The 55373-nt window shown below is 69.6% G+C and carries 59 protein-coding genes, 2 tRNA genes and 2 pseudogenes (2 of these 63 only partly in view); 44 read left to right on the forward strand and 19 right to left on the reverse strand.

Translation table 11 applies throughout. From position 1 onward, the window contains the following. The 4 genes from QBJ89_RS13265 to QBJ89_RS13280 all read left to right on the forward strand — a co-directional run. Positions 1–414, forward strand: partial view of a prolyl oligopeptidase family serine peptidase gene (locus QBJ89_RS13265; protein WP_431522536.1) — the 3' end only. 1782 nt of this gene lie to the left of the window's left edge; 414 of the gene's 2196 nt are visible here — the last part of the coding sequence; the start codon falls outside the window, past its left edge; it ends in the stop codon at positions 412–414. A gap of 172 nt (positions 415–586) precedes the next feature. After that, positions 587–2143, forward strand: coding sequence for a GAF domain-containing protein (locus QBJ89_RS13270; RefSeq protein WP_277980957.1), 1557 nt, complete (start codon positions 587–589; stop codon positions 2141–2143). 2 nt (positions 2144–2145) lie between these two features. Continuing rightward, positions 2146–2523: a response regulator gene (locus QBJ89_RS13275; protein WP_277980958.1), complete on the forward strand. Its 378-nt coding sequence runs from the start codon at positions 2146–2148 to the stop codon at positions 2521–2523. Next, on the forward strand, positions 2520–3263 hold the full coding sequence (locus QBJ89_RS13280; RefSeq protein ID WP_277980959.1) for a Crp/Fnr family transcriptional regulator: 744 nt from the start codon (positions 2520–2522) through the stop codon (positions 3261–3263). Before QBJ89_RS13275 ends, QBJ89_RS13280 begins: the two co-directional genes overlap by 4 nt. A 33-nt stretch (positions 3264–3296) precedes the next feature. Here the strand turns inward: QBJ89_RS13280 and QBJ89_RS13285 are convergent, their stop codons facing one another. The 3 genes from QBJ89_RS13285 to rplK form a co-directional block, all read right to left on the reverse strand. Next, complete coding sequence (locus QBJ89_RS13285; protein ID WP_277980960.1) at positions 3297–4466, reverse strand: alpha-hydroxy-acid oxidizing protein; 1170 nt, start codon at positions 4464–4466, stop codon at positions 3297–3299. Positions 4467–4616: 150 nt separating this feature from the next. Further along, entirely contained in the window at positions 4617–5309 is a 693-nt protein-coding gene (gene rplA, locus QBJ89_RS13290; RefSeq protein ID WP_277980961.1) for a 50S ribosomal protein L1, read from the reverse strand. 4 nt (positions 5310–5313) lie between these two features. After that, entirely contained in the window at positions 5314–5745 is a 432-nt protein-coding gene (gene rplK, locus QBJ89_RS13295; RefSeq protein WP_132909404.1) for a 50S ribosomal protein L11, read from the reverse strand. A 288-nt stretch (positions 5746–6033) separates the two neighbouring features. On the opposite strand from rplK, the gene QBJ89_RS13300 reads away from it, so the two are divergent. Continuing rightward, the gene (locus QBJ89_RS13300; RefSeq protein WP_277980962.1) at positions 6034–7044 is read left to right on the forward strand and encodes an AraC family transcriptional regulator; all 1011 of its coding nucleotides are present in this window, start codon (positions 6034–6036) and stop codon (positions 7042–7044) included. A gap of 48 nt (positions 7045–7092) precedes the next feature. Here QBJ89_RS13300 and nusG read toward each other — a convergent pair whose 3' ends face one another. From nusG to QBJ89_RS13330, 6 genes are all read right to left on the reverse strand, one after another. Then, positions 7093–7629, reverse strand: a complete 537-nt coding sequence (nusG, locus tag QBJ89_RS13305; RefSeq protein WP_277980963.1) for a transcription termination/antitermination protein NusG — start codon at positions 7627–7629, stop codon at positions 7093–7095. Positions 7630–7646: 17 nt separating this feature from the next. Next, positions 7647–7844: a preprotein translocase subunit SecE gene (secE, locus tag QBJ89_RS13310; protein WP_277980964.1), complete on the reverse strand. Its 198-nt coding sequence runs from the start codon at positions 7842–7844 to the stop codon at positions 7647–7649. 270 nt (positions 7845–8114) lie between these two features. Continuing rightward, positions 8115–8354, reverse strand: coding sequence for a hypothetical protein (locus QBJ89_RS13315; RefSeq protein WP_277980965.1), 240 nt, complete (start codon positions 8352–8354; stop codon positions 8115–8117). 105 nt (positions 8355–8459) lie between these two features. Further along, positions 8460–8535: transfer RNA gene (locus QBJ89_RS13320), tRNA-Trp, on the reverse strand. 61 nt (positions 8536–8596) lie between these two features. Continuing rightward, the gene (locus QBJ89_RS13325) at positions 8597–10918 is read right to left on the reverse strand and encodes a putative bifunctional diguanylate cyclase/phosphodiesterase (RefSeq protein ID WP_431522537.1); all 2322 of its coding nucleotides are present in this window, start codon (positions 10916–10918) and stop codon (positions 8597–8599) included. Between the two features lie 256 nt (positions 10919–11174). Next, the gene (locus tag QBJ89_RS13330; protein WP_277980966.1) at positions 11175–12926 is read right to left on the reverse strand and encodes a fatty acyl-AMP ligase; all 1752 of its coding nucleotides are present in this window, start codon (positions 12924–12926) and stop codon (positions 11175–11177) included. A 100-nt stretch (positions 12927–13026) separates the two neighbouring features. Between QBJ89_RS13330 and QBJ89_RS13335 the strand changes: the two genes are divergently transcribed. The 5 genes and pseudogenes from QBJ89_RS13335 to QBJ89_RS20225 all read left to right on the forward strand — a co-directional run. After that, positions 13027–13575 (forward strand): regulatory protein RecX, encoded by a 549-nt coding sequence (locus QBJ89_RS13335; protein WP_277980967.1) that lies wholly within the window; start codon positions 13027–13029, stop codon positions 13573–13575. A 91-nt stretch (positions 13576–13666) separates the two neighbouring features. After that, a complete protein-coding gene (locus tag QBJ89_RS13340; protein ID WP_347342833.1) occupies positions 13667–14239 on the forward strand; it encodes a cold-shock protein in 573 nt (190 codons plus the stop codon). Continuing rightward, the gene (locus QBJ89_RS13345) at positions 14236–14739 is read left to right on the forward strand and encodes a DUF192 domain-containing protein (RefSeq protein WP_277980968.1); all 504 of its coding nucleotides are present in this window, start codon (positions 14236–14238) and stop codon (positions 14737–14739) included. Before QBJ89_RS13340 ends, QBJ89_RS13345 begins: the two co-directional genes overlap by 4 nt. Before the next feature lie 96 nt (positions 14740–14835). After that, on the forward strand, positions 14836–15228 hold the full coding sequence (locus tag QBJ89_RS13350) for an NADH:ubiquinone oxidoreductase subunit NDUFA12 (protein WP_277980969.1): 393 nt from the start codon (positions 14836–14838) through the stop codon (positions 15226–15228). 203 nt (positions 15229–15431) lie between these two features. After that, a pseudogene (locus tag QBJ89_RS20225) lies at positions 15432–15665 on the forward strand (DUF2155 domain-containing protein); the annotation flags it as partial. Between the two features lie 35 nt (positions 15666–15700). Here QBJ89_RS20225 and aat read toward each other — a convergent pair. The 4 genes from aat to QBJ89_RS13375 form a co-directional block, all read right to left on the reverse strand. After that, positions 15701–16369, reverse strand: a complete 669-nt coding sequence (aat, locus tag QBJ89_RS13360; RefSeq protein WP_431522539.1) for a leucyl/phenylalanyl-tRNA--protein transferase — start codon at positions 16367–16369, stop codon at positions 15701–15703. 56 nt (positions 16370–16425) lie between these two features. Beyond that, the gene (locus QBJ89_RS13365) at positions 16426–17133 is read right to left on the reverse strand and encodes a ParA family protein (protein WP_277980971.1); all 708 of its coding nucleotides are present in this window, start codon (positions 17131–17133) and stop codon (positions 16426–16428) included. A 95-nt stretch (positions 17134–17228) separates the two neighbouring features. Next, entirely contained in the window at positions 17229–17612 is a 384-nt protein-coding gene (locus QBJ89_RS13370; RefSeq protein ID WP_277980972.1) for a hypothetical protein, read from the reverse strand. An 85-nt stretch (positions 17613–17697) separates the two neighbouring features. Then, a complete protein-coding gene (locus QBJ89_RS13375) occupies positions 17698–18993 on the reverse strand; it encodes a type VI secretion protein ImpB (RefSeq protein WP_277980973.1) in 1296 nt (431 codons plus the stop codon). 203 nt (positions 18994–19196) lie between these two features. Here QBJ89_RS13375 and QBJ89_RS13380 point away from each other — a divergent pair, with 203 nt between their 5' ends. The 24 genes and pseudogenes from QBJ89_RS13380 (at position 19197) to QBJ89_RS13495 (ending at position 43972) form a co-directional block, all read left to right on the forward strand. After that, positions 19197–20204 carry an alpha/beta hydrolase gene (locus QBJ89_RS13380; RefSeq protein WP_277980974.1) on the forward strand — a complete coding sequence of 336 codons (1008 nt, stop codon included), beginning with the start codon at positions 19197–19199 and terminating at the stop codon, positions 20202–20204. 31 nt (positions 20205–20235) lie between these two features. Beyond that, the gene (locus QBJ89_RS13385; protein WP_277980975.1) at positions 20236–20562 is read left to right on the forward strand and encodes a DUF962 domain-containing protein; all 327 of its coding nucleotides are present in this window, start codon (positions 20236–20238) and stop codon (positions 20560–20562) included. A 46-nt stretch (positions 20563–20608) separates the two neighbouring features. Next, a complete protein-coding gene (locus QBJ89_RS13390) occupies positions 20609–21598 on the forward strand; it encodes a cysteine synthase A (protein ID WP_277980976.1) in 990 nt (329 codons plus the stop codon). 40 nt (positions 21599–21638) lie between these two features. Beyond that, positions 21639–21959 (forward strand): hypothetical protein, encoded by a 321-nt coding sequence (locus tag QBJ89_RS13395; protein WP_277980977.1) that lies wholly within the window; start codon positions 21639–21641, stop codon positions 21957–21959. A 665-nt stretch (positions 21960–22624) separates the two neighbouring features. Then, entirely contained in the window at positions 22625–23125 is a 501-nt protein-coding gene (locus QBJ89_RS13400; RefSeq protein WP_277980978.1) for a division/cell wall cluster transcriptional repressor MraZ, read from the forward strand. Then, positions 23122–24099 (forward strand): 16S rRNA (cytosine(1402)-N(4))-methyltransferase RsmH, encoded by a 978-nt coding sequence (gene rsmH, locus QBJ89_RS13405; protein ID WP_277980979.1) that lies wholly within the window; start codon positions 23122–23124, stop codon positions 24097–24099. Before QBJ89_RS13400 ends, rsmH begins: the two co-directional genes overlap by 4 nt. A 2-nt stretch (positions 24100–24101) precedes the next feature. Then, positions 24102–24755, forward strand: a complete 654-nt coding sequence (locus tag QBJ89_RS13410) for a hypothetical protein (protein ID WP_277980980.1) — start codon at positions 24102–24104, stop codon at positions 24753–24755. Continuing rightward, a complete protein-coding gene (locus QBJ89_RS13415) occupies positions 24752–26464 on the forward strand; it encodes a peptidoglycan D,D-transpeptidase FtsI family protein (RefSeq protein ID WP_277980981.1) in 1713 nt (570 codons plus the stop codon). Before QBJ89_RS13410 ends, QBJ89_RS13415 begins: the two co-directional genes overlap by 4 nt. Before the next feature lie 10 nt (positions 26465–26474). Further along, positions 26475–27911: a UDP-N-acetylmuramoyl-L-alanyl-D-glutamate--2,6-diaminopimelate ligase gene (locus QBJ89_RS13420; protein WP_277980982.1), complete on the forward strand. Its 1437-nt coding sequence runs from the start codon at positions 26475–26477 to the stop codon at positions 27909–27911. Between the two features lie 277 nt (positions 27912–28188). Continuing rightward, positions 28189–29559: a UDP-N-acetylmuramoyl-tripeptide--D-alanyl-D-alanine ligase gene (locus QBJ89_RS13425; protein ID WP_277980983.1), complete on the forward strand. Its 1371-nt coding sequence runs from the start codon at positions 28189–28191 to the stop codon at positions 29557–29559. Next, positions 29560–30630, forward strand: coding sequence for a phospho-N-acetylmuramoyl-pentapeptide-transferase (gene mraY / locus QBJ89_RS13430; RefSeq protein WP_277980984.1), 1071 nt, complete (start codon positions 29560–29562; stop codon positions 30628–30630). It abuts the gene before it with no gap. Between the two features lie 55 nt (positions 30631–30685). Continuing rightward, positions 30686–31990: a UDP-N-acetylmuramoyl-L-alanine--D-glutamate ligase gene (gene murD / locus QBJ89_RS13435; protein ID WP_277980985.1), complete on the forward strand. Its 1305-nt coding sequence runs from the start codon at positions 30686–30688 to the stop codon at positions 31988–31990. Next, on the forward strand, positions 31987–33201 hold the full coding sequence (locus QBJ89_RS13440) for an FtsW/RodA/SpoVE family cell cycle protein (RefSeq protein ID WP_277980986.1): 1215 nt from the start codon (positions 31987–31989) through the stop codon (positions 33199–33201). Before murD ends, QBJ89_RS13440 begins: the two co-directional genes overlap by 4 nt. Continuing rightward, complete coding sequence (murG, locus tag QBJ89_RS13445) at positions 33198–34358, forward strand: undecaprenyldiphospho-muramoylpentapeptide beta-N-acetylglucosaminyltransferase (RefSeq protein ID WP_277980987.1); 1161 nt, start codon at positions 33198–33200, stop codon at positions 34356–34358. Before QBJ89_RS13440 ends, murG begins: the two co-directional genes overlap by 4 nt. Next, positions 34355–35773, forward strand: coding sequence for a UDP-N-acetylmuramate--L-alanine ligase (murC, locus tag QBJ89_RS13450; protein ID WP_277980988.1), 1419 nt, complete (start codon positions 34355–34357; stop codon positions 35771–35773). The genes murG and murC overlap by 4 nt, the downstream gene beginning before the upstream one ends. Next, positions 35728–36654 (forward strand): annotated as a pseudogene (murB, locus tag QBJ89_RS13455) (UDP-N-acetylmuramate dehydrogenase); the annotation flags it as partial. The gene murC and the pseudogene murB, both read left to right, overlap by 46 nt. A 150-nt stretch (positions 36655–36804) precedes the next feature. Further along, positions 36805–37776: a D-alanine--D-alanine ligase gene (locus tag QBJ89_RS13460; RefSeq protein WP_277981020.1), complete on the forward strand. Its 972-nt coding sequence runs from the start codon at positions 36805–36807 to the stop codon at positions 37774–37776. Further along, a complete protein-coding gene (locus tag QBJ89_RS13465; protein ID WP_277980989.1) occupies positions 37773–38747 on the forward strand; it encodes a cell division protein FtsQ/DivIB in 975 nt (324 codons plus the stop codon). The genes QBJ89_RS13460 and QBJ89_RS13465 overlap by 4 nt, the downstream gene beginning before the upstream one ends. A 51-nt stretch (positions 38748–38798) precedes the next feature. Next, positions 38799–40058 (forward strand): cell division protein FtsA, encoded by a 1260-nt coding sequence (gene ftsA / locus QBJ89_RS13470; RefSeq protein ID WP_223011890.1) that lies wholly within the window; start codon positions 38799–38801, stop codon positions 40056–40058. A 117-nt stretch (positions 40059–40175) separates the two neighbouring features. Next, on the forward strand, positions 40176–41681 hold the full coding sequence (ftsZ, locus tag QBJ89_RS13475) for a cell division protein FtsZ (protein ID WP_277980990.1): 1506 nt from the start codon (positions 40176–40178) through the stop codon (positions 41679–41681). A gap of 390 nt (positions 41682–42071) precedes the next feature. Further along, positions 42072–42800, forward strand: a complete 729-nt coding sequence (dapB, locus tag QBJ89_RS13480; protein ID WP_277980991.1) for a 4-hydroxy-tetrahydrodipicolinate reductase — start codon at positions 42072–42074, stop codon at positions 42798–42800. Next, positions 42797–43462 (forward strand): endonuclease III, encoded by a 666-nt coding sequence (gene nth / locus QBJ89_RS13485; protein ID WP_277980992.1) that lies wholly within the window; start codon positions 42797–42799, stop codon positions 43460–43462. Before dapB ends, nth begins: the two co-directional genes overlap by 4 nt. Before the next feature lie 10 nt (positions 43463–43472). Next, positions 43473–43859, forward strand: a complete 387-nt coding sequence (locus tag QBJ89_RS13490) for a hypothetical protein (protein WP_277980993.1) — start codon at positions 43473–43475, stop codon at positions 43857–43859. A 36-nt stretch (positions 43860–43895) separates the two neighbouring features. Continuing rightward, a tRNA-Arg gene (locus QBJ89_RS13495) sits at positions 43896–43972 on the forward strand. Positions 43973–44296: 324 nt separating this feature from the next. On the opposite strand, the gene QBJ89_RS13500 is transcribed toward QBJ89_RS13495, so the two are convergent. Next, positions 44297–45496 carry a class I SAM-dependent methyltransferase gene (locus tag QBJ89_RS13500; protein WP_277980994.1) on the reverse strand — a complete coding sequence of 400 codons (1200 nt, stop codon included), beginning with the start codon at positions 45494–45496 and terminating at the stop codon, positions 44297–44299. Positions 45497–46350: 854 nt separating this feature from the next. Here QBJ89_RS13500 and QBJ89_RS13505 point away from each other — a divergent pair. The 3 genes from QBJ89_RS13505 to QBJ89_RS13515 all read left to right on the forward strand — a co-directional run bounded on the left by QBJ89_RS13505 (position 46351) and on the right by QBJ89_RS13515 (position 47426). Further along, positions 46351–46491, forward strand: coding sequence for a hypothetical protein (locus QBJ89_RS13505; protein ID WP_277980995.1), 141 nt, complete (start codon positions 46351–46353; stop codon positions 46489–46491). Positions 46492–46769: 278 nt separating this feature from the next. Further along, complete coding sequence (locus tag QBJ89_RS13510) at positions 46770–47159, forward strand: response regulator (protein WP_277980996.1); 390 nt, start codon at positions 46770–46772, stop codon at positions 47157–47159. Positions 47160–47252: 93 nt separating this feature from the next. Beyond that, the gene (locus QBJ89_RS13515) at positions 47253–47426 is read left to right on the forward strand and encodes a hypothetical protein (protein WP_277980997.1); all 174 of its coding nucleotides are present in this window, start codon (positions 47253–47255) and stop codon (positions 47424–47426) included. Positions 47427–47522: 96 nt separating this feature from the next. Here QBJ89_RS13515 and QBJ89_RS13520 read toward each other — a convergent pair whose 3' ends face one another. Further along, positions 47523–47741 (reverse strand): hypothetical protein, encoded by a 219-nt coding sequence (locus QBJ89_RS13520; RefSeq protein ID WP_277980998.1) that lies wholly within the window; start codon positions 47739–47741, stop codon positions 47523–47525. Between the two features lie 729 nt (positions 47742–48470). On the opposite strand from QBJ89_RS13520, the gene QBJ89_RS20230 reads away from it, so the two are divergent. From QBJ89_RS20230 to QBJ89_RS13530, 3 genes are all read left to right on the forward strand, one after another. Next, a complete protein-coding gene (locus tag QBJ89_RS20230; RefSeq protein ID WP_431522540.1) occupies positions 48471–48737 on the forward strand; it encodes a helix-turn-helix domain-containing protein in 267 nt (88 codons plus the stop codon). A gap of 116 nt (positions 48738–48853) precedes the next feature. Then, positions 48854–49033, forward strand: a complete 180-nt coding sequence (locus QBJ89_RS13525; protein WP_277980999.1) for a hypothetical protein — start codon at positions 48854–48856, stop codon at positions 49031–49033. Positions 49034–49476: 443 nt separating this feature from the next. Next, the gene (locus QBJ89_RS13530) at positions 49477–49920 is read left to right on the forward strand and encodes a DMT family transporter (RefSeq protein WP_277981000.1); all 444 of its coding nucleotides are present in this window, start codon (positions 49477–49479) and stop codon (positions 49918–49920) included. 109 nt (positions 49921–50029) lie between these two features. Here QBJ89_RS13530 and QBJ89_RS13535 read toward each other — a convergent pair whose 3' ends face one another. After that, positions 50030–50212: a CsbD family protein gene (locus tag QBJ89_RS13535; RefSeq protein WP_277981001.1), complete on the reverse strand. Its 183-nt coding sequence runs from the start codon at positions 50210–50212 to the stop codon at positions 50030–50032. Positions 50213–50528: 316 nt separating this feature from the next. Between QBJ89_RS13535 and QBJ89_RS13540 the strand changes: the two genes are divergently transcribed. Both QBJ89_RS13540 and QBJ89_RS13545 read left to right on the forward strand, forming a co-directional pair. Then, positions 50529–50936: a response regulator gene (locus QBJ89_RS13540; RefSeq protein ID WP_277981002.1), complete on the forward strand. Its 408-nt coding sequence runs from the start codon at positions 50529–50531 to the stop codon at positions 50934–50936. A 251-nt stretch (positions 50937–51187) separates the two neighbouring features. After that, the gene (locus tag QBJ89_RS13545; RefSeq protein WP_277981003.1) at positions 51188–51547 is read left to right on the forward strand and encodes a response regulator; all 360 of its coding nucleotides are present in this window, start codon (positions 51188–51190) and stop codon (positions 51545–51547) included. Between the two features lie 39 nt (positions 51548–51586). On the opposite strand, the gene QBJ89_RS13550 is transcribed toward QBJ89_RS13545, so the two are convergent. The 3 genes from QBJ89_RS13550 to QBJ89_RS13560 form a co-directional block, all read right to left on the reverse strand. Next, on the reverse strand, positions 51587–52126 hold the full coding sequence (locus QBJ89_RS13550; protein ID WP_277981004.1) for a GNAT family N-acetyltransferase: 540 nt from the start codon (positions 52124–52126) through the stop codon (positions 51587–51589). An 81-nt stretch (positions 52127–52207) separates the two neighbouring features. Then, entirely contained in the window at positions 52208–52831 is a 624-nt protein-coding gene (locus QBJ89_RS13555) for a DUF2238 domain-containing protein (protein ID WP_277981005.1), read from the reverse strand. A 146-nt stretch (positions 52832–52977) separates the two neighbouring features. Then, positions 52978–53625 carry a sulfite oxidase-like oxidoreductase gene (locus tag QBJ89_RS13560; protein ID WP_277981006.1) on the reverse strand — a complete coding sequence of 216 codons (648 nt, stop codon included), beginning with the start codon at positions 53623–53625 and terminating at the stop codon, positions 52978–52980. 70 nt (positions 53626–53695) lie between these two features. Between QBJ89_RS13560 and QBJ89_RS13565 the strand changes: the two genes are divergently transcribed. Then, entirely contained in the window at positions 53696–54289 is a 594-nt protein-coding gene (locus QBJ89_RS13565) for a uracil-DNA glycosylase family protein (RefSeq protein ID WP_277981007.1), read from the forward strand. Between the two features lie 72 nt (positions 54290–54361). After that, positions 54362–55373, forward strand: partial view of a Gfo/Idh/MocA family protein gene (locus QBJ89_RS13570; RefSeq protein ID WP_277981008.1) — the 5' portion only. The gene runs 122 nt beyond the window's last position; the window shows 1012 of its 1134 coding nt (coding positions 1–1012); it begins with the start codon at positions 54362–54364; the stop codon falls past the right edge of the window.

Below are 55373 nucleotides of genomic sequence, written 5' to 3' on the forward strand. Positions count from 1 at the left end.
ATCGTCGGCAAGACTCACCGCTTCAAGGCGGCGGCGACGCAGAAGCCGGTGATCAACTGGCTCAGCGAGGCGCTGACGATGGACAACACCACCTTCACCTCGCGCTACTGGTTCAGCAAGCTGCCGTGGGAGGATCCGATGAGCTATTGGGTGCGCTCGCCGCTCAGCCTCGTCGGCAACGTGACGACGCCGACGCTCGTGGTGGTGGGCAGCGAGGATTATCGCACCCCGGTGAGCGAGTCGGAGCAATATTACGCCGCGCTTCAGATCGCCAAGGTGCCGACCGCGCTGGTGAAGGTACCGGGCGCTAGCCACGGCGGCTTCACGTCGCGGCCGTCGCAGTCGGCGGCCAAGGCAGCGGCGATCCTGGCGTGGTTCGACCGCTATCGCGGCGCGGCGGGGCGGCCCCGGTGAATTGAGGTCGGTGTCGGCCGTGGCACCCGATGCGTGACGCTCCCGGCCGTGCTCGATGCCAACCTGAGCGCGCGCGCCCGGCACCCCAGGCCGGCTGCCTTGGGACACAGGTTAAGGTGTTTAATCTGAGCTATTTACGTCGCGGGACGTTGGCCGGGGAAGGGTGACAGCGATGAGGATGGAGCCGCGCGACGAGACCAGCCTGCTGGCGACGCTCGCGCGCAAGAACGCGGTGCTGGAGGGCATCAACCGGATCTTCCACGAGGCGCTCACTGCTCCCTCGCTGGAGGCACTCGGCCGCGTCTGCCTTCGCGTCGCCGAGGACGTCACCGGCGCCTCCTTCAGCTTCATGGGCGAGATCGATCGCGCCACCGACCTGCTGGACGAGATCGCGATCAGCGAGCGCGGCTGGGCCGCGTTCGAGGCGGCGAAGAGCGACTGGCCGCAGAGTGAGGTGCCCACCGGCCCGACCATCCACGGCCTGTATGGGCGCGTGCTGCGCGAGGGGAAGGGACTGATCTTCAACGACGCCGCCACCCATGATGATCGGATCGGCACGCCCGCCGGCCACCCGCTGCTGGAAAGCTTCCTCGGCGTGCCGCTGCACCAGAACGGCGCGGTGATCGGTATGGTGGGCCTGGGCAATCGCCCCGGCGGCTTCCGCGACGAGGACCTCGCCGCGGCCGAGGAACTGGCCCCCGCGATCGTGCAGGCATTGTACAGCAAGCGCGCCGAGATGGCGCTTCGCGACAGCGAGGAGCAGCGCCGCCTGACGCTCGAGCTGGTGCCCGCGATGCTGTGGCGCGTCGATCTCGCCGGCCTGCGTATCGCGTCCAACCAGCAGTGGCACGCGATCACCGGCCAGACCGACGAGCAGGCCTCGAACGGCGGCTGGATGGAGCTGATCCACCCGAGCGAGGCCGGCAAGGTGAGCCGCGCCTTCCGTCGCGCTTATGCCGCGGGCGAGCCCGTGACCGTGCAGTGCCGCGTGCGCCAAGCCGGGGGCGGCTATCGCGCGCTGCTGATCCGTCAGGTGCCGGTGCGGGATGGCGCCGGCCGGATCACGCATTGGTTCGGCGCGGCGACCGACATCAGCGACATGCAATTGCTCGAGGAGCGCCAGCGCGTGCTCGTGGCCGAGCTGCAGCACCGCGTGCGCAACATCCTCACCGTGGTGCGTTCGGTGTTCGCGCGCACCGTCGAGGGCGCCGAGTCGCTCGACGACGTCGCCGACCATTTCCGCGGGCGGCTCGACGCGCTGGCGCGCACGCAGGTGAGCGCGACGCTCAACGCCAGCGGCACCGTCGACCTGGAAAATCTGATCCGCGACGAGCTGCTGAGCGTCGGCGTCAGCGACGGTCCCGGGCTCACCATGACCGGCCCCGACGTGGCGCTGCCGTCGGGGGCGGTCGAGCTGCTCGGCCTCGCGATCCACGAGCTCGCGACCAACGCCTTAAAGTTCGGCGCCTTTCGCGCGCCAGGAGGGTCGCTCTCGATCGCCTGGAATGTTAATGTAGATGGAAGATCGGTGCGCCGGCTTGACCTTAGTTGGGTTGAGCAGGGTGTGCCCGCTATCCCGATTCGGCCGACGCGGCTGGGGTTCGGGACCGAGTTGATCGAGGAGGCTCTACCGTATCGGCTCGGTGCCGAGACGCGGCTCGAGTTCCGCGGTGGCGGCGTGCGCTGCACCATCGGGTTGCCGCTGGGCGGCGACGAGGAAGGGGCGTGACGATGCCGGGGCGACTCGCGGGCAAACGGATCCTGGTCGTGGAGGACGAATATTTCATCGCCTCCGACCTGCGCCGCGCGCTTGCCGCCGAAGAGGCGCTGGTGATCGGTCCGGTGAGCAGCCTCGCCGCCGGGCTGGACCTCGCCGAGCGCGAGGGGATCGCCGCCGCGCTGCTCGACGTCAATCTCGAGGGTGACTCGTCGCTCGCCATCGCCGACCGGCTCGCCGCGCGCGGCGTGCCATTCGTGTTCGTCACGGGCTACGACGATTGGGCGCTGCCCGACGCCTATCGCCACGTGCCGCGTATCTCCAAGCCCTTCGCGGTGCCGACGGTGCTCGCCGCGCTGGACCAGTTACTCGCATCGGAGGACGTGCCATGATCCGCGCCGCCACCATCATCGACGATCGCCAGCCCGCGCTGCAGCGCCTTGCCGCACTGGCCCCGCTCGACGCCGAGGCGATTGACACGATCGTCGCCGCCGCCGGGCAGGCACAGACGATCCGCGCGCGCCGTGAGCTGGTGAGCGAGGGGCGCGAGATCGCCGAGCCGCTGCTGCTGCTGCGCGGCTGGGCGGCGCGGGTGCGGCTGCTGCCCGACGGGCGGCGCCAGTTCCTCAGCTTCCTGCTGCCCGGGGACGTGGTCGGCCATTGCCCGCAGCCGCGCCCCGTGGCGGTGGCGACGATCGTCGCGCTCACCGACGTGCTGGTCTGCGCCGCGCCGCCCGCCGCGCACGGCTCGGTGCTGGGTACGGTCTATGCGGTGGGCGACGCGCTGGATCAGGCCTATGTGCTGGCGCACGTGACACGACTCGGCCGGCTCAACGCGCAGGAGCGGATCGGTGACCTGCTGCTCGAGCTGCACGAGCGGCTGACGCTCAACGGGATGGCGCGCGGCACCAGCTTCGACCTGCCGCTGACGCAGGAGACGCTGGCGGACGCGCTGGGGCTCACCTCGGTCCACGTCAATCGCATGGTGCAGCAGGCGCGGCGCGAGAACGACCTGCAGTGGAAGGGCGGTCGGGTCACGCTGATCGATCCGCCGGGGCTCGCGCGCAAGATCGGCCGCGTGCCGGTGCGCGTGTCCGCCACGGTGGGGCCGCAGCCGGCACGGGCGCGGTGAGGTAACGTGATCCTCCCGATGCGCGGGGAGGATCTATCCCTCCACCCGCCGCGCGCCCGCCTCGCGCACCGTGGCGAGTGTCGGCCAGCCGTTGACCGCCATCAGCAGGTCGGCCTCGGCGAGCAGACAGCGCAGCACGTGCGCGCAGCCCGCCACGCCGCCGAGCGCGAGGCCGTAGCTGTACGGCCGTCCGACGCCGACGAGATCGGCGCCGAGCGCCACCGCCTTGACGATGTCGGTGCCGCTGCGCACCCCGCCGTCGAACCAGACCGGCACGCGCCCCGCCACCGCTGCCGCGACGTCGGGGAGCAGGTCGATGGCGGCGATCCCGCCATTGGCCTGGCGTCCGCCGTGGTTGGAGACGTAGACCGCGTCGGCGCCGCCATCGATCGCGCGGCGCGCGTCGTCGGGATGGCACAGGCCCTTCAGCACGATCGGTAGCGAGGTGAGCGAGCGTAGCCACGGCAGGTCGTCCCAGGTGAGCACCTGGCCGAACGTCGCCGCCCAGGTCATCACCGCGGCGCGGCGGTCTTCCTCGGGCGGTCGCGCGAGCAGGCGGCGGAACACCGGGTCGCTGAAGTAATTGGCCAGCACGTGCCCGCGCAGCTGCGGAAAGTTGGCGGTGTTGAGGTCGCGGGGGCGCCAGCCGGTCACCCAGGTGTCGAGCGTTACCACGATGGCGCGATAGCCCGCCGCCTCGGCGCGGCGTACCAGGCTGGCGGCGAGCTCGCGGTCGCGCGGCGTGTAGAGCTGGAACAGCGCGGGCGTGTCGCCGCCCGCAGCGATCACGTCCTCCAGCCGATCGTTGGCGAGCGTCGACGCGCACAGCGGCACGCGCGTTTCGGCCGCCGCCTGCGCGGCGGCGAGGTCGCCGTGAGAATCGGGCGTGCACATGCCGGTGACACCGATCGGGGCCATGAAGAGCGGCGAGGCCAGCGGCGTGCCGAACAGGTCGGCGGAGAGATCGCGCTGCGCGCTGTCGACCATCATCCGCGGTACCATGCCCCAGTGCGCGAAAGCGCTGGCATTGCGGCGCTGCGTCAGTTCGTCGCCGCAGCCGCCCTGGACATAGGTGAGCAACGAGGGCGGCATCGCCGCCTCGGCGCGCTGCTCGAGCGTGGCGAAATCGACCGGCCATTCCGGCACGATGCCTTCCAGGCCGGCGAGATAGATCGCCAGCTGATAGTCGCCGAACTGCGCCATCGTCGCTCTCCCTGTGTCAGCAGCGGCGTACGTGAATCCGGGAAGCGGTTCCACGCCATTGCGACGGAGCGCGGACGCGAGAAGGGCCGGGATCGCTCCCGGCCCTTCGCTATCCGTTGCGCGGGACCCCGGCGAACCGGGGCAGGGGCGTCAGGCGCCCGCGATCTCGGCGACGTCGACCTTGATCCCCGGGCCCATCGTCGAGCTGACAGCGACCTTCTTGACGTACTTGCCCTTGGCGCCCGACGGCTTGGCCTTCACCACCGCATCGACCAGTGCGTCGAAGTTGCGGCGCAGGTCTTCGGCGCCGAAGCTGGCCTTGCCGATACCGGAGTGGATGATGCCGGCCTTCTCGACGCGATACTCGACCTGACCGCCCTTCGCGGCCTTCACCGCCTCGGCCACGTTCATCGTCACCGTACCGAGCTTGGGGTTCGGCATCAGGCCCTTGGGGCCGAGCACCTTACCCAGCCGGCCGACCACGCCCATCATGTCCGGCGTCGCGATGCAGCGATCGAAGTCGATCGTGCCGCCCTGGACCGTCTCCATCAGGTCCTCGGCCCCGACCACGTCCGCACCCGCGGCACGCGCCTCGTCGGCCTTGGCACCGCGCGCGAACACGCCGACGCGGACGGTCTTGCCGGTCCCGGCCGGCAGCGTCACGACGCCGCGGACCATCTGGTCGGCGTGGCGCGGATCGACGCCGAGGTTCAGCGCGATCTCGATCGTCTCGTCGAACTTGGACGACGCGTTCTGCTTCGCCAGCGCGATCGCCTCGTCGACGCCGTGCAGCTTCTCACGGTCGATCGTCCAGGCCTTCTGCTTCTTGCTCACCTTCGTCACGGCCTCAGCCCTCCACCACTTCGAGGCCCATCGCGCGGGCCGAGCCTTCGATGATGCGGGTCGCCGCCTCGAGATCGTTCGCGTTCAGATCCTTCATCTTGGTCTGCGCGACCTCGGCCAGCGCCGAGCGGGTGATCTTGCCCGCGGACACCTTGCCCGGCTCCTTCGAGCCCGACTTCAGGTTGGCCGCCTTCTTGATCAGGAAGGTCGCCGGCGGCGTCTTCGTGATGAACGAGAAGCTGCGATCGGCGTAGACGGTGATCACGGTGGGAAGCGGCGAGCCCTTCTCCATGTCAGCGGTCTGCGCGTTGAACGCCTTGCAGAATTCCATGATGTTGACGCCGCGCTGACCCAGCGCCGGGCCGATCGGCGGCGACGGGTTGGCAGCGCCCGCGGGCACCTGCAGCTTGATATAGCCTGTGATCTTCTTTGCCATTCGTCTCACTCTGTTACTGGGCGCGCCCGAGGGGAGCACCCGGTTCAAGTCTAGCGGTTCGTCCGGGCGCGGCCGCAGCCCCGCCCTCCCGCGGCGTTCCATCGTATGATGCGGTGGAAGCCGGCGCGCGTAGCCGATGCAGCACGCGTTGGCAAGGCACCGACGGCGGCTGCCGCCTTTGCGTCCCGTCCAACTTTCACCGAATTGTACGTAATTTACTCTGCTAATCGGCCAGTTTGCTAAGAGCGATTATTGCTTGGGGCAGCGCCAAGTCGTAATCGCTAAATCATGGGCGGCTTCATCCCACGTACAGGAACTTCGCGCGACGGCGCGCCGCTGTCGCTGAGTCGCACGCCGCCCGACGATCTCGCTCCGTTCGTCGCACGGTTCTTCGTCACCATCTTCGATCGGCCGAGTGACGCCGTGCTCGAAGATTTTCTATTGCATGAAACAGCTTACATCCGCGTCCCGGTGATCGGCCAGTGGTCGACGATGATCGATGGCGCGTGGCGCGACTATGAAGGACCGATGCTGTTTGGCGCGCAGCAGCGCCGTTTCCCGGTGCGCTGCGTCGGGCCGATCGTCGCCGCGGGTTTCGCGATTCGCCCCACCGGTTGGTTCGGCTTCAGCGACGCGCCGGCCGACGAACTCGCCGACCGACTCGTGCCGATCATGCCGGGGCGGTGGAGCGAGGCGCTACGCTGGGCGTGCGACGACGTGTTCGACCAGGAGCAGACGTTCGCTCGGCTCCACCAAGTGGTGCGCGAGCATATCGTCGTCCGCGCCGCGACGCCCGACATGATCAGCGCGCGCTTCGAGCGGATCGCGCGCGTCGACCCGACCCGCCCGGTGACCGAGATCGCCGCGGAGTTCGGTATCTCGGGGCGCCGATTGGATCGCGCGGTGCGCCAGCATTTCGGCCACCTGCCTAAGACGGTGATGCGCCGCAGCCGCTTCCTCGACATGGCCGCCGTGATGCGCGGGCTGGCGGTGCCGAGCGCGGACGAACTCGCCGAGTTGCGCTTCTATGACGCCTCGCATCTCAACCGCGAGTTCCGCGAGTTCGTGGGCATGACCCCGGCGCAGTTCCGTCGCACGCCGACGCCGCTGCTCACGCCGGGGCTGGAGGTGCGCCAGCAGCGCAAGCGCGCCGATCTCGCGCCGCACGCGCCCACGCCATGGCTGGCGGACGGGCAGTCGCCGTCCTCGCTGGTGGAGGTTCCGTTCGGGGAGGTAGGAATGCCGCCGCACAGCATTCCCGCGTCCGCCAGGGGCGACAGCGGCGCGCGGCAGCGATAGCGGTCCCGCGCGTCGCGGCGCGCTCCCGCCCGAGCGGGAGCGTCGCGCTTACTTGCTGCGCTCGACCTGCTCGAAGTCGAGCTCGACCGGCGTGGCGCGGCCGAAGATGCTGACCGAGACCTTGACCTTCGACTTGTCGAAGTCGAGCTCCTCGACGGTGCCGTTGAAGCTCGCGAACGGCCCCTCGAGCACCTTGACCGCGTCGCCGATCTCGTAATCGACCTTGACCTTGGTCTTGGGCGCGACCGCCGCTTCCTCCTTGGAGTGCAGCATGCGCGCCGCCTCGGACTCGGAGATCGCCTGCGGCTTGCCCGAGGAGCCGAGGAAGCCGGTCACCTTGGGCGTGTTCTTGACGAGGTGGTAGACGTCGTCGTTCATGTTCAGCTTGGCCAGCACATAGCCCGGCATGAACTTGCGCTCGACCGCGATCTTCTTGCCGCGGCGCGCCTCGGTGACGGTCTCGGTCGGCACCTCGATCTGCTCGACCAGCTGCTCGAGCCCCATGCGGGTCGCCTCGGCCATGATCGAGTCGCGGACCTTGCCCTCGAACCCCGAATAGGCGTGGATGATGTACCAGCGCGCCATCGTCGTGCTTCCCGTCCTTACTTCGCCAGGCTCAGCAGCGCCTTGACCACGGCGTTGAAGAACGAATCCACCGCCAGGAAGAACAGCGCCAACACCGTGGTCATCACCACGACCATCACCCCCGTCATCATCGTCTCGCGGCCGGTCGGCCAGACGATCTTGGCGGTCTCGGTGCGGACCTGTCGGATGAACTCGAGCGGGGTCGTCTTCGCCACGATACTGAGCCCTTGTTGAGCCGTGATAGAATATCCCGACAGCGGCCGGCATGGGCCCGCTACCGCTTCCCCACGAATGAGGAGAGCGATGAAAGACCGTCCGTGCTGTCGGAAGTGCGAGCGGACATAAGTTGGCCGCGGTGAAAAGGCAAGCGCGGTGGCGGTATAGGCGGCGGGACGCCACCACGAAGAAGGGGCCGGCGCACGAGCGCCGACCCCTTCCGCTATCCGTCCCTGCTGACGGCGGGTCGCCGTGGCGACCGCGCCGGATCAGTTGCTGTCGGAATCGTCGTTGTTGTCATTGACGATCGCGACCACGCCGATCGCCGCGATGCCCGCGGCGATGATCGCGCCGAAGATGCCGGCGCCGGCGACCTGGCTGTCCTTCGACGTCGAGGTCGACGCGCGTGCGCCGGCGACCGACAGGCTGGCGGCGGGGTTGGCGGTGGCGGCGAGCGCCGGGGTGGCGACGAGGCTCAGCGCAGCGGCGCCGGCGAGAATGGAACGCATATGGCTACTCCCTTGGTGATTGACGTACGTCAGAGGTATAGGGCTATTACGCCGCACCCGCGAACGCGCAAGCCGGAGAATCTATCCTTCGCCACCGATATGGGTTGGCAGGAGTGGAGGGACTCGAACCCACGGCCCTCGGTTTTGGAGACCGATGCTCTACCAACTGAGCTACACTCCTGTGCCGCGGCGCTGTTGGACGCCGCGCGCGCGTTCGTCAAGGGGCGAGCGTCTCCGCGGACTTAGGCAGCCCGCGTCGCGGCGGGTGGCGCGTCGGGCCGGCGCACCGCGATCGCCAGCGCGCGCGCCTCGGTCACTGGTAGCGGGCGGCCGAAATAGAAGCCCTGGATGCTGCCACACCCCAGTTCCTGCGCGAGCCGCAGCTCGGCCTCGGTTTCCACCCCCTCCGCGGTGGTGCCCACGCCCATGCTTTGCGCCATCGCCACCACCGCGCGGATGATCGCGATCGCCTCGGCGGTGCCGCGCGACGCCGCCTGAACGAAGCTGCGATCGATCTTGATTGAGGAGAAGCGCGTGGCGCTCAGATATCCCAGCGAGGAATAACCGGTGCCGAAATCGTCGAGGCTCAGCCCGACGCCGAGATCGAGGATCTGCTTGAGCAGCTTCACCGCGCCGGTTCCCTCGCGCAGGAACACGCTCTCGGTCACCTCCAGCTCCAGCCGGCGTGCGGGCAGGCCGGTGCGCGCCAGCGTGTCGGTGATCACCCCGACGAACTGCGGATTGTGGAGCTGCTCGGGCGAGACGTTGACCGCGACGCGGACGTCGTCGGGCCAGCCCGCCGCCTCGGCACAGGCGGTGCGCAGCACCCACTCGCCGATCGGTGCGATCAGCCGCGCTTCCTCGGCGATCGGCACGAACTTGGCCGGCGGGATGTCGCCCAGCTCCGGATGGTTCCACCGAAGCAGCGCCTCGAAGCCGCGCACCGCGCCGCTGCGCGAGTCGACCACCGGTTGATAGGCGAGGTGGAGCTCGTCGTTGTCGAGCGCGCGGCGCAGCGCCAGCTCGATCACGCGACGCTCCTCCGCCTCGAGGTGAAGCTGGGGGACATAGGCGTGGTAGACGCCGCCGCCACGGTCCTTCGAGCGGTACAGCGCGAGGTCGGCCGAGCGGATCAGCGTCTCGGCAGTGCGTCCGTCCCGCGGCCCGGTGGCGACGCCGACCGAGGCGCCGATGTAGAGCGTGTGCTGGTCCACCTCATAAGGGCGCGACAGTGTCTCGATGATGGTGTGCGCCAGCCGCTCGACCCGCGCGGGATCGCTCGCGTCGCGTACCACTACCGCGAACTCGTCGCCGCCGAGCCGGCCGATCAGCTCGTTCGCGGTCACCAGCTCGGCGAGCCGCTCCGACACGCGGCGCAGCAGGCGGTCGCCGACGGGGTGACCCAGCGTGTCGTTGACCGCCTTGAAGCGGTCGAGATCGATCATCATGAAAGCGCAGCGCGCGCGCCAGCGCTCCGCCTCGCTCAGCGAGCGGGTGAGCTCGTCGTTGACCGAAAGGCGGTTCGGCAGTCCGGTAAGCGCATCGAAGCGCGCCATGCGGTTGATCCGCTCGGCCGAGGCGCGCTGCTCGGTGATGTCCGACACCACGCCGCGATAGCCGGCGAAGCGGCCTGCCGCGTCGAGCCGCGGCGCCGCGGCGATCTGCCACCAGCGCCTCTCGTCCCGCACCTTGACGGGTAGCGCGACATCGCTGAACGCCTCGCGCCGCGTCATCTTGTCCGCGATGAGGCGCAGCTCGTCGGGAAGGGCGGCGCTCTCCCAGTCGGCGCCGGCGAGCGACTGGAGCAGCGGCGTGCCCTCGAGCTCCGCGGCGGCAACCCCGCACGCCCGTGCGAAACGCTCGCTTGCGCCGACGATCCGGCGCGCGGCATCGGTCTGCCACAGCCAGTCGGCGCCCTCCTCGAAATCGCGCAGCAGCAGCTGCACCGTCGCCTCGTGTTCGCGCAGCGCGCTCTCCGCCGCGCCGATCCGCGCCACCGCGCGCGCACGGGAAAGAGCAATCGCCGCAAGCAGCGCCGCGAGCGTGATGACGATCGCCGCCGCGACGGGACGGCCGGTGAGCACGAACGGCGCGGCGCACGCGGCGGCAGTGCCGGCGACGAAGACCAGCGCCGCAGACGGGAGCGGCGCCAACGTCAGCGCGGAGGCGGTCATGACAGTGGCGAGCAGCAGGTCGAGCGCGTGCGTCGCCGCCGGATTGGCGGCGGCGGCGAGGTGCAGGGGTACCGCGGACCAGGCGAGTGCCAGCGCGGCCGCGGCGGCGCTCGCGGCGGCGAGCGGCAGCGGCGCCTCCGGTTCGGCGGGCGCGACGAGCAGGCGGGTCAGCGCCGCCGTCGTCACCGCCACCGCCGCGCCCCAGCCGATCAGCCAGGGCAGCGCCACCGCGTGGCGCAGCAGCGCTATCGCCGCGCAAGCGCCGAGCAGATGCGCGGCGAGCAGCGCGGGCGCGAGTCGCCGCGCCGCCGACCGCTCCGCCGCCACGTCGCGGTGGCCGGCAGTGCGCTCGGCGTTACGACGCAGGCCGAGGCGCGCGCGGATCGGCACGGACGCTGATGGGGGGGAAGGATCGCGTGTCACGCCCGAGCCTTAGCCGCATCGTCGTTGACGAAGCGTTGCTGCCGGCAAGAACGTGCCAGCGCGTCGGCATCGGGTTGCCGGAAACAAGGCCGGCGCATTCAAACGCTTGCGGGCCGAACTCGTGTTGGTGACGCAGAAAGCGTCCGAAATGGACGAAGAATCGTCGCGCCTGACCCGCCGCGGGCGGGGCCGGCGTGCCCGCGGCCGCGCCCCGGCCTGCGCCTCAGGCGGCGAGGTCGTAGGGCTTGATCTCGCCGGCGAGATACAGGTTGCGCGCCTTGGCGCGGCTGAGCTTGCCCGAGCTGGTGCGCGGCAGCGTGCGCGGGGGGATCAGCTCGACGACGCAGTTCATACCGGTGACCGAACGCACGCGGTCGCGGATCTCGTCGCGCAATCGCACGCGTTCGAATTCGTCGGAGCTGCGGCATTGCACCAGCACCGCGGGGGTCTCTTCGCCGCCGGGCGTGGTGATCGCGAAGGCGGCGATGTCGCCTGCCTTGAAGCCGGGCAGCTGCTCCACCGCCCATTCGATGTCCTGCGGCCAGTGGTTGCGCCCGTTGATGATGATCATGTCCTTGGCGCGGCCGACGATGAAGATGTAGCCGCCGGACATGTAACCCATGTCGCCGGTGTCGAGCCAGCCGTCGATCAGGCACGCCTCGGTCGCGCCGGGGTCGCGGAAATAGCCGACCATCACGCTCGGCCCGCGGCACCACACCTTGCCGATTGCGCCATCGGGAAGCGGTGTGCCGTCCTCCTCGCGCACCTCGACCTCCATGTCGCGCACCGGCTTGCCGCAATTGACGATCGCGCGGTAGCGCTGCGGCCGATCCTCGCCGTGCTGCATGCCCGAGAGCTCGGTCTCCTCGACCAACTCGACGCGGATGCCCTCGCCGACGGGCATCAGCGACACGGCCAGCGTCGCCTCGGCGAGGCCGTAGCTCGGCAGGAAGGCGGTCGCCTGGAAACCCGCGTCGGCGAAGGCGTCAACGAAGGCCTGCATCACGTCGGGCCGGATCATGTCGGCACCGTTGCCCGCGACGCGCCAGCGCGACAGGTCGAAGCGGTCGGACGCCTTGGTCTGGCTGGAGATGCGGCGCGCGCAGATGTCGTAGCCGAAGGTCGGCGAGTAGCTCAGCGAAGTGCCCGGATTGCGGCTGATCAGATCGAGCCACGACAGCGGGCGGCGCGCAAAATCCTCGGTCTTGAGATAGTCGGTTGAGACCTGGTTGGCGACCGGCGAGAGGAAGCAGCCGACCAGCCCCATGTCGTGGTACCACGGCAGCCACGACACGCAGCGATCGGTCTCGATGATCTGCACGCCGTGCGCGTGCGCGGCGAGGTTGCTCAAAAGTGCGCGGTGCGTGATCGCCACGCCGTGCGGAAAACGCGTCGAGCCGCTCGAATATTGCAGGTAGCAGACGTCCTCGGCGGCGCTCGCGGGCAGCGCCGCCTCGGGCCCCGGCTGGGTGGCGAACTCGACCCAGTCGACCCCGCGCACGCCGGACGCCTCGGCCGCCGCGCCCGCCATCTGCGCCAGCTCGGGCGGGAAGACGAGCATCACCGGATCGCAGCTGGCGAGCTGGACGCGCAGCTGGTCGATATAGGAGTCGCGCCCGCCGAACGAGGTCGGCAGCGGGAGCGGTACCGGCCAGGCGCCGGCGATCACGGCACCGAAGAAGAGCGCGGCGAACTCGGCGCTGGTCTCCGCCACCAGCGCGACACGGTCGCCGGGGGTGACGCCCGCCGCGATCAGGCGATAGGCGCAGGCGCGCGCATCGTCGCGCAGCGCGGTGAAGCCATAGGCGCGCACCAGCGTGCCACGCGCGTCGTGGAAGTTGAGCCCGCGGCCGCCCCGCGCGGCATAGTCGAGCGCCTCGCCCAGCGTCGCGAAATCGGCGAAGCGGCGCGGCAGCGGGTCGGCCGTCGGCGTCGGTCGCGTCTGGGAGGCAGTCGGGGCGATGTCGGTCGTCATCCTGTGTTCCTGTCGCAGCGGTCACGCCGGTGCAATAGTTAAGCGGTTAAAGGCGTACTTTGGCCGAGCGTTCAAAATCGGATGCCAGTGTGGCACAAACATGGCCGTGTCGCTGCCCCAATCCCCCAAGGCTTCCGCGCGCCGCCGCCCGCCGCCGCTTGATCAAGCGGCGCTCGAACGGCTCGCGCTCCGCTACGTCGAGCGGTTCGCGACCACACGCGGCAAGCTCAGCGCCTATCTCGCGCGCAAGATTCGCGAGCGCGGCTGGGACGGCGAGCCGGCCGATCCGGACGGGGTGGCGGAGCGGATGGCGGCGCTCGGCTATGTCGACGATCGCGGTTTCGCCGAGCAGAAAGGCGCCGCATTGGGTCGGCGCGGCTATGGCGCGCGCCGCGTCGCCGAGACGCTGCGCGCCGCCGGGCTCGACGCCGAGGACGCGGCCCCCGCGCTGGCGCAGGCGCGGGCGGCGGCACTGGAGAGCGCGCTGCGGCTCGCGCGGCGCAAGCGGATCGGGCCGTTCGCCGAGGCGCCGGCCGACGCGGCGCAGCGCGCACGCCAGCTCGGCCAGCTGCTGCGAGCCGGCCACGCGCCGCCATTGGCACGACGTATTGTCGAGGCCGAACCCGGCGCGATTCTGGACGAGGAATGAACGATCGGCGCTTGCCAAGCTTCATTGTGCAGTGCACCGATAGACGGGCGTTAACGCTGCGACACGGCGAAAAAGGGGACGACGACGCGACGTGCGAGACGAGGCTTCCGCTACCGCCGGCGATCCGCACGATCCGGCCGGACTGCCGACGGTTGACGCCGTTTCGGTAGCGGTATCAGGCGTTCTCAAGTGGTTCGACGCGACCCGCGGGTTTGGCTTCATCGTCGCGGACGATCCCGCGATGGGCGATATCCTGCTGCATTTCAGTGTGCTCCAGGCGTTCGGCCGGCGCACGCTGCCCGAAGGGGCGCGGGTCAGCGGCACCGCGGTGCAGGGGCAGCGCGGCTGGCAGGCGGTCGCGATCGCGGACATCGATCTCAGCGTCGCGCTCGAGACGATGCGCGATCGCGACCGCGCGCGTGTCGACCCGAACGCGCTCGCCGAGGAGGCCGGCGAGTGGGAGGAGGTCACGGTCAAATGGTTCAACCGCATCAAGGGCTACGGCTTCCTGGTCGCGACCCAGCGGCCGGGCGACATCTTCGTCCACATGGAGACGCTGCGCCGTGCCGGGGTCGCCGAGGCGCAGCCCGACCAGCGCCTGCGCGCGCGCATCATCCAAGGGCGCAAGGGACCGCTGGCGGTCGCGGTGGCGGTGATCGAGTGAGCCGCACCGCGCTGCCGCTGGCGTTGGCGCTGCTGCTCGCCGCCTGCGGGCGCGGCGCGCCTGACGCGACGCCGTCGGCGTCGCCTTCTGCCATGACGAGCGAGACGAGCAGTTCACAGCGCCGCACGCTGCCGGTGACGATCGAGAGCAGCGGCAAGCGGCACACCTTCCACGCCGAGGTCGCAGAGACCGCGGCGCAGCAGGCGCAGGGGCTGATGTTCCGCACCGACCTGCAGCCCGACGACGCCATGCTGTTCGCGCCCTATCCCGCCGGCGGCGGCGCGCCGCAGGTGGCGGACTTCTGGATGAAGAACACGCCGCTGTCGCTCGACATCCTGTTCATCCGCGCCGATCACAGCATCGCCGTGATCGCGCCGAGCACCACGCCCTTGTCGGAAGCGAAGGTCAGTTCGGGCGAGCCCGTGGCGGCGGTGCTCGAGCTGGTCGGCGGCCGCGCCGCCGCGCTCGGCATCGGCGTGGGCGACCGGGTGACCTGGTAAGTTGCTCGACTCCTCCCCGCCACGCGGGGAGGATTAGCGCCTCGACACCCGCCAGGCATTGAACCGCGCCCGCGGGCCGGGTAAGCGCGGGGCACCATGGGCATCAACCTCAATCCTTTCACCTGGTGGAACGGCGCCAGCTGGGGCACCATCCTCGGGCTGCGCGGCAAGCGCCAGGTCGGCGAGGACTCGCTCGGCAACACCTATTGGGAAGGCGGACGCGACACCGCGGGCAACCCGCGGCGCTGGGTGATCTACGCCGGCGCCAACGACGCCAGCCGCGTGCCGCCCGAGTGGTTCAGCTGGCTGCACCATCAAGTCGACGGCACGCCCGACCAGAACCTGCCGCCGCCGCGGCAGTGGCAGAAGCCGGCGGTGCCCAATCTCACCGGCACCGCGCTGGCCTATCGCCCGCAGGGCGCGCTGGAGAAGGGCGGCCATCGCGCCGCCGCAACCGGCGACTATGAGGCATGGAGCCCCGACGCGTGAGGCGTGGGCTCGCGCTCGGCGGGCTGTTAGTGGTGGCGGCGGCGGCGACCTGGGCGGGCCTGGGCTGGCGCGGTGCACGCCACGGTACCTCGCCGGCCGTGAGCACCGCGCTGCCCGCGCCGACGGGGGCGCCGGCGCCGCGCGCGTCGGACGAGGTGTCACTCGATTCGCAGGACGATCCGGTCGATCTCGGCGCCACCCCGATGGCGCAGCGCGTCGCGGTGCTGGGCCTGCTCAACAAGCGCAACGGCGTCAGCCGTGACATCACGCTCCGGCCCGGCCAGGCGGTGCGCGCGGGCGACGTGATCGTGCGGCTGCGCGCGTGTGAGCAGACCGCTCCGTGGGAACCCGAGCCGCTCACCGGCGCCTTCCTCCAGCTCGACGTCCGCACGGTCGAGGGCGGGTGGCGCCGCGCCTTCTCGGGCTGGCTCTACAAGGAGCGGCCCGCCGCCAACGTGGTGGTCCACCCGGTCTACGACGTCTGGACCAAGAGCTGCGCGATGACCTTCCCCGGCACCGCGCCGTCCGCCCCGGCCGCGGCGTCCAAGGCGCCGAACGCCCCCGCGCCTGCCGCCGCCGCCAGCGCGGCGGGGGATGAGCCCGCCCCTGCCGACGAGGCGGTCGAAGAGAGCGCCGCACCCAGCAACGTCATGTAGTCGGCACGCGCCACCTCGATCGCGCCGAGCGAGGCGAGGTGTTCAGTCATGAACTGGCAGTCGAGCAGCGTGAACCCGCCCGCGCGCAGCCGCGCCACCAGCGCCGCGATCGCCACCTTGGAGGCGTTCGGCGCGCGGCTCACCATGCTCTCGCCGAAGAAGGCGCGGCCGAGCGCGAGGCCGTAGAGCCCGCCGACCAGCCGGTCACCGTCCCAGCACTCGACCGAATGCGCCAGGCCGAGCCCGTGCAGGCGCACGAACGCCTGCTCGATCGAGGCATTGATCCAGGTGTCCGGTCGGTCCTCGGCGCTCTCGGCGCAGAGCGCGATGATGGCGGCGAAGGCGCGGTCGGCGGTGACGCGGAAGCGGTCGCCCGCGATGACCTTGCGCAGCGAGCGCGAGAGATGGAAGCCGTCGAGCGGCAGAATCGCGCGGCGGCGCGGCTCGACCCAATAGACGTCCTCGGCGTCGCGGCTGTCCGCCATCGGGAAGACCCCGACCGAATAGGCTCCCAGCAGCAGCGACGGGTCTAGCGGCTCGCTCAAGCGCAGCGCTGCTCCACGATGCGCCACAGCTGCGCGAACGCCTTGGCCGCGACGCTGTTCGGGGCGGCGACGCCGACCGGCAGCCGCTTGGCGGTGGCCGCCTCGATCGCGCTGGCCGCGGGAATGGCGGGCCAGTCGGCGTGTTGCTCGACCGCGGCGACGTGGAGCGCGCGTCGCCGGTCGACCATATTGTGGACCGGCAGGATCGCGACCTGGCCGCCGAACTGGCGCTCGATGGTGGCATAAGCGCGCTGCGAGAAGGCCGAAGGCACCACCGGCACCACGATCAGGTCGGCGGCGCGCGCGACCTGGTCGGCGGTCTCCGTCAGTCCGGGCGGGCAGTCCAGGATGACATGATCGTGGTCGCCCAGGTCGGCGATCAGCTTGCGCAGCCGCTTCTTCTTGTCGAGTTCGCGGAACAGGTGGTTGAGGTCGCGCAGCGAGGCGTCGGCGGGCAGCAGTTCGAGCCGGTCGAAGCGCGTGCGCGTGATCAGTCGCTCGGGATCGACGTCGCGCGAGAACAAGGCCTGCGCGCTGTCGTGCGCGGCGCCGTCGCCGAGCACCCAGCTCGAAGCGGCCTGGGGATCGAGGTCCCACAGCAACGTCCTTCGGGCGGACAACGTGGCCGCGCACCAGGCGAGATTCACCGCCAGCGTCGACTTACCGACGCCGCCCTTCAGGCTGTAGATCGCGATGGTTGCCATAAGCGTGGGACGCTAGGGGCGGCCGCGGCGTGCGGCAAGGATTGATCGAGGTAAGGCGCCGGCGCTCTCCGCGAGACGCGCCGGCGCGAGTCAGTTCAGGCGTGGCAGGAGAGCGCGCCCTTGCCGGGGCGGGTGAGGGTGATCTCGGTCGGCGTGCCGGTCATCTTCCAGCCGCCGTCGGCGCTGAGCGGCGCCTCGCCGCCCTCGCCCTTGAGCATCGTCGGCGTGCCGTTCTTCTCGGTGCGCACCACCGCCTGCTTGTCGCCGGTGAAGAAGGTTACATAGACGAGGCTGCCGTCCTTGCAGCGCATCGTCTTGTCAGCCTTGATCGCAGGCGGCAGCTCGACGGGCGCGGCGTTGGCCAGCTGCGACGCCATCGGATCGGGGTTGGAGTCGAGGACCTGCTTGGACGGCTCTGAATTGCATGCTGCGAGCGCGAACAAGGAGGCGGCGAGGGGGAGGAAAGCAAGCTTCTGCATAGGGGGGCACGCTTCGCGCATGCGGAAAAGGTCGTCAACCCTGTCACACCGGTGTCATTGTGTCGTCGACCCATTTCGGTAGGGCCTATTCGTGGAATTCGGACAATTCGGGGATGCGCCCGAACGCGATCTTCGATCCCACCCGGTCGAGCCGCCCGCCGTTCAGCGGGCCGACCGACACGGCGTTGCGCCCGAACCGCTCGTTGATCCGATCCATCGCGCGGCTCAGCGCAAGCGTGCGCGTCTCGCGCGCGAGCGGGTCATCGGGGTCGAGCGCCGCGAACAAAGAGCCCTGCTCGCCTGCGACCGGCTCGATCTCGGCGAGCGTCACCCCGATCATGCGGCAGCCGCTGCGATGCGCCGCGCCCGCCGCGTGCAGCCGCGGGAAGAGCGCGTCGAGCCGCGCCAGCACGACGAAACTGTCCTGCGTCGCGGGCAGCTTGACGCTGGCGCGCCACTTGCTCTTGTCGTCCTCGAAGCGCGCGTGGAGCACCAGCAGCCGCGCGCGATAGCCCTTGCGGCGGAGCCGGCTGGCGGCCTTGAGCGCGAGCCGGCGCGCGGTCAGCCGCACCGCCTCATAGCCGCGGTGGCGCGGCGACAGCACGTGGCTGTGCCCGATCGTCCGGCTCTGCGTCGGCTTCTCGGGCAGGTCGACGCCGTGGAGCAGGTACCACAGCCGGTCGCCGTCGCTGCCGCCCCACGCGTGGCCGGCGTCGCGCGGGCGGCGCGCGAGCAGCTGGCGGATGTCGTTGACGCCGTCGCGGGCCAGCCGCCGCTCCATGTTGGGGCCGATACCTGAGATGTCCCGCAGCTTGAGCGGGTACAGCGCGTCAGGCAGCGCTTCCGCCTCGAACACCACCAGCCCGTCGGGTTTCTGTAGGTCGGAGGCGAGCTTGGCGAGCAGCCGGTTGGGCGCGATCCCGATCGAGCAGGTGAGATAATCGCCGACTGCGTCGGCGAGCCCGCGCTTGATCCGGCCGGCCAACGCCATCGCGGCGTCGCGGCCGTTCTCATTGTCGAGCAGCCGGCATGCCACCTCGTCGATCGAACAGACCCGCGTCACCGGCACGTGACGCTCCACCTCGGCGACGATGCGATGGTGGTAGGCGACGTACAATTCGTGCCGCGCCGGCGTGACGACCAGGTCGCGGCACTTGCGCTTGGCCTCCCACACCGGCGTGCCGGTCGAGATGCCGTACAGCTTGGCCTCGCGCGACGCCGCGATCGCCACCGTGGTGTCGCTGCCGACCGGCGCGACGATCACCGGCCGTCCGCGCAGCGCGGGCTGCACCTGCTGCTCGACGCTGGCGAAATAGCTGTTCAGGTCGAGGAACAGCCAGCGCAGCGGGCGCGGCGGCAGGGTGAGATCGACGCTGGGCACCGGCGGGCGACTCGCAAGTGGGAACAGATCAGGAACATGGCAGGTTCGCTGCGCTTTGGCGAGTCGTCCACCGTAGCGTCGCGCCCGCTTGGCGCGATCTGGCGATCGAGCGATGGCGCGCGCGGCCGGGCGCGCTAAACTGGCGCCGCTGCCCTGCGCGCCGGATCGGACCGGCGAGCGTCGGAGGCAGGGGAAGCTCGCCCGTGGGACGGTATCTCTCGCTGACCGCCGTGTTTCTCGGCGCCGCCGCCGCGATGGCGTCCATCGCTCAGGCGCGCGCCCCCGCCGATCCGCCGCGGCCGACGCCTTTGCCGAAGAACGAGCGCGTGGGCGCCTGGCAGCCGAGCGACGGTGGCGTGCAGATCCCGCTCTGGCCCGCCAACGTGCCGCTCGCCAAGCCCGACAGCGGCGATCGCCCGGAGGGTACCGGCAACGGCACGGGGCGGGTCGGCGGGCGGCGCTGGCACTGGGCCAGCTATGTCACGCGGCCGACGATGACACTGTATCGGCCGAAAGGCGGCAACAGCGGCGCGGCGCTGCTGGTGCTGCCCGGCGGTGGCTTCGAGGTCGTCGCGATGGACCTGGAGGGTACCGAGATCTGCGCCTGGGCGGTGCGCCACGGCATGACCTGCGCGGTGCTCAAATATCGAGTCCCGCAGGTCTGGCCGCGCGTCAACGGACAGCAGCGCCGTCCCGACCTGCTGCTCGGGCTTGAGGACGCGCAGCGCGCGCTCGGCATCCTGCGCCAGCGCGCCGCAGGCTATGGCATCGATCCGCACCGGGTCGGCGTGATCGGCTTCTCCGCCGGCGCCTATCTCGCCGCCAACATGAGCAACACCGAGGCGCGCACCTATGCGCCGACCGACGCCGCCGACCGCGTGTCGCCGCGGCCCGATTTTGCCGTGATCGCCTACACCGCGCGGATGCTCGACAACACCAGGGGCCGGAACAATCTCGAGCTCCGGCCATGGGTCACGATCAGCCCCCAGGCACCCCCGACGCTGATCCTCCATGCCATGGACGATCCGACCGACAATATCCGGCAGCCACTGGCCTATGCGCTCGCGCTCAACGACGCGGGCGTGCCGGTCGACCTGCGCGTCTACGCCAGGGGAGGACACGCCTTCGGCATGCGCGCGACCGCCGCGCCCGTGACGACGCAATGGCCCGGGCAGGTGCTGCAATGGCTGCACGATCGCGGCATGCTATGATCCGGCCGCCGCCCCGACCGGAGACCCGCCCGTGACACCGCGCACCTTCGCCGATTTCTGGCTCTATTACCTTCGCGAGCACGCGCGCCCCGCCACCCGCGCGCTTCATTATGCCGGCACCGCGCTCAGCTTCGCCGCCGTCGCGCCGGCGCTGGCGTTCGGCGGCTGGTTCTGGGCCGCCGTCCCGGTGGCGGGCTATGCCTTCGCCTGGAGCGCGCATCTCGCGGTGGAGCGCAACCGGCCGGCGACCTTCCGCCATCCGCTGTGGTCGCTGCTCGCCGATTATCGCATGTTCTTCCTGTGGCTCGTCGGGCGCCTCGCGCCGCACCTCGCCAAGGCCGGGGTGGCGCCGCGATAGATCTGCTCGCTTGCGCATTGCTCTCGGGCTCCGCATCTAGCGCGGCATGCATACCACAAGCGACACGCTGGCGCTGATCGGCAACACGCCGCTCGTGCGGCTCAAGGGGCCGAGCGAGGCGACCGGCTGCGACATCTTCGGCAAGTGCGAGTTCACCAACCCGGGCGCGAGCGTCAAGGACCGCGCCGCCTTGTTCATCGTCGAGGACGCCGAGGCGCGCGGGCAGCTCCAACCCGGCGGCACGATCGTCGAGGGCACCGCGGGCAACACCGGAATCGGGCTGGCGCTGGTCGCCAACGCCAAGGGCTATCGCACGATCATCGTGATGCCCGACACCCAGTCCAAGGAGAAGATGGACACGCTGCGCGCGCTCGGCGCCGAGCTGGTGACCGTCCCCGCCGCGGCCTATTCGAGCCAATATCATTTCGTCCACACCTCGCGCCGCATCGCCGAGGAGACGCCCGGCGCGATCTGGGCCAACCAATTCGACAATATCGCCAACCGCCGCGCGCATATCGCCGGCACCGCGGAGGAGATCTGGGCGCAGATGGAGGGCCGGATCGACGGCTTCACCTGCGCGGTCGGCACCGGCGGCACCTTCGCCGGGGTGGGCCTGGGGCTTAAGGCCAAGGACGAGCGCGTCTGCATCGCGCTGAGCGACCCGCATGGCGCCGCGCTCTACGATTATTATGCCTGCGGCGAGCTGCGCTCCGAAGGCTCGTCGGTCGCCGAGGGGATCGGGCAGGGACGCATCACCGCCAATCTCGAGGGCGCGCCGGTGGACGCGCAGTTCCGCATCGCCGACCAGGAGGGCTTCGACTGGACCGAGCGGCTGCTGGCGGAGGAGGGGCTGTGCCTCGGCCTGTCGTCGGGGATCAACGTCGCCGGCGCAGTGCGCCTGGGGCGGCAGCTCGGGCCGGGCAAGCGGATCGCGACGATCCTGTGCGACACCGGCTTCCGCTATCTCTCGACGCTCTATGACCCGGCATGGCTGGCGTCGAAGGGGCTGGTACGGCAGCGCCGTGACGGGGCGTGATCGACAGCGCCGCGACGATCGGTTAACGTCGCACGACGAGATGAAGGGTTTGCAGCGAAAGAAGGTGGCGGTCGAGCGCCAGCAGTCCGAACAGGCGCGGCAGCGCGTGCGGGTCGGCATGGTCGGGCTTGCGATAGTGGTGCTGCTGATCGGCGTGGCCAGCGCGATCTTCTCGACCGTCGATCGCGAGCGCCCGGTCGCGGTCGCCGGCGCGGCGCAGCCCGCCGTCGTGGTCAACATGAGCGTGCCGGGTCCGATCCCCACCGTCACGCCGACCAACGAGCCGCTCGCCGAATTGGGTGTGACCCCCAGCGCCGCCAACACCCCGCCGGCCGAGAAGCCCGCGCCGCACGTGCAGTGACGATCGGCGCGCCCGGACGGGGGCGTGTAGCAGGGGAGCGTGGTGGTGCGTCCCGGCGGCTACCGTCAGCGGGGTGGAAGCCCGCTGCCTCAAGGTCAGGTCGTCATGGCGGGCTTGACCCGGCCTCCATGGTGCAGCGATCGTCGCGTTGGCCGAACGACGGATCCCCGCTCAGACCTGTCCCGAGCGACGCCGCAGGCGGCGTCGAAGCCGCCGGGATGACGATGGTAGCGGAGGCGGCATCTTCGTCACGGCACGGACGGCCTCCGCTCGGTTGGCGGAACCATCCGTTGGCCGGCGCGCGCGAGCCGATGCGCTTCACAGCGGCTCCCGTTCCCACCTGCGAGCCTCTGCCCTCGCGCCGTCCCCGATGCTCCCGGGGAAAGGCGGGGAAACCGTGCCAACCAGCCTTCTCGACGCCGAGTCTCACCCTTGCCAGCGCTCGCTCACGCCCGCCACCGCCGGCGTAGCGCACGGATCAGCCTAGAAAATCCCGCCTTTCCCCGGCTGTCCCCGAATTTCCCTTCTCATCCCCAGGTAACCCTGATACGTGTCGATCACGACATTGGGGGCAGGACCACTGTTGTTTGCTGACAGCAACGTCGGCGGGCGGTCATGGCCGTTCGCCGGAACAGGAGGTCGTGCGCTCCGGGTGTGAGGTGGGCGTGGTCGACAGGGTGGACTATCAGGGAAAGGGGCTCGGTCTTGTCGACGACAAGGGCCGGGTCGCGATTCCCAACACCCTTCGCGCGATGCTCGCCAAGAACGCTCCGCGCGACGACGGCAAGGACGGCGGCACCGTCATCATCGCGCCGCACCCCGAGCACCGCTGCCTGATCGCCTACGATCCCGGCTTCGTGCCGTTCTGGAAGTCGAAGCTGGAGGCGCTCGACGCGGCGCAGTTCGAGCGCACCGGCAAGGTCGATTACAACATCCTCGATCGCGCCGGCGGTGCCGAGCCGCTGCCCTTCGACGGCTCGGGCCGCTTCATCATGCCCGCGTTCGAGCGCCGCTACGCGCGGATCGCGGGCGCGGCGGTGTTCCTGGGCGCGTTCAACTGGATCACGATCTGGGCCCCGAACATCCTGCTCGAAACTCCCGACATTGATCCGTTCCTCAAGGAATATGTCGAGTTCACCTGCGAGGAGAAGGGGATCGCGCTATGATAAGCGAGACCGCCCCGACGACCGGCCTGCCCCCCGGTCCCGCTGCGCCGCACGTGCCCGTGCTGCTCGCGCCCGTGCTCGCCGCGCTCGCCCCCGCCCCCGGCGAGCGCCACGTCGACGCGACCTTCGGCGCGGGCGGCTACACGCGCGCCCTGCTCGCCGCGGGCGCCGAGGTGATCGCGTTCGACCGCGACCCCGATGCGGTCGCCACCGGCCGCGCGCTCGCGGCCGACGCGCCGCGGCTGACGATGGTCGCCGCCACCTTCTCGGCGCTCGCCGAGGAGCTGGAGACGCGCGGCCTCGCCCCGGTCGACGGCGTGACGATGGACATCGGCGTCTCCTCGATGCAGCTCGACCGGCCCGAGCGCGGCTTCTCCTTCCAGGGCGATGGACCGCTCGACATGCGGATGAGCCAGGAAGGACCGTCCGCCGCCGATTTCCTCAACACCGCCGACGAGGATGCGATCGCCGACGTGCTCTATCGCTACGGCGAGGAACCCAAGTCGCGCCGGATCGCGCGCGCGGTGGTCGCGGCGCGCCCGCTGACCACGACCGCGCAATTCGCCTCCGTTGTACGCCGCGCGCTCGGCCATCGCCCACACGACAAGAAGGATCCCGCGACGCGCGCCTTCCAGGCGGTGCGGATCCACGTCAACGGCGAGCTCGACGAGCTGGAGCGCGGTCTCGCCGCGGCCGAGCGCGTGCTGCGCCCTGGCGGTCGGCTCGCGGTGGTCAGCTTCCACTCGCTCGAGGATCGCATCGTCAAGCGCTTCCTGCGCGATCGCGCGGGCGCGGCGCCGGGCGGCTCGCGCCATCTGCCGGCGGCGGCGCCGGCGCGCGCGGCGACCTTCGAGATGATTGGGCGCGCACAGCGCGCCGACGAGACCGAGCTGGCGGCGAACCCGCGCGCCCGCTCGGCGACACTACGCGCGGCACGGCGGACGGCGGCGGCGGCTTGGGTAAGGGAGGCGTGAGGATGGCGGCGGTGTATCGGTTGAAGGGGCTGGGCTGGCTCACCAGCTGCGCGATGGTCGCGATCGGCTTCTATCTCGTCTCCTCGCAGGTGGCGGCCGAGCGCAAGCGCGTGGAGCAGCTCGACCGCAAGATCGTCGGTGCCGAGCGCGACATCCGCGCGCTGGAGACCGAGTTCGACGTGCGCGCCAACCTCGCCCAGCTCGAGCGCTGGAACGGCGACACGCTGGCGCTGACGGTACCGACCGCGGCGCAGTTCGTCCGCGACGAGGCAGCGCTCGCCTCGCTGTCGCCCAACCAGCCGGTGCCCGCGCCGCTGCCGGGCGCCGCCGCGCCGGTCCAGACCGCGCAGCTCATCGTCCCCGCCGCCGCGAACGCCGTCACCGCCTCTGCCGCTCCCGCTCCCGCCGTTCCCACCATCGTCCGGACCGCGGCCGCCGCGCCGGTCGCGACGGTGAAGGTCGCGGCGGCCAAGCCGGTTGCCGCTCCCCGCCTGACGCCGGCGGTGGTGGCGGCGGCCGCACCCGCACCCGCCCCCACCGGCGCCGGCGCCGCGCGCGCGGCCAAGGTGGCGATGCTCGATCGCGCCCTGCTGAGCGAGACCACCGTGGGCGACCTGCTCAGCCGCGCCCGCACCGAGCGCGGTCGCCTGCGGTGACGGCACTCGTCGCCCGTCCGGTCCGCGGCGCGCGCGCGGGCGACCAGCGCCAGCAGCTGCTCGCCACCCAGCACCTGCGACTGATGGTGCTGATGCTGCTGTTCGTGGCCGGCGTGCTGGTGGTGATCGGTCGGCTGACGCTGCTCGGCGTCGTCGCCGGCAGCGAGCGCGGCGCCAGCGTCGCGGCCGCGGCGCCGCGCGGCGACATCGTCGACCGAAACGGCGCCCCGCTGGCGCGCACGATCGACGCCTGGACGATCGGCGTCCATCCCAAGAAGCTGATCGGCGATCCGTCAGAGGTCGCGCGCAAGCTCGCCGAGCTGATGCCCGAGAAGGGCGACCAGTCGTGGTTCTACGCGCAGATCACCAAGCCGGTGAGCTTCACTTACCTCCAGCGCCGCGCCAGCCCCGCGCTGGTCGAGGCGGTGAACGCGATCGGCGAGCCCGGCATCGTGTTCGAGCGCGAGACGCAGCGGCTCTACCCGCAGAGCACGCTCGCCGCGCATGCGCTCGGCTTCATCAGCGGCGGCCACGGCATGAGCGGGATCGAGCGTGCGCTCGACGAGCGCCTCACCAACCCGGCCACGATCGGCCAGCCGGTCGCGCTGTCGCTCGACACCCGCGTCCAGGCCGCGCTGGAGAGCGAGCTGGGCCGCGCGATGACCACCTTCTCGGCGCGCGGCGGCGGCGGCATCGTGCTCGACGTCCACACCGGCGAGGTGCTGGCGATGGTCTCGCTGCCGACCTTCAATCCCAATCGCGTCGGCATGTCGGGCACCGACCAGCTGCGTAACCTGACGACGCAGAGCGTGTTCGAGCTCGGCTCGACCTTCAAGCCGATCACCATGGCGACCGCGATCGACACCGGCGTGGTCACCTCGATGGAGGCGCGCTTCGACGCCACTCATCCGCTCCAGGTCGGCCGTTACACGATCCACGACGAGCGCGGCGACCCGAAGCGCTGGCTCAACATGGCGGAGACGTTGATCTACTCGTCGAACGTCGCCACCGCGCGCGTTGCCGACGAGATCGGCCAGCAGCGGATGGAGACGATGTTCCGCAAGCTGGGATTCGACACCCGGCCGGACATCGAGATCCGCGAAAAGGGCCGGCCGCTGTGGCCGCGCTATTGGGCGCGCACGACGACGATGACGACCGCCTTCGGCCACGGCATCGCGGTGACCCCGCTCCACCTCGCCAACGCTTACGCGGCGCTGGTGAATGGCGGCACCTGGCGCCCCGCGACGCTGCTCAAGCTGCAGCCCGGCCACGCACCGGTCGGCCGCCGCGTGATCAGCGAGGCGACCAGCGCGCGCATGCGCCAGATGCTTCGGTTGGTGGTGATGCGCGGCACCGGGCGCAAGGGCGACGCGCCGGGTTATCGCGTCGGCGGCAAGACCGGTACCGCCGAGGCGGCGGTGGCGGGCGGCTATGATCGGTCGCGCAACGTTGCCACCTTCGTCGCGGCCTTTCCGATGGACGAGCCCCGCTGCGTCGTGCTGGCGATGCTCGACTCGCCGCAGGGGACCAAGGAGACGGGCGGGTGGAAGACCGCGGCGTGGAACGCCGCTCCCGTGGTGGGGCGCACGATCGCGCGCGTCGGCTCGCTGCTCGGCGTGGTGCCCGACGACCATCGCGACGTGGACGTCTCGGACATCCTGCCGACATTGTGGCAGGGCGACGACGCGCCCAAGAGCGGCGGGCAGTGAGGCGCGCGCGATGAGACTTTCCACACTTCTCGGCGCCGACGCCCGCGGCGTCGACCCTGCCGCCGACGCGGCCGTCACCGGCTTCGCGATCGACCATCGCAAGGTCGCGCCGGGCAATGTCTTCGGCGCGTTCGAGGGGCTGCGTGTGAACGGCGAGGACTATATCGACGCCGCGGTCGACGCCGGCGCGGTGGCGGTGGTGGCGCGGCCCGGCGCGCGCGTCGCGGGGGCGGTGCACCTCGCCGACGACAACCCGCGTGAGGCCTTCGCTCAGCTCGCCGCGCGTTTCTACGCGCCCTTCCCGCCGACCGCGGTGGCGGTGACGGGCACCAACGGCAAGACCTCGACGGTCGAGATGACGCGCCAGCTGTGGCGCCTGGCGGGGCAGCACGCCGCCTCGATCGGCACGCTCGGCGTCACCACCGCCGACGAGCGCGTCGTCACCGGGCTGACCACGCCCGATGTCGTCACCTTCCTGTCGAACGTCGCCGGGCTGGCGCGCGAGGGGGTCACGCACCTTGCCTTCGAGGCGTCGAGTCACGGCTTGAGCCAGTATCGCACCGAGGGGCTTCCGGTGCGGGCCGCCGCCTTCACCAATCTTGGCCGCGACCATCTCGACTATCACGGTGACATGGCGGCCTATTTCACCGCCAAGCTGCGGCTGTTCGCGCAGGTGCTGAGCGACGACGGCAGCGCCGTGGTCTGGGCCGACGATCCGCAATCGGAGCGCGTCATCGACATCGCGCGCGAGCGCGGCAACCGCGTCGTCACGGTCGGCGAGCACGGCGACGACCTGCGGCTGATCGAGCGCGTGCCGACGCTGCTCGGGCAAGGGCTGGTGATCCGTGCCGGTGGCGTCGACCATCGGGTCCAGCTGCCGCTGATCGGCGGCTATCAGGCGGCCAACGCGCTGATCGCCGCGGGGCTGGTGATCGCCACCGGCGGCGACGTGGCGGCGACCATCGCGGGGCTGGCGCGGCTCCAGCCGGTGCGCGGGCGGCTCGAGCGTGCCGCGATCACCGCGAGTGGCGCGCCGGTCTATGTCGATTACGCGCACACGCCCGACGCGATCGAGGCGGCCTGCGCGGCGCTGCGCCCGCATGTCGCGGGGCGGCTGGTCCTGGTGGTGGGCGCCGGCGGCGACCGCGACCGCGGCAAGCGCGAGCCGATGGGGCAGGTGGCGGCGGCGGCGGCGGACGTGGTGATCGTCACTGACGACAACCCGCGCTCGGAGGATCCCGCGGCGATCCGCGCCGAGCTGCTGGCCGGCGCGCCCGGCGCGCGCGAGATCGGCGACCGTCGCGCCGCAATTGCCGCGGCGCTGCGCGAGGCGGCGGCGGGCGACATCGTGCTGATCGCGGGCAAGGGGCATGAGCAGGGCCAGATCGTCGGCGATCTGGTGCTGCCATTCGACGATGTCGCGGTCGCGCGCGAGATGGCGGCGTGAGCGGGGTGGACAAGATCCTCCCCGGAACGGAGCGGAAGGTCGGCCATGCCCCGCATGGCCGAGGATCGTCCGGGGGACGATCCGACCTTCCGCTGGGGACCATGCCGCAGGCATGGTGGACGGGGCGTGCCGCGCGCGCTGCCGCGCGTGTCGGTAGCTTGTCTGCCGTGCTCTCTGACGTTCACCCGCGTCATCCGCTACAAGCGCTCCGCATGCCGCACCTCCGCTCCACCACGCCGTCGGCGCGGTCCCGCTCCCCACATCGGGCAGGACTTCTGTGAGCCTCTGGACGTCGTCCGACATCGCGGCCGCCACCGGCGGCACCGCCACCGCCGACTTCGCCGCCGACGGGGTCGCCTTCGACTCGCGCGAGGTGGGCGAGGGTGACCTCTTCGTCGCGCTCGCCGGCGAGCAGAGCGACGGGCACCGCTTCCTCGACCAGGCGTTCGCGCAGGGCGCCGCCGGCGCGATCGTCTCGAGCGCGACCGCGCACCCGGCCGTGCGCGTCAGCGACACCGTCGCCGCGCTGGAGGCACTTGCCCGCGCCGCCCGCGCGCGTGTGAAGGGCAGGGTGATCGGTGTTACCGGCTCGGTCGGCAAGACCTCGACGAAAGAGGCGCTGTTCGCCGCGCTCGACCGCTCGCCCAGCCGGCGCGCGCACCGCTCGGTCAAGAGCTACAACAACCACACCGGCGTCCCGCTTAGCCTCGCGCGCATGCCCGCCGACAGCGACTATGCGGTGCTGGAAATGGGGATGAACCACCCCGGCGAGCTCGCGCGTCTCACCATGCTCGTCCGCCCGCACGTCGCGATCGTCACCGCGATCGCGCCCGCGCACACCGAATTTTTCCCGGACGAGAGCGCGATCGCCGATGCCAAGGGCGAGATCTTCCGCGGGCTGGAGCCCGGCGGGATCGCGATCATTCCTTATGACAGCCCGCACCGCGACCGGCTGATCGCGGCGGCGCGTCCTTATGCCGGCAAGATCGTCACCTTCGGGCTCGACAAGCGCGCCGACGTCCACGCCGCCGAGGTGATGCCCTCGCCGCGCGGCGGCACGTTCGTCAGCGCGCGGGTCGGCGCGCGCGAGCTGAGCATGACGATCGCGCAGCCCGGGCAGCATTGGGTGTCGAACGCGATGGCGGTGCTCGCCGCGGTCGAGGCGGTCGGCGCCGATCTCGCGCTCGCCGGCCTCGCTTTGGGCGAGCTCGGCGGATTGGCGGGGCGTGGGGCGCGGCGCGACGTCGCGGTCGGCGAGGGCAGCGCGCTGCTGATCGACGAGAGCTACAACGCCAACCCCGCCTCGATGCGCGCCACGCTCGCGGTGCTGGCGCAGGAGCCGGGGCGCCACGTCGCCGTGCTGGGCGAGATGCGCGAGCTTGGCGAGGGCTCGGCGGCTTATCACGCGGCGCTCGCCCCGGCGGTGATCGACGCGCGCGTCGAAGCGGCCGTGCTGGTCGGCGAGGCGATGGCGCCGCTCGCGCAGGCGCTTGAGGGGCAGGTCGATTTCGTCCATGTGCGCGATGCCGCCGCGGCGCTGGACCAGGTCCGCGCCCTGCTCCGTCCGGGAGACGCGGTGCTCGTCAAGGGATCGAACGGGGTCGGGCTGTCGCGGCTGGTCGCCGCGCTCGCCGACAAGGTGGGTTGAGTGCTGTACTGGATCGCACAGCTTCTGGGGTTCGAAGGCGGCTTCAACCTCATTCGCTATCAGTCGTTCCGCGCCGGCGCGGCGGTCGCGACCGCGCTGCTGATCGGGCTGATCATCGGGCCGCGCTTCATCGGCTGGCTGCGCGTGCGCCAGGGCAAGGGTCAGCCGATCCGCGCCGACGGTCCGCAGAGCCACCTCGCCAAGCGCGGCACGCCGACGATGGGCGGGCTGATGATCCTCACCAGCCTCGTCCTGTCGGTGATGGTGTGGATGGACCTGCGCAACCCGTTCGTCTGGGCGTGCCTGTTCGTCACGCTGGGGTTCGGCGCGATCGGGTTCCTCGACGACTATGACAAGGTCCGCAAAGCCAGCACCGCCGGCGTGTCCGGTCGAACGCGGCTGCTGATCGAGTTCGCCATCGCCGGGATCGCGGCCTGGATCATCATGCAGGAGAACGGCACCGGGCTCTATTTCCCGTTCACCAGTCGCTATTACATCGACTTGGGCTATTTTTACCCGCTTTTCGCGGCGTTCACGATCGTCGCCTTCGGCAATGCGGTGAACCTCACCGACGGGCTCGACGGGCTGGCAACCATGCCCGTGATCATCGCCTCGGTCGCCTTCATGCTGATCGTGTATCTCGCCGGCAACGTGAAGTTCGCCGATTACCTCGGCATCCCGCACGTGCCGCGGGCGGGTGAGTTGGCGATCTTCTGCGGCGCGGTGATCGGCGGCGGGCTTGCCTTCCTGTGGTACAATGCGCCACCGGCGGCGGTGTTCATGGGCGACACCGGCAGCCTCGCGCTCGGCGGCGCGCTGGGGACGATCGCGGTGGTGGCGCACCATGAGATCGTGCTCGGCATCATCGGCGGGCTGTTCGTGGTGGAGGCGCTCAGCGTCATCATCCAGGTGTTCTGGTACAAGCGTACCGGCAAGCGCATTTTCCGCATGGCGCCGATCCACCACCATTTCGAACAGCTCGGCTGGAGCGAGCCGACGGTGGTGATCCGCTTCTGGATCATCGCGCTGGTGCTGGCGCTCGCCGGCCTGTCGACGTTGAAGCTGCGGTGAGGGCGATGTCGTCATCGCCCTCACCGCACCCCGGCGCAGGCCGGGGTCCAGAATAATGATCGTCTCGCGCGCCTGGACCGGGAAACATTATGCGGTGCTCGGGCTGGCACGCTCGGGCGCCGCGGCTGTGCGCGCGCTGCTCGCCGCCGGCGCGCGGGTGACGGCGTGGGATTCGGACGAGGCGAAGCGCGACTCACTCTTTCCGCTTCCCCATACCGGGGAAGATCTCAGGATCGCCGACCTCGCCACCCTCGATCTCGCCACCTTCGATGCGCTGGTGGTCTCTCCCGGCGTACCGCTCAACACGCACCCGCTCGCCGCCGCGGCGCGCGACGCGGGCGTTCCGATCGTCGGCGACATCGAGCTGTTCGCGCAGGCCCGCGCCGAGTTGCCGCCGCATCAAGTCGTCGGCATCACCGGCACCAACGGCAAGTCGACCACCACTGCGCTCGTCCACCACCTGCTCGACACCGCCGGCGTGCCCGCGCGGATGGGCGGCAACATCGGCCTGCCGATCCTCGCGCAGGCGCCGCTGCCCGCGGGCGGGGTCTATGTGCTCGAGCTGTCGAGCTACCAGATCGACCTGACGCAGACGCTCGACTGCGACGTCGCGGTGCTGCTCAACGTCACGCCCGACCATCTCGACCGCTACGCCGGCTTCGAGGACTATGCCGCGAGCAAGGCGCGGCTGTTCGCGATGCAGTCGCCGCACCATCGCGCGGTGATCGGCACCGGCGACGCCGCCTCGGCTGCGACCGCGCAGGGCTTCGCGCATCGCGGTGAGACGATCACGACGATCGCGCCGGGCACGCCGCTCGATCAGTCGCGTTGGCCCGCGCTGCAGGGGCCGCACAACGCGCAGAACGCGCTCGCCGCGATCGCGGTGGCGGAGGCGCTGGGCCTCGATCGTGCCGCGATCGAGGCGGGGCTGGAGACCTTCAACGGCCTGCCGCACCGGATGGAGCGGGTGGCGACGCTGGGCGGGGTCACCTGGATCGACGACAGCAAGGCGACCAACCCGGAGAGCACCGCCCCCGCGCTCGCCGCTTTCCCGCGCGTCCATTGGATCCTCGGCGGGCGCGCCAAGGGCGATGACCTCGACGCCTGCGCGCCGCACTTCGGCAACGTGGTACGCGCCTATACGATCGGCGAGGCCGGCCCGCGCTTCGCCGCGCTGCTGCGCGACCGCGTGCCCGTCGCCGAGGCGGAGACGCTGGAGCGCGCAGTGCGGATCGCCGCGGCCGAGGCGCGACGCGGCGAGGTGGTGCTGCTGTCGCCGGCCGCCGCCTCGTTCGATCAGTTCCGCGATTACGAGCATCGCGGTACCGTGTTCCGCGCGGCAGTGGAGGCGCTGGCATGACCGACGTGAGCAGGGCACAGCGCGCGGGGCTGAAGGGGCGGGGCGGTCGCGGCGACCCGTCGCCGCTCGGCACCTGGTTCTGGGACATCGACCGCGTGCTGCTGCTGCTCGCGCTGTTCCTCATTGCGATCGGGCTGATCGCGGTCGCGGCGGGGTCGCCGGCGAGCGCGTCGCGCTATTCGGGCGAGCATCTCAAGTTCGCACCGCTGCATTATTTCTGGCGCCAGTTGCTGTGGGCGGGCGTGTCGCTGCCGGTGCTGTTCGGCGTGTCGATGCTGCCGGTCACGGTGGCGCGGCGCATGTCGCTGATCGGTGCGGCGGTGTGTGTGGCGCTGCTGATGATCGTGCCCTTCGCGGGGGTGATGGTGAACGGCGCACGGCGCTGGATCGGCTTCGGCTTCGCGCAATTCCAGCCGTCGGAGTTCCTCAAGCCCTTCTTCGTTGTCGCGGTGGCGTGGCTGCTGTCGCTCAAGTCGCGCGACGAGGAGCTGCCGGTGACGATGATCACCGCCGGGCTCACCGGGCTGATCGCGCTGCTGCTGATGCTCCAGCCCGATTTCGGCCAGACCGTGATCTTCTGCTGCATCTGGCTCGCGCTCGTCACGATCGCGGGCACGCCGACGCGCGTGATCATGGGCTTCGTCGCGATGGTGCCCGCGGCGCTGGTGGCGGCCTATCTCTTCTACAGCACCGCGCGTGCGCGCATCGACGCCTTCCTCTTCCCCGGCGTGGAAGGCGAGGGCGCGGCAGACCATTTCCAGACCGACGCGGCGCACCGCACGCTGACCTCGGGCGGGTGGTTCGGCACCGGGCCGGGCGGCGGCACGGTAAAATACGGCCTGCCCGAGGCGCACACCGACTATATCTTCTCGGTGATCGGCGAGGAGTTCGGGCTGCTCGCCTGCATGGTGGTGGCGCTGGTGTTCCTCGCACTCGTCATCCGCGTGTTCGTCAAATTGCTCGACGAGCAGGACCCGTTCAAGCTGCTCGCCGCCTCGGGACTGGCGGTGCAGTTCGGCGCGCAGGCGTTGATCTCGATGGCGGTCAACACCGGGCTGGCGCCGTCCAAGGGGATGACGCTGCCGTTCATCAGCTACGGCGGGTCGTCGATGGTGGCGCTGTCGCTCGGCATGGGGCTGCTGCTGGCGTTCACGCGGCGCAACCCGTTCCTGCTGCGCAGCCCCTATATCACACGATGGAACGCCGAATGACGCCCGTGCAGGACTTCCGCCCGCGCCAGTTCGTGCTCGCCGCGGGCGGGACCGGCGGCCACATGGTGCCCGCCGCCGCGCTCGCGACCGAGCTGACCAAGCGCGGCCACCGCGTCGCGCTGGTGAGCGACGCGCGCGGGGTGCGCTTCCCCGGGCTGTTCGAGGACGTGCAGACCCACGTCATCCCCGCCGGGCGCTTCGCCGGCGGGCCGCTCGGCTGGGCCAAGGCGGCGCGGCTGATGATGCAGGGGCGCGCCATGGCGGCCGAGCTGTACCGGACCTTCAAGCCCGCCGCGGTAATCGGCTTCGGCGGCTATCCCGCCTATCCCGCACTGTCGGCGGCGTTCGCGGCAGGGATCCGCACCGCGGTGCACGAGCAGAATGCGGTGCTCGGCCGCGTCAACCGTCTCGTCGCGGGCAAGGTCGACGCGATCGCGACCAGCTATGCCGAGACCGCGCGGCTGCGCGCGCGCCACCAGGCCAAGGCGCATCACGTCGGCAACCCGGTGCGCGAGAGCGTGCTCGCGCTTCGCGCCAAGCCCTATCCCTTGCTCGACGAGGACAGCATCTTTCGCGTGCTCGTCACGGGGGGCAGCCAGGGCGCCTCGGTGCTGAGCCAGGTGGTGCCCGAGGGACTGGCGATGCTGCCGGTCGCGTTCCGCCGCCGGCTGCAGGTGACGCACCAGGCGCGGATCGAGGACATCGACGCCGCGCGCGAGACCTATGCGCGGCTCGAGATCGCGGCCGACCTCGCCACCTATCTGCCCGATCTGCCCGAGCAGCTCGGCTGGGCGCATGTCGTGATCGCGCGCGCCGGCGCCTCGACCATCGCCGAGCTGACCGCGGCGGGCCGCCCCGCCATCCTCGTGCCGCTGCCCAGCGCCACCGACGACCATCAGACCGCCAACGCGCGCGAGATCACCCGCGCCGGCGGCGCGCGCACGATCGCGCAGTCGGCCTTCACCCCCAGCGAACTTGCCAAGCAGATGCAGAAACTCGGGCTCGACCCGGAAGCGCTCCAGAACGCCGCCGCGCGCGCCCGCGCCTGCGGCACCCCCGAGGCGGCGAGCGACCTTGCCGACCTGGTCGAGAGCCTTGACTCGCCCGCGTCGCGGCTGCCGGTCGGTCGTGTCCAGCAGCGGAAGGCGTTCGCGTGAGGGGAGTCGCTACCGACATCGGGACGATCCATTTCGTCGGCATCGGCGGGATCGGCATGTCCGGCATCGCCGAGGTGATGCACAATCTCGGCTACACCGTGCAGGGCTCGGACGTCGCCGAGGGCTATGTCGTCGAGGGATTGCGGAAGCGCGGCATTACCGTGACGATCGGGCACGACGCCGGCAATGTCGCCGGGGCGGCGGTGGTGGTCACCTCCACCGCGGTGAAGCGCGGCAACCCCGAGGTGGAGGCGGCGCTGCAGAACCGCGTGCCCGTGGTGCGCCGCGCCGAGATGCTCGCCGAGCTGATGCGGTTGAAGTCGACCGTCGCGGTCGCGGGCACGCACGGCAAGACCACCACCACCTCGATGGTCGCCGCCCTGCTCGACGCGGGCGGGGTCGACCCCACCGTGATCAACGGCGGCATCATCAACAGCTACGGCTCGAACGCCCGGCTCGGTGCGAGCGACTGGATGGTGGTCGAGGCGGACGAGAGCGACGGCAGCTTCCTGCGGCTGGACGGCACGATCGCGGTGGTGACCAACATCGATCCCGAGCATCTCGACCATTACGGCAGCTTCGATCGCGCCAAGGACGCCTATGTCGAGTTCGTCGAGAACGTGCCCTTCTACGGCGCGGCGCTGCTGTGCCTCGACCATCCCGAGGTGCAGGCGCTGATCCCGCGGGTGCGTGATCGCCGCATCGTCACCTACGGCTTCGCCGCCTCGGCGGACGTGCGTGGCGTCAACGTCACGCCCTATCCCGGCGGCAACCGCTTCGAGGCGCAGGTGCGCGCGCGCGACGGCGACGTGCGCTCGATCGAGGGCATCGATCTGCCGATGCCGGGGCGCCACAACGTCCAGAACGCGCTCGCCGCGATCGGCGTTGCGCTCGAGCTCGGCATCGACGACGCGACGATCCAGAAGGGCTTCGAGCGTTTCTCCGGCGTCAAGCGGCGCTTCACCAAGGTGGGCGAGGTCGCGCTCGAGGGCGGCGTGGCGACGATCGTCGACGATTACGGCCACCACCCGGTCGAGATCCGCGCGGTGCTCGCCGCCGCACGCGAGTCCGCGCAGGGGCGGGTGATCGCGGCGGTGCAGCCGCATCGCTACTCGCGGCTGGGCAATCTGATGGAGGAGTTCCGCGGCGCCTTCAACGACGCCGATCTCGTCTATGTCACCCCGGTCTATGCCGCGGGCGAGGCGCCGGTGCCCGGCGTCGACTCGGCCGCGCTGGTGGCGGGGCTGCGCGACCGCGGCCACCGCCAGGCCGAGCTGGTCGAGGACGCCGCCGCGCTCGCCGCTGCGCTGGCGGGCGAGCTGCGCGCGGGCGACCAGGTGATCTGCCTCGGCGCCGGCGATATCACCAAATGGGCCGCGGGGCTCGCCGCCGCGATCGCGGCACAGCGGCGGTGAGCGTCGCGACGCTCCCACCGGTGCGCGGGCGGCTCACCGCGACCGCCGCGCTGGCGCCGCTCGTCTGGTTCAAGAGCGGCGGCGCGGCCGAGTGGCTGTTCGAGCCCGCCGACGCCGACGATCTCGCCGCCTTCCTCGCCGCGCTCGACCCCGTGGTGCCGGTGCTGCCGCTCGGGCTCGGCTCCAACCTGATCGTGCGCGACGGTGGCGTGCCCGGCGTGACGATCCGGCTCGGCAAGGCCTTCGCCAGGGTGGAGCCGATCGGCGACTCGCGGCTGCGCTGCGGCGGGGGCGCGAGCGGGATCCTCGTGTCCTCTACCGCGCGCGACGCGGGCGTGGCGGGGGTGGAGTTCCTGCGCTCGATCCCGGGCACGGTCGGCGGCTTCGTGCGGATGAACGGCGGCGCGTACGGACGCGAGACCGCGGACGTGCTGGTCGAGGCCGAGGTGATATCGCGCGACGGGGCGCGCCGGACCCTGTCGCGCGACGAGCTCGGCTACAGCTACCGCCATTCGGCGCTACCGGACGGCGCGGTGGTGGTGGGCGCGACCTTCCGCGGCGTGCCCGGCGAGCCCGCCGCCATCCAGGCCGAGATGGACCGCATCGCCGCCGCGCGCGAGGCGAGTCAGCCGCTGCGCTCGCGCACCGGCGGCTCCACCTTCAAGAACCCGCCGGGCGCCAGGGCGTGGGAGCTGGTCGACGCCGCCGGCTGCCGCGGCCTGCGTCGCGGCGACGCGCAAGTGAGCGAGAAGCATACCAACTTCCTGCTCAACCTGGGCGCCGCCAGCAGCGCCGAGATCGAGGCGCTGGGCGAGGACGTGCGCGCGCGGGTGAAGGCTGCGAGCGGCGTCGAACTGGAATGGGAGATACAGCGCGTGGGTAGTTGGACCAATCCTCCCCAGCATGGAGAGGGGGACCAGCCGCAGGCTGGTGGAGGGGGGCTTCCGCAGGCGGAGCGCTCGCGGACAACCCCCTCCACCACCGACCTGCGGTCGGCGGTCCCCCTCCCCGCGAGCGGTGAGGATTTCGGGTTGCTCCACGTCGCGGTCCTGATGGGCGGCTGGTCGGCCGAGCGCGAGGTGTCGCTCAACTCGGGCGCCGGCGTCGCCGAGGCGCTCGAGTCGCTCGGCCACCGCGTCACCCGCGTCGACCTGACCCCGCGCGTCGCCGCCGATCTCGCCGCGGCGGCGCCCGACCTGGTCTTCAACGCGCTCCATGGCACGCCGGGCGAGGACGGCAGCGTCCAGGGCCTGCTCGAGCTGATGGGGCTGCGCTACACCCATTCGGGGCTCGCCACCTCGGTGATCGCGATCGACAAGGTGCTGACCAAGCAGGTGCTCGTCCCCGCGGGCGTGCCGATGCCGGGCGGGCGCATCGTCCGCTCCGCCGAAGTGTACGAGGCCGATCCGCTGCCGCGCCCCTATGTGCTCAAGCCGGTCAACGAGGGTTCGTCGGTGGGGGTCGCGATCGTCACCGCGGGCGGCAATTACGGCAACCCGATCGGGCGCGACACCGCGGGGCCGTGGCAGGAGTTCGACGAGCTGCTCGCCGAACCGTACGTCCGCGGGCGCGAGCTGACCACCGCGGTGCTCGACGACGCCGACGGCCCGCGCGCGCTCGGCGTCACCGAACTGCGGCCCAAGTCGGGCTGGTACGATTACGACGCCAAATACACCGACGGGATGACCGAGCATCTCTTCCCCGCGCCGGTGCCCGACGAGATCGCCGAGGCGTGCCGCGGTCTCGCGCTCCAGGCGCATCGCGTGCTCGGCTGCCGCGGATGCAGCCGCTCGGACTTCCGCTGGGACGACGAGCGCGGCGTCGACGGGCTGTTCCTGCTTGAGGTCAACACCCAGCCCGGCATGACCGCGCTGAGTCTCGTCCCCGAGCAGGCGCGCCACACCGGCATGAGCTACGCCGAGCTGGTGCAGGCGATCGTCGAGGCGGCGATGCGCGCGCCGGCGCCCAGGGCGGCCGCGCGCGCAAAGGACGTGACGCGGTGAGCCGCACGATCAAGCGCGGCGCCCCGCCACCGCGGCGCGCGGTCAACAGCCGGCGGCGCGCGCCCAAAGCGTCGCTCGGCGACCGGCTGATCGCGCGCCTGCCGGTCAGCGAGCAAACGCTGCGCCGTGCGGTGACCTGGACGCTGGTCGGCGGCGCGGGCGCGGCGGCGCTGTCGATCGCGACGTTGCTGGGCGTGCCGCAGGCGATCGGCACCGGCGTCGCCGAGGCGGCCGGCACCGCCGGGCTCAAGGTCGAGCAGGTCGACATCACCGGGCTCAAGCGGATGGACCGCGAGACCGTCTACGCGATCGCGCTGGAGGACCAGCCGAGCCGCGCGATGCTGCGAGTCGACCTGGAGCGCGTGCGCGAGCGGCTGCTCGCTTATGGCTGGATCGCCGACGCTTACGTCGCGCGGCGGCTGCCCGACCGGCTGCTGATCCACATCACCGAGCGCGAGCCCGCCGCGATCTGGCAGGACAACGGCCAGCTCACGCTGATCGACCCGACCGGACGGCTGCTCGCCCCGGTCGACCCGGCGCGCATGCCCGACCTGCCGCTGGTAATCGGGCCGGGCGCGGACCGGCAGGAGGCGGGCTATCAGGCGCTGCTCGCCGCCGCGCCGGCGCTCAAGCCGCGCATCCGCGCCGCCACCTGGATCGGCAATCGCCGCTGGGACCTCACCTTCGACACCGGCGAGACGCTGGCGCTGCCGCAGGACGGCGCGGCGCAGGCCCTCATCAAGTTCGCGCAGCTCGACGGTGCGCGCGCGCTGCTCGGCAAGGGCTGGGTGCGGTTCGATCTGCGCGATCCTGCCAAGTTGGTGGCGCGCAAGCCGGGGCAGGACCTGCACCAGCGCTTGCAGGACGACGGCAGCGCCGACGCGGTGGCGGGCAACGCCACCGACGGTGGTAGCGGCAACGAGACGACGGCGACGCGCGCGCGGGAAACGACGCGCGTCGGCGAGGCGTGACACAGGCGTGGTACAGACAGGCGTGGATCAGGGCGCGACGAGGGGGATAGCATGGCCAAGGCAGCACCGGACGGTTTGATCACCGCGCTCGACATCGGCTCGTCCAAGGTGTCGGCGATGATCGCGCAAAAAGGCGACGGCGGCGAACTGGTGGTGCTCGGCACCGGGCAGCGCGAGAGCCGCGGCGTCAAGCGCGGCTATATCGCCGACATGGACTCGACCGAAGTCGCGGTGCGCGAGGCAGTGGAGCAGGCCGAGCGGATCGCGGGCTTCAACATCGAGAACGTCTGGGCCGGCTTCTCCGCCGGCGGGCTGGTGAGCGACGAGGCCTTCATCGAGGCCGAGCTGGGCGGCATGCGCATCGAGCAGGCCGATATCGACGCCTTGCTCCAGGAGGGTCGCCAGTCGATCGATCCGGCCGGCCGCATGGTGCTCCACGCCCAGCCCGCACTGTACACGCTCGACGGGCTGACGGGGGTGAAGAAGCCGCTCGGGCTCCACGCCGACCGGCTCGGCGTCCACATCCACGTCATCGCCGCTGACGGCTCCCCGGTGCGCAACCTCGACCTGTGCGTGCGCTCGGCGCACCTCGAGGTGAAGTCGATCATCGCCGCGCCGGTCGCCACCGGCCTGGCCTGCCTCAGCGCCGAAGAGCGCGACCTCGGCGTGGCTTTGGTCGAGATCGGCGCGGGGATCACCAATGTCTCGCTGTTCGCGGGTTCGATGCTGGTCGGGCTCAAGTCGATCCCCTACGGCAGCGCGGACATCACCGACGACATCGCCTCGGCGTTCGGCACGACGCGGCTACAGGCCGAGCGGATCAAATGCTTCCACGGCTCGGCCAACGCCTCGCCGCGCGACAACCATGAGATGGTGACGATCCGCGAGCGCACCGACGACGAGGGCTCGGAGGCGCTGCAGATCACCAAGGCGGCGTTGATCGCGGTCATCCGGCAGCGGCTCGAGCATCTCACCAGCGAGATCCAGACGGCGCTCAAGGAGCTGAAGTTCGAGGGGCCGGTCGGGCGCCAGGTGGTGCTGACCGGCGGCGGCGCGGAGCTCAAGGGCATCGCTGATTACGCCCAGCAGGCGCTCGGCCGCTCGGTCCGGGTCGGGCGGCCCAAGGGGCTGACCGGGCTGCCCGAGGCGCATTCGGGTCCGGGTTTCGCCACGCTGGCGGGGCTGGCGTTCTTCGCGGCGAGTGATCCGATCGACCTGCGCGGACTCGTGCCGTCGCAGCAGATGGTCCACCGCCAGCGCGGCCTGCGCGGATTTTGGAAGCTCGTGCAGGCGGCCAAGGCAAATTATTGACGCGGCTACAGGGCGTTTCGCGGTGTTTCCTCTTTCGCCCGGCGCCTCGTTGTTGCACATCGGTAGAAATTAACCGCGCGAGTGACGGCGGCGCGGAGCGGACGGAGTAAGCACGCGATGAGCATCGAATTCATCACCCCGGATCTCGACGATCTCACCCCGCGCATCACCGTCGTGGGGGTCGGCGGCGCCGGCGGCAACGCCATCGCCAACATGATGCGCGCCGACGTGCAGGGCGTGCAGTTCCTCGTCGCCAACACCGATGCGCAGGCGCTGAAGCAGTCTGACGCGGAGCAGAAGATCCAGCTCGGCGCCAAGATCACCCAGGGTCTGGGCGCAGGCAGCCGTCCCGAGATCGGCCGCGCCGCCGCGGAAGAGACGATCGACGAGCTGTCGCGCCTGCTCGAGGGCAGCCACATGTGCTTCATCGCCGCGGGTATGGGCGGCGGCACCGGCACCGGCGCTGCCCCGGTGATCGCCAAGGCGGCGCGCGACATGGGCATCCTGACCGTCGGCGTCGTCACCAAGCCGTTCAGCTTCGAGGGCAACCGCCGCGCCAAATCGGCCGATGCGGGGATCGAGGAGCTGCAGAAGTTCGTCGACACGCTGATCGTGATCCCGAACCAGAACCTGTTCCTGGTCGCCAATGCCAACACCACGTTCAAGCAGGCCTTCGAAATGGCCGACGAGGTGCTTCAGCAGGGTGTGCGCGGCATCACCGACCTGATGGTGATGCCGGGCCTCATCAACCTCGACTTCGCCGACGTCCGCTCGGTGATGCAGGAGATGGGCAAGGCGATGATGGGCACCGGCGAGGCCGAGGGCGACGATCGCGCGCTGATCGCGGCGCAGAAGGCGATCGCCAACCCGCTGCTCGACGGCGTGTCGATGCAGGGCGCGAAGGGCGTGATCGTCTCGATCACCGGCGGCGACGACATGCGCCTGCTCGAGGTCGACGAGGCCGCCAACCACATCCGCGAGCTGGTCGACCCGGACGCCAACATCATCTGGGGCTCGGCGTTCAATCCCGAGCTGGAAGGCAAGATCCGCGTCTCGGTGGTCGCCACCGGGATCGAGAGCAGCGCCACCACCGCGGCGCCGACGAGCACCACCGCGGCCGAGCCGACGCGCACCTTCAGCTTCTCGGCACCCCGCCGCCCCGACGCCGCGCCGAGCGCCGCTGCTCCGACGCCCGCGCCGCAGTCCGCGACCCCGACCCCCGCGCCGGTCCCGAGCGCCTATCAGCCGACCCCGGAAGTGCCGCCGCAGCAGCCCAGCGGCGCCGCCGCAAGCGCGATGGCGCAGGGCGTGCCGCCGACGACCTCGAGCCCGGTGGTGGAGCCCGCCCCGGCGCCTGCCGCTCCGGCCGACGATGAGCTGCTGCTCGGCGCCGACTCGATGATGCCGGCGCCGACGCCGCAGGCGCCCGCTGGCGACGCCGCGCGCCGCCGCTTCCTCGCACCGGGTGGTGAGGGCGAGGAGGCGCCGCCGCAGCCGCGCGTCAAGTTGGGCGGTACATTGTTCGAGCGGATGCAGAACGCGACCCGCAACGCCGGCGGCCGCAGCGACGAGGGCGAGGGCGGGGACCTGCCGCGCTTCCTGCACCGCCAGAACAATCAGTGAGCTGATGCGGACCGGGTTGTCGCCCCGGTCTGGCGGGCCGGCTCCGCTTCGTGCGAGGCATGGCCCCGCCACGTTCGTCACCTCCGCCACGGCGTGACGTCGGCGACAGTGTCGGCAGCACCGCAGAACGCGCTGTTTGTCCGCGAACGCGGGAATCCAGAGCCAAGCAGAACAATGGCGGGTAGCGCTAAACGGCACTGGGCTCCCGCGTTCGCGGGAGGACAGAAAGACGCATGCCGTTGATCGTTGAGCAATCGCCCGGCCACCACAGCCTTTAGCCCCGCGCAACCGCGTGCCACTCGTCCCGTGCCGGTCACCGCGCGACTGTCTTTCCCGCGCGCGCCGTGCCAAGGCTCGTCCTCCGACCCGCTTCCGAACGAGTGACGCGACATGACCGCCATCGGCATCTACGGCAGCAACGGTCGCATGGGGCGCGCGATCGCGACGATCGCAGAGGGTGAGGGCTGCACCATCGCGGGCGGTGTCGACGCCGGCGGCGACCCGTTGCCGCTCGCCCAGGCCGCCGACGTATTGGTCGACTTCTCCACCCCCGCTGCGCTTGAGCCGCATCTCGCCGCCGCGGTCGCCGCGCGCACCCCGATCGTGATCGGCACCACCGGGCTCAGCGCGACGCACCACGCGCTGATCGAGCAGGCCGCCGTGCTCATCCCCGTGCTCCAGACCGGCAACACCTCGCTTGGCGTGACGCTGCTGCAGACGCTGGTGCGCGAGGCGGCGGCGCGGCTGGGCGCCGAGTGGGACATCGAGATCGTCGAGATGCACCACCGCCACAAGGTCGATGCGCCCTCGGGCACCGCGCTGCTGCTCGGCGAGGCCGCGGCGGCGGGACGCGCGACCCGGCTCGCCGAGGTGCGAGTCGACAGCCGTGCCGGGCTGGTCGGCGCACGCACCGAGGGCACCATCGGCTTCGCCTCGCTGCGCGGCGGATCGGTGGTGGGTGATCACTCGGTCGTGTTCGCCGGCGAGGGCGAGCGGGTCGAGCTCAATCACCGTGGCGAGGACCGCAGCATCTTCGCGCGCGGTGCGGTCAAGGCGGCGCAGTGGCTCGCCGGCTGCGCACCCGGGCGCTATGCAATGGCGGAGGTGCTCGGGCTGTGACGCGGCGCGAGGTCGCCGAATTCTACCGGCGACTGGCCGAAGCCAACCCGCATCCCGAGACCGAGCTCGAGTCGGTCAACGTCTATACCCTGCTGGTCGCGGTGGTGCTGTCGGCGCAGGCGACCGATGCCGGGGTCAACCGCGCCACGCGCGCCTTGTTCGCCGAGGTCGACACGCCCGCCAAGATGGTCGCGCTCGGCCTCGACGATCTCAAGCAGCACATCCGCACCATCGGTTTGTTCAACACCAAGGCCAAGAACGTCATCGCGCTGAGCCAGGCGCTGCTCGATCGGCACGGCGGTGAGGTGCCGCGCGACCGCGCCGCGCTCGAGGCGCTGCCCGGGGTGGGGCGCAAGACCGCCAATGTCGTGCTCAACGTGGCGTTCGGGGACGAGACCTTCGCGGTCGACACGCACATCTTCCGCGTCGGCAACCGCACCGGGCTGGCGCGCGGCAAGACCGTGCTCGCGGTGGAGAAGAAGCTTGACGCGGTGACGCCCGCGCCCTTCCGCGTCCACGCGCACCATTGGTTGATCCTGCACGGCCGCTATGTCTGCAAGGCGCGCCGGCCCGAGTGCTGGCGCTGCATCGAGCACGACCTCTGCGCGTTCAAGCCCAAAACGCCGCCGCCGCCCGAGCGGGCCGCGGCGCGCGCGGGCTGAGGAGGCGACGATGCGCGGCTGGTTGGCGATGACGCTGGTGCTGGTGTCGGGTGCGGCGCTGGCGCGCGACCGTGGGCCCGGGGTACCGGAGGCGGTCCCCGCGGGCGCGGCGCGCACCTGCGTGCCGATCACCGCGCTGCGCGAGAGCCTGGTGCGCAGCGACCGCGTGATCGACTTCCGCACCGCCGGCGACCATTACTACCGCGTGACCTTGCCCCAGGCCTGCCCCGGCCTCGGCTTCGAGCGGCGCTTCGGCTACGCCACCTCGATCGGGCAGTTGTGCGCGCAGGACATCATCACCGTGCTGTACGCGACCGGCGGGATGCGCGGCGCGAGCTGCGGGCTGGCGCCGTTCCAGCCGGTGACGATCGCGCGCCGGACTGCGAAAAGCGGGTAGCGCGGCGCCGCGCACCCTGCTAGTCGCAGCCGACCGGCACCCGTAGCTCAGCTGGATAGAGCGCTGCCCTCCGAAGGCAGAGGCCACAGGTTCGAATCCTGTCGGGTGCGCCACCTTCCTACTCGCAAACCGTTGAGATCTCGTCCGCGATGTAGGTTCGCCCGTACGCGAGCTTCAGCAGCCGTGAGGCGTCCGATGACGAGGGCGAGGGTGCCCGCCTTCGCATGCCGCTAGCGCAATCGTCGACCTAGATCTGCCGGAAGCACCCAAGCGAGGCCTACCACGCCAAGCTTGAAACAGCGCCCAGCGCCCGCTTCCCGGTAGCACCAAGGCGGCGAGGAAGCCCGCAACCGCGATCAGCCCCGAGTAGTCGTGCGGCGCCTCGGTCGCCTCTGGGATCGTGTCGACCAGCCTTCCGGCGATCCGCCAGGCTCATGTTAGGGACGCGCCTCAAGCACCATGCTGAACGGACCTTCGGCGGCGCGCCGGGTCGAGCTGAACCCGGCTTCCCTAATCAATGCCGTCAGCTGCTTCTCACCAGCTTGCGCGCCAAGGGCCGCACCAACCTCTTGAGCAAGCGACGTCGGCACGCAGATCATAGTAGACGCGTTGTAGAAGAGGCGCGTGACTGGGCTCGAGAGCGCGCCCGTTGGGTCGTCAGCGGCGATCGGCTCCACCAGCATCCACAAACCATCCGCTTTCAGCAACCGACGCATGTGGCTCGCACAGCCGAGCGGATCTCCCATGTCGTGCAGGCAATCGAACATCGTGACGAGGTCGAAGTCGCGATCCGCTATTTCCTTGGCGGCGACCGTCTCGAAGCGGACTCGATCCGCAAGACCATGATGGACGGCATGGGCGCTCGCCTGCTCGATCGAAGGAGCATGGAAGTCGTAGCCCACGAAATGGCTGTTCGGATATTCCTTCGCCATCAGCAAAGTCGAAAAGCCTACGCCGCAACCGACATCGGCAACCAGCGCACGCTCCTGTAGACGCGCGACCATGCCGTCGAGCGCGGGAAGCCAAGCCTGACAGATCGCGTTGACGTAGGCAGGTCGGAAAAAGGCTCCGACCGCACAGAAGAGGCAGCCCGCGCTGTCGCCCCATGCGACACCTTCACCCGTACGGAAGCCCTGCTCGACCTTCGACTCGCCATCGATCATCGCAGCGGCGAGGTCGAAAGCGCCGGCCATAAAGACGGGGCTATCTGGATTCGCGAACAACATCGACTGTTCGGGGCTGAGCCAAAAACGCCCTGCCTCGTGCGAGATGTAGCCATTAGCTGCCTGCGCCAGCGTCCACTCTCGGATATATCGTGGGGCGAGCCCAAGGCGCCCAGCCAACTCCTCGGAGGTCATGGGCCCGTCACGATGCAGTTCGTTGAAGAGGCCCAGGCGAAAGCCGATACGCACCGTTGGTACACTGAAAGCGCCTCCGAGATCATCGAGCATCTTGCCGACTAGGCGATTAAGGGCGTCATGATCGAGTTCCGGCATTGGTCGTCTCCAAGAATGCTTGAAGAGCTGCTTGTTGCCGCAGGTGACCCTGCGCTCATCATACCAGTAACGGCAAATATGGTCTAGCCGATCAAGGGAGGCTCGCGGCTTCACCTGAAGAATGAAGCTCTCGCTGCGCACCAGTTATCTTATCGGCCCTTTGTTCGAGGCGCTGAGCCAGCCGGCAGCGGCTGCGTGGCTTACTTGCCGACTGTGTTGCAGCAGCCACAGCGCGTCTACCAAGGTGGTAAACGAGGTTTGAGGGAAACGAGACCGCGATTATCGAAGCCGAATGAAGGTAACGTACTGCCAGGACCGGCCGAAGAGGTTCCTCTGCGAGCGCGACGAGAGCCAGCTGCCGGCGGTCGGAGGCTTCCTTGAGCTGGATGGTGTGCGGTATGTCATCCGCCGGATCGAGCGAGTGGCCCGCGAGGCGCTAGCCTATGTCGCGCACGACTAAGCCGCTGGGGGCTCCTGCATCAGCCGCTTGGCGAAACGCCGCGCGTCAAGCTCCCTGTGAAAAAGCACATCAACCCAGCGGTCTTCTGCGGGTATGAACAAGCCCCACGTATCGACTTCTCGATCAGGTCGCAGCTTGGCGATGACAGTCAGGCTGAACGACATGGCGTGCTTATACAGCCCCGGCGTCACCGCTACGCCTGCCGCGGAGTCTCTAGATGGGACACTGGCTGCGCTGCCGTTGGCGCCGTCCTCCATACGCTAGGTCAACTCCGCGCTTCCGCGTCGACTCGCGCTTGACGATCGCGTTCGACACCTAGCGACCTTGATGACCTCAGGTTTCGAGTCACCAGCAAGCGGAAAGCGGTTCGACGCACGACGGCCGACCTTGGCCTAAGCCGCTGACGGCATGCGCGGATTAATGAAGCAGCGCTGCTATGCCGGCGGTGGCCGCCTCCCCCGTGATCCGGCGCCTGTCTCCCAGACCTCAGCGCCGATCCACACTTCGGCGTATGGAGCTTGGCGATGACGGAAGGGTGCTGCTCGACATCGAGAAACCAGTGCCATGCTGCCTCACGCTCGAGCCGCGCGACGCGATCAAGCGCGCCGCGCAGCCGCTTTCTGCGGCGATGGACGCGGACGATGATGGTGAGCGTAAAGGCTGCGCCAGCAGGTAGTGAGGTCAACTGGCGCAGCCCATCGGACGGTTCGTGTCCGACGCGACCCCTGTATCGCTGACGCGTGAAGATCTCGTTCCTGCGGCGGGGGGCAGCGATGCCACAGCGGTCCGGCATGTAGTGCAGGTTGCGGCCCTGGTTGATGGATGCGCCGCACCGCCGGAGCTCTGTCACACGTGGCGGGACGGCAAATAACCAACCTAGCTGGAAGAAAATCACTTTGACGAGAAGCTCTCCAATCGGCCTTAATCGAGCTAGACGCACAAGGAGAGCCAACCGTGGCTGAAGAAGCTGCGTTCATTCTCTTGGTTGAGGATGACCCTGACATAAGTGCCATCGCCGTCGTGGCTTTGCATCTTGATCCAGGCCGCACGGTCACACCTATGCGCACGGGCGCCGACGCGCTGCAGCATCTGCAAAACAGCCCCAAGCCGGACCTGGTTCTTACCGGCAACAACCTTCCCGACATGGATGGTGTGGCCCTGATGAAGGCCATTCAATCACGCATGGGTGATGCGCCGCGGATCGCGTTTTTCACAGCGGCGGTGCGACCCTCTGATGTGGCACGCTATGCAATTGCTGGCGCCGTCGGAACGATTGCGAAGCCGTTCGATCCGCTTGGGTTGGCCGCTCAGGTTCGTGCGCTGCTACCTTCGACGTTCGGCTAATGCGTGGCGTCGTTTCTCATAGGCGCAGGTAGGATCTTCACTCAGCACTCGCGCGCTAAAAGGATCGCGCACAAGCGGCGAGGGCTATTGCAAATGACCGATCAAACCGATCAGCTGGAGGCGTTCGCTTCAGCCTTCGCGAATAGCTTCGGCAGCCGTGCGATGGAGGTTGCGGAGCGCCAGCGCGAGCAAGCACGCGACGCGGTTCGGGAGCGGTGGCAGCAGATCGTCGAGGTGCTCACCGCGCCCGCGTTGTCACCGGCGTGACGCCTGATCCTGCCCAGCCCTTGATTCCTCGAGACGGGCTCTCCAGGGCACGCGCGATCGATCGCGAAGCGCCGCCCACTCCGTCTATGGATTGAGTTAAGCCGCGAGCGTGCGATCCACGGCCTCTCCGATCTCGTCCCACCGCTTCGCCGCAGCTATATCGTGCGCGCGGATCGCCGCTATGATCTGATCGACGACCTGCTGTCGCGCGCGGGATCCGTGTCGTGCGACAAGGGCCGCGGCCGTCTGTTCGATGTCATTGTCATTTGAAAAGCCCACGCGGAGAATGTGATCATTCCGCTCGAGCGGCGCCACTGCCAACGCGGTGAGGTGATCCCTCCTTGGGACGGTGTAATGCTGGGCCGTTCAGCTGCGCCTGCGCTGTCCTCACGACAGCCTCGCGATCGGTGACGTGGGTGATGGTGCCGATCGGAGGTCCGCAGATGCTGTTCACTTTGGCGCCCGCAACGATGTCTGCCGCCGTCGCTTGCGGGCCCGGTAGGAAGCGAGGCTTGCTGGCCCGGCCGGCATAGCTCCACGGGCTTTGATCGTACGAACCCGAGGATGCTGAAGGAAGCGGCGGCAGCGGCTGCGGCGTCCACGACCGTAAGCGTGGCGGAGGCTACAAGCCGGACGAGGTAAGCTCGCCTACACATAGCACCCGCTGCTCCAGCAGATCGCCTATGCCGGAATGGTCGCATCGCCCTTCGAGTCGTGCCAGCCAATGCGTGGGGTCATCATATTGGGCGGGGTTAGATCGTCACAGCAGCACACGAATGTGACAATCCTTTGCTGCGCGGTTCATCTGCACTGCAATTGATTAACCCACGTTGGCATGGCGCATCCGACGGGCCGAAGCCTCGTACCTTCGCATCGGCATCTGGAAGGCGCCTTCAACGGAGATGATCTCAGCATGCAACAATCTACAATGCTTCGTTCTGTTTCCGATGTATCAGCATTTTCGCACATGGCGGCAGCCGCGGCAGGGGCATTTGGTAGGCTGGGCGTTACAAAATGAGCATAGACCATCAGATTGAGGGTACAATGGCCCACGCGCAACGCGCAGCCATTCAGTCGGCTCTACGGCTTTCTGGGTACAATCTCAGTGCAGCGGCCGAGTGCCTGCGAATAGGCAGAACAACACTGTATCGTCTCATCGAGCAGTATGACGTCAAGTTCGATGAGGAGGCTCGTCGGTCGGGTGCGCTCCGTCGAAGGCATTCGGCCGGGAAACTTGAGCCGCGAGTGACGCTGGTCGATGGCAACTGGTACCTTGTGGAGCAGCGAGACCAAACTGCGAAACGAGCTTAGCTTCTGCAAGGTCGTCAGCGTCGTCTCAGGCGGCTCCCGTTCCCACTCCGGGGCACAAGGCGCCAGAAAAGCGGGCGGGACGTGGCACTTGCGTCGGCAAACCCCGTTGATCCAACGTGACTAACGATCGCATCGTCGCCGTGGCGCTCTTGACCCAGCGCGACTTGAACGTCTTGGGGCAGGGCTTCAGGCAAAGCTACCGCGTGCACGGCGCAGATGGGTTTGAGGACCTGCTAGCCAAGCTTGACGACGTTCAGCCGATCAAGGTGGCACAGGAGCGTAACGACGAACGCTGACGGCCCGACGACGGCTCGCCTCCGTCGCATCAATCACGTGATTTCTGATCTCTCGCCCTTGCTGTTGCCGAGCGAGTGGCAGGATGGCGGTGGACCCTTCGCAAGCAGGCGACCCCGGCGAGAGCGTCCGGTGGCGCGTCCAAGGAGCTGCGCGAGGGTGTCTCGTGCTTGCTCGGCCGTTGCGCTCCGGCAAGGCTGATTGCTGCGGCAGCTGCCATCACTCTCTCGAGCCGCGATGCCGGACATTGCGCGCGTGAACCGTCGGCGCACCACACTGGCCCATCGCCGTCCCAGACGTGGTTCGGCGTGCAGGTGAAGGGGTACCCGGCGGTACTACGAAAGCGTTGAGGTCTAAAGCGGAGAGCATTCTTCGCGTTTTATGGTGCTAAAAGAAAAACATAGGTTGATGAGCCACGATAGCACCGCCCGTGCGTTCGGGCGCGATGAAGTCGATCCTCCCGCTGTTCGCCATCGTAGCCGCGGGGTTGATCACCGCCCTTGAGGGCGCCACCAACGGTTGGGTCACAAAGAGCGCCAGTAGCCTCTACTTTGCGATGGTGGTGGCTTTCGGTCTAAGCGCCCTGATCCTAATAGCGGCAGCGCCTTTCCTGCCGTTTCGGCCCGCCTGGAGCGAGGTGCGCTCGCTTCCTTGGTACGCGTGGGCTGGCGGTGCCTATGGTCTAGCGACGATCACGCTGGCGGCATGGGCGACCCCGAAGCTGGGCGCTGGTCCGGCGCTCGTGGCTGCGCTGCTCGCGCAGACGGCGCTCGGGCTCGCCCTCGACCATTACGGCGTCCTCGGACTGGAGCGCTCACCGGTCACGTGGCTGAAGGTGACTGGCCTCGTAGTGATGTTGGGCGGCGCGGGCCTCGTCGCCGTGAAGTAGGGACAACAGGCGGACTAACGATCGCGGTCCACCGCGCTTCGTTTGTTATAGGTGCGAAAAGGCCACCCCGGCAACACGCCGGAGTGGCCCTTGTCGTTCGATGAATGACTTAGAGCTTGTCGCCGAGTGCGCCCTTGACGCTGCCCTTGACGTCCTGCCCGGTGCCCTTGAGCTGCTGAGCCTCGCCCTCGGCCGCCAGCTGCTCGTTGCCGGTCGCGTCGCCGTAAAGCTCCTTGGCCTTGCCGGCGATCTTGTTGCCCGCCGCGTCCAGCTTGTCGGTGAACTCACCCATCTTCGATCTCCTGCCTAGTCCGAACCGGTCGGTTCGGTACGGGTGGCGGAGGAACGGGGTTGACCCGCGTTGGGTTCCTTGACGCCGCTACTCGGCCGATCGCGTTACGGCTCTACCGCGAAGGCATCCGTGGTGATCAGCGCTGGTGCTTTCGTCGCCGGCGGCATCGCCATCATCACGCGATCATTGCGGAGAGAGCTTAGCGCACGGGGACCAGCGCCAAAAAGGTGTTGCCCGGTGCCTCGCACTGGGACGGCTCGCGTAGGTAAAATCGCGCGGCCAAGGGACCTTAGCCGAGATCAGCGGTTCATGGCGGATGAATTCCTCTACCATCCCCTTCGCGCTCGCCGTCGATGACGACCCCCTGATCCTCATGGACATGTGCTGCATCCTTGAGGATGCGGGCTTTCGCTGTGACTCGGTCGATCATGGCGATGCGGCAAAGGAGCTGCTGCCCGATCGTGCGGAGAGCATCACTCTCCTTTTCTCCGACGTGGAGATGCCCGGCGACACGGACGGCTTCGCACTCGCCCACCATGTTGCCGAGCACTGGCCCTGGATCGAGATCGTCATCGCCAGCGGGAACGTCCAGCCGGGGCCAGGCGACATGCCGGATAAAGCCACCTTCATAGGCAAGCCATTCTCAGCGGCGATGGTGCATGAGCACCTCCGTGAAAAGCTGCCGGATGGCAAGAAGCCGGAGCCGCTGCGAAAGCCGGTGTGACGGAGGCGACCAGCGCCGCCGCATCAGCCGCCTCGGACGATCGTCCTGATCGTCGCTGGCGCGTCGGCTCGTAGGCAACTGACCGCTCCAGCGCCGGTGCGAGGAGCGAAGCGGATGCTCAAAGCGCGAGCGTACTGAGCTGTATCTGCCCCCGATTGGGACAGCGGACCAGGTTCTTAATGAACCAGCCGACTGCGGGTCCGTTGGCCTCACATAAATTAGACGCGATTAGCGCAGCATTGGGGGATCACATGCAGACAATCCTTGTCGTCGAGGACGAGCCGCTCGTGCGCCTTCACGTGTGCAGCACGTTGGAAGAAGAAGGCTACACTGTCCTTGAGGCTGGTTGTGCTGACGCCGCGATCCGCCTTTTGACGGAGAACGACGTCGTCGGCGTTATGCTCACTGACGTCCGTCTGCCCGGCCGTCTGGACGGGTTGCAGCTGGCGCAGGAGGTAGGTCAGCGCTGGCCAGCCGTGGGGGTCGTAATATCGTCCGGCCTGTCTGAAGGTGATTTGCAAATGCCAGCGGGCGTGACGCTTCTACGGAAGCCGTTCGGGGTTGGCGCCTTGCTCAACGCCTGTCACAACGCCGCGGTGCCGGCTGCATGACATAGCCGCATCATCGACGGCGGCTGACCACGCAATCGACTAATGATTGATCCATCCAGCTGCGTACTCGACAACACCGGTGACGCCTGAGAGCGCGTCGGGACGCAGGGGAAGGATCATGCAATCACGCTCCGGGGCCGAAAACGGCAGCGTGATGCGGTATCTGCTCAGTGGCTCGTAGCCGAAGCGCGCATAGTAATTCGCGATCCCAACCAGCACGATTGATCCGAACCCAAGCACTAGAGCCTGCGCATGAGCGGCTTCGACCAGCCCTCGACCGACCCCTCTCCCTTGGTAGTCGGGGACGACAGAAAGCGGCGCTAGTGCCAACGTCGGGACGGCCGCGTCTTGCCCGCGGATGTGCGCGCGCGTGAGGAGGAGATGCCCAACCGCCCCGCCTTCCACTTCGGCGAGCAGAGATAGGGTCGCAAGGAACGCATCCGTCCTGCGAAGCCGGTCGACCATCAGGTGCTCGCGTTTATCGCTGTAAGCTACGTCAGCGTACGCTCGCTGCACGATGCCGGATATTATAGCCTCGTCGCCAGGATGCTCAGGTCTGATCGTGATCGCTACATCCATGGCCGACGCATTAAGGCATGACTGCATAGCCGGCCATATGCAGGCTAGCTTGCGCCGCCGTCGCAAGGAGCCGAAGCGAGTCTACGGGCGGCCAAGTTGGCGATTGTGGACGTGCGATAGCGTAGCCAGAGCGACAACCGCACCAAAGACGCACATGAGCATGTCCCACTGCGTGTCCCACGGATCACCCTGTGTGCCGAGAAACTCATCAGCACCCTGACCGAGCGCCATAGCGGCCCCAAACTCGATCAGCTCGTATGAGGCGCTCACGGCCAAGCAGCACGCCAACACCAGCATCGTCACCAAACGTCCAGGTCGCAAGCCGCCGAGCCGGATCAGCAACTCACGCAGGACGATCGCCGGCACGAGCCCTTGCATCAGGTGACCGAACCGGTCGTACGGGTTCCGGCCGAGTCCGAGCAGATGCTGCACGTCGTAGCCGATCGGAACCCTGGCGTAGGTGTATGCACCACCCACCATGAGCACGAGGCCGTGAACGAAGATCAGGGAGAGGGCGAGATGCGTCAGCGTAAAGCGGTGACGCGTGGCCCAGAGGACCGGCAGCACGATCAGCGCGGGCGCGACTTCCATCCACCACGTCGCGCGGTCGTACGGCTGCCAGCCCGTGACGATGAGGACTGCTACCCAGCCAGCGGTCAATAGGACAAGCCCCAAGTCGCTCCGCCTTGCGGCCGGCTCAATCATCAGGTCCCTCGTTCCTCATGCATGCTCGTCGAGCACCATAATCGACGGCAGCACATCGTCCACGCTCTCCAGCCCCGCCGCGGCAGCAGCCGCCTTGCAGCGGCGAACAGCGGGTTATGATCCTGTCGGGTGCGCCACCTTCCTCCTTACCCGTAGCGCTCGGCCTTCCACGGGTCGCCGCGCAGGTGGTAGCCGTTGGCCTCCCAGAAGCCCGGCGTGTCGCGCGCGATCAGCTCGATGCGGCGGATCCACTTGGCGCTCTTCCAGAAGTACAGGTGTGGGATGATCAGCCGCGCCGGCCCGCCGTGCTCGCGCGTCAGCGGCCGTCCCTGCCAGGCATGCGCCACCAGCGAGCCGGCCGCGACAAAGTCGGCGAGCAATACGTTGGTGGTGTAGCCGTCATAGCCGTGCAGCATCACTGCCTGCGCCTCGGCGCGCGGCTGCACCAGATCGAGCAGGTCGCGCGTGCTCACCCCGGTCCAGTCATTGTCGTAGCGCGACCAAGTGGTGACGCAGTGGATGTCCGAGCGCGATCGAGTCTCCGGCAGCGCGATGAACGCGGTCCAGTCGAGCGTGACCGGCCGCTCGACCAGCCCGCCGAGCTCGAGCCGCCAGCGCGCGGTCGCGACGGCCGGCGTCTGCCCCAGGTCGAGCACCGGCCAGTTGGTGACGAGATGCTGGCCGGGCGGTAGCCGCTCACGCTCCGACGGCGGCGCGGCGTCGGCGAACTTGTGCTCCTCGGCCCAGCGCCGCTTCGACCGGGTGAGCTTGCTGTCGGGGGGTAGGTCATCCATCGCGCGCGTCTCCGCATCGCAAGATGGCGCGCGCGGGCGCCGCGGCCAAGCCCCTCTTGCGCTGCGATGGGTGAGGCTTACCTCGGCCGCGGTGGAGACGTTCGACCAGCTCGTGGCGCGGGTGCGCGCCTGCACCGCCTGCGACGCGGAGCTGCCGCTCGGCGCACGGCCGGTGATCCAGGTCTCGCCGGGTGCGCGGCTGCTGATCGCGAGCCAGGCCCCGGGCAGCAAGGTTCACGCCAGCGGCCGCCCGTTCGACGACGTCTCGGGTGACCGGCTGCGCGAGTGGATGGGGATCGACGCCACCACCTTCTACGACGCGGCGCGGGTGGCGACGTTGCCGATAGCCTTCTGTTATCCCGGCCGCGCCGCCGGGGGTGATCGCGCACCGCCGCGCGCCTGCGCGGCGCGGTGGCGCGAATCGCTGCTGGCGGGGATGCCCGAGGTGCGGCTGACGCTGCTGGTCGGCAGCTATGCCCAGGCGCACGTGCTCGGTCCGGGCGCGCTGACGCCGCGCGTGGCCGACTATCGCGCATATGGGCCGGCGCTGTTCCCGCTGCCGCACCCGTCGTGGCGCTCGCAGCTGTGGATGCGTCGCAACCCGTGGTTCGAGGCCGAAGTGCTGCCGGCGCTCCGCGCGGCGGTCGCGTCGGCGCTTCACTAGCGCGCCCAGCGGAACCTTCCCCCGCTCCCAAGCGGTTGCGGCGTTCCTCGAATGAACGCAGCGGAGACAGGCATGAGCATCGCGTCGGCACTAGGGCTCGGCGGGCGCAAGGTGCGCTACGCCATCGTCGGTCTGGGCGACATCGCGCAGGAAGCGCTGATGCCCGGCGTCAAGCACACCGGCAACTCGGAGATCACCGCTCTGGTCTCGGGCGATCCGGTCAAGCTCACCAAGCTCGGGAAGAAATACGGCGTCAAGCACCTCTTCGGCTATGAGAGCTTCGCCGCGCTGCTGAAGACCGGCGAGATCGACGCCGTCTACCTGGCCACCCCCAATTGGCGCCACGCCGAGTTCGCGGTGCCCGCGCTAGAGGCGGGCATCCACGTGCTGTGCGAGAAGCCGCTGGAGGTGTCGAGCGAGCAGGCGCAGCGGATCGCCGACGCGGCCAAGCGCGGCAAGGCCAAGCTGATGACCGCCTATCGCCTCCACTTCGAGCCCGCCACGCTCGACGCGATCCGCCGCATCCGCGCGGGCGAGCTCGGCGAGCTGATCGCCTTCACCTCGCTCTTCTCGCAGCCGCTCGACCCCGCCAACCATCGCGCGCACCACGGCATCGAGGCGGGTCCGCTGTTCGACATGGGACCCTATCCGATCAACGCGATCCGCTATCTCTTCGGCGCCGAGCCGGTCGAGGTCGTGTCCGCAGTCGGCGCGCGCCACGCCGCCGCGGGGCTGGGCGACCTCGACGACACGATCGCCGCGACGCTGCGGATGCCCGGCGGCAAGCTGGCGCAGTTCACGGTGAGTTACGCCGCCGACGCCGTCGACAGCCTGATCGTCGTCGGCACCAAGGGCTCGATCGAGATGAACCCCGCTTATGGCTTCGGGCAGGGGCTCGAACAGTTCCGCAGCCTCGGCGGCAAGGACTCGCACGAGACCTTCGCCGCGACCGACCAGTTCGGCGGCGAGCTGCGCTACTTCAGCGATTGTATTCTGGAGGACCGCGACCCCGAGCCCGACGCCGAGGAGGGCTTGGCCGACCTCGCGGTGATCGAGGCGGTCGTCGCGGCGATGCGCAGCGGCA

Source organism: Sphingomonas phyllosphaerae (genome assembly GCF_029623345.1).
GTDB classification, from domain to species: Bacteria; Pseudomonadota; Alphaproteobacteria; order Sphingomonadales; family Sphingomonadaceae; genus Sphingomonas; species Sphingomonas phyllosphaerae_C.

What these genes read in the sequence shown, in the direction of transcription:
- QBJ89_RS13530 (WP_277981000.1), top strand. Translation starts at nt 49,477, where the DNA reads ATGAAGTCGATCCTCCCGCTGTTCGCCATCGTAGCCGCGGGGTTGATC.
- ftsZ (WP_277980990.1), top strand. Translation starts at nt 40,176, where the DNA reads ATGAGCATCGAATTCATCACCCCGGATCTCGACGATCTCACCCCGCGC.
- QBJ89_RS13365 (WP_277980971.1), bottom strand. Translation starts at nt 17,133, where the DNA reads ATGGCAACCATCGCGATCTACAGCCTGAAGGGCGGCGTCGGTAAGTCG.
- QBJ89_RS13535 (WP_277981001.1), bottom strand. Translation starts at nt 50,212, where the DNA reads ATGGGTGAGTTCACCGACAAGCTGGACGCGGCGGGCAACAAGATCGCC.
- QBJ89_RS13335 (WP_277980967.1), top strand. Translation starts at nt 13,027, where the DNA reads ATGGCCGTGTCGCTGCCCCAATCCCCCAAGGCTTCCGCGCGCCGCCGC.
- QBJ89_RS13540 (WP_277981002.1), top strand. Translation starts at nt 50,529, where the DNA reads ATGAATTCCTCTACCATCCCCTTCGCGCTCGCCGTCGATGACGACCCC.
- murD (WP_277980985.1), top strand. Translation starts at nt 30,686, where the DNA reads ATGATCGTCTCGCGCGCCTGGACCGGGAAACATTATGCGGTGCTCGGG.
- QBJ89_RS13315 (WP_277980965.1), bottom strand. Translation starts at nt 8,354, where the DNA reads ATGCGTTCCATTCTCGCCGGCGCCGCTGCGCTGAGCCTCGTCGCCACC.
- murG (WP_277980987.1), top strand. Translation starts at nt 33,198, where the DNA reads ATGACGCCCGTGCAGGACTTCCGCCCGCGCCAGTTCGTGCTCGCCGCG.
- QBJ89_RS13390 (WP_277980976.1), top strand. Translation starts at nt 20,609, where the DNA reads ATGCATACCACAAGCGACACGCTGGCGCTGATCGGCAACACGCCGCTC.
- QBJ89_RS13330 (WP_277980966.1), bottom strand. Translation starts at nt 12,926, where the DNA reads ATGACGACCGACATCGCCCCGACTGCCTCCCAGACGCGACCGACGCCG.
- QBJ89_RS13370 (WP_277980972.1), bottom strand. Translation starts at nt 17,612, where the DNA reads ATGCAGAAGCTTGCTTTCCTCCCCCTCGCCGCCTCCTTGTTCGCGCTC.
- QBJ89_RS13395 (WP_277980977.1), top strand. Translation starts at nt 21,639, where the DNA reads ATGAAGGGTTTGCAGCGAAAGAAGGTGGCGGTCGAGCGCCAGCAGTCC.
- QBJ89_RS13285 (WP_277980960.1), bottom strand. Translation starts at nt 4,466, where the DNA reads ATGGCGCAGTTCGGCGACTATCAGCTGGCGATCTATCTCGCCGGCCTG.
- rsmH (WP_277980979.1), top strand. Translation starts at nt 23,122, where the DNA reads ATGATAAGCGAGACCGCCCCGACGACCGGCCTGCCCCCCGGTCCCGCT.
- QBJ89_RS13515 (WP_277980997.1), top strand. Translation starts at nt 47,253, where the DNA reads ATGACCGATCAAACCGATCAGCTGGAGGCGTTCGCTTCAGCCTTCGCG.
- QBJ89_RS13555 (WP_277981005.1), bottom strand. Translation starts at nt 52,831, where the DNA reads ATGATTGAGCCGGCCGCAAGGCGGAGCGACTTGGGGCTTGTCCTATTG.
- nusG (WP_277980963.1), bottom strand. Translation starts at nt 7,629, where the DNA reads ATGGCGCGCTGGTACATCATCCACGCCTATTCGGGGTTCGAGGGCAAG.
- QBJ89_RS13545 (WP_277981003.1), top strand. Translation starts at nt 51,188, where the DNA reads ATGCAGACAATCCTTGTCGTCGAGGACGAGCCGCTCGTGCGCCTTCAC.
- ftsA (WP_223011890.1), top strand. Translation starts at nt 38,799, where the DNA reads ATGGCCAAGGCAGCACCGGACGGTTTGATCACCGCGCTCGACATCGGC.
- QBJ89_RS13280 (WP_277980959.1), top strand. Translation starts at nt 2,520, where the DNA reads ATGATCCGCGCCGCCACCATCATCGACGATCGCCAGCCCGCGCTGCAG.
- QBJ89_RS13270 (WP_277980957.1), top strand. Translation starts at nt 587, where the DNA reads ATGAGGATGGAGCCGCGCGACGAGACCAGCCTGCTGGCGACGCTCGCG.
- QBJ89_RS20230 (WP_431522540.1), top strand. Translation starts at nt 48,471, where the DNA reads ATGGCCCACGCGCAACGCGCAGCCATTCAGTCGGCTCTACGGCTTTCT.
- QBJ89_RS13420 (WP_277980982.1), top strand. Translation starts at nt 26,475, where the DNA reads ATGAGACTTTCCACACTTCTCGGCGCCGACGCCCGCGGCGTCGACCCT.
- QBJ89_RS13550 (WP_277981004.1), bottom strand. Translation starts at nt 52,126, where the DNA reads ATGGATGTAGCGATCACGATCAGACCTGAGCATCCTGGCGACGAGGCT.
- QBJ89_RS13410 (WP_277980980.1), top strand. Translation starts at nt 24,102, where the DNA reads ATGGCGGCGGTGTATCGGTTGAAGGGGCTGGGCTGGCTCACCAGCTGC.
- dapB (WP_277980991.1), top strand. Translation starts at nt 42,072, where the DNA reads ATGACCGCCATCGGCATCTACGGCAGCAACGGTCGCATGGGGCGCGCG.
- QBJ89_RS13560 (WP_277981006.1), bottom strand. Translation starts at nt 53,625, where the DNA reads ATGGATGACCTACCCCCCGACAGCAAGCTCACCCGGTCGAAGCGGCGC.
- QBJ89_RS13350 (WP_277980969.1), top strand. Translation starts at nt 14,836, where the DNA reads ATGGGCATCAACCTCAATCCTTTCACCTGGTGGAACGGCGCCAGCTGG.
- aat (WP_431522539.1), bottom strand. Translation starts at nt 16,369, where the DNA reads ATGGCGGACAGCCGCGACGCCGAGGACGTCTATTGGGTCGAGCCGCGC.
- QBJ89_RS13300 (WP_277980962.1), top strand. Translation starts at nt 6,034, where the DNA reads ATGGGCGGCTTCATCCCACGTACAGGAACTTCGCGCGACGGCGCGCCG.
- rplK (WP_132909404.1), bottom strand. Translation starts at nt 5,745, where the DNA reads ATGGCAAAGAAGATCACAGGCTATATCAAGCTGCAGGTGCCCGCGGGC.
- QBJ89_RS13440 (WP_277980986.1), top strand. Translation starts at nt 31,987, where the DNA reads ATGACCGACGTGAGCAGGGCACAGCGCGCGGGGCTGAAGGGGCGGGGC.
- QBJ89_RS13490 (WP_277980993.1), top strand. Translation starts at nt 43,473, where the DNA reads ATGCGCGGCTGGTTGGCGATGACGCTGGTGCTGGTGTCGGGTGCGGCG.
- QBJ89_RS13275 (WP_277980958.1), top strand. Translation starts at nt 2,146, where the DNA reads ATGCCGGGGCGACTCGCGGGCAAACGGATCCTGGTCGTGGAGGACGAA.